The 55,679-nt window shown below is 73.0% G+C and carries 53 protein-coding genes, 1 pseudogene and 1 riboswitch (1 of these 55 running past the window's edge); of the genes and pseudogenes, 24 read left to right on the forward strand and 30 right to left on the reverse strand.

The window, feature by feature from the left end; genetic code table 11:
• Window positions 1-717 (reverse strand): annotated as a pseudogene (locus PV343_RS18025) (hypothetical protein); the annotation flags it as partial.
• A 151-nt stretch (window positions 718-868) separates the two neighbouring features.
• Between PV343_RS18025 and PV343_RS18030 the strand changes: the two are divergent.
• Window positions 869-3,403: a helicase C-terminal domain-containing protein gene (locus tag PV343_RS18030; protein WP_319147951.1), complete on the forward strand. Its 2,535-nt coding sequence runs from the start codon at window positions 869-871 to the stop codon at window positions 3,401-3,403.
• Between the two features lie 46 nt (window positions 3,404-3,449).
• Here the strand turns inward: PV343_RS18030 and PV343_RS18035 are convergent, their stop codons facing one another.
• Window positions 3,450-3,995, reverse strand: a complete 546-nt coding sequence (locus PV343_RS18035) for a hypothetical protein (RefSeq protein ID WP_319147952.1) — start codon at window positions 3,993-3,995, stop codon at window positions 3,450-3,452.
• A 153-nt stretch (window positions 3,996-4,148) separates the two neighbouring features.
• Between PV343_RS18035 and PV343_RS18040 the strand changes: the two genes are divergently transcribed.
• Window positions 4,149-5,798 (forward strand): DNA repair helicase XPB, encoded by a 1,650-nt coding sequence (locus PV343_RS18040; RefSeq protein WP_319147953.1) that lies wholly within the window; start codon window positions 4,149-4,151, stop codon window positions 5,796-5,798.
• Here the strand turns inward: PV343_RS18040 and PV343_RS18045 are convergent.
• Both PV343_RS18045 and PV343_RS18050 read right to left on the reverse strand, forming a co-directional pair.
• Complete coding sequence (locus PV343_RS18045) at window positions 5,750-6,829, reverse strand: glycosyltransferase 87 family protein (protein WP_319148078.1); 1,080 nt, start codon at window positions 6,827-6,829, stop codon at window positions 5,750-5,752. The genes PV343_RS18040 and PV343_RS18045 overlap by 49 nt on opposite strands.
• A 105-nt stretch (window positions 6,830-6,934) precedes the next feature.
• Window positions 6,935-7,117, reverse strand: a complete 183-nt coding sequence (locus PV343_RS18050; RefSeq protein WP_317444015.1) for a hypothetical protein — start codon at window positions 7,115-7,117, stop codon at window positions 6,935-6,937.
• Between the two features lie 268 nt (window positions 7,118-7,385).
• Here PV343_RS18050 and PV343_RS18055 point away from each other — a divergent pair, with 268 nt between their 5' ends.
• Complete coding sequence (locus PV343_RS18055; protein ID WP_319147954.1) at window positions 7,386-9,449, forward strand: HelD family protein; 2,064 nt, start codon at window positions 7,386-7,388, stop codon at window positions 9,447-9,449.
• 43 nt (window positions 9,450-9,492) lie between these two features.
• On the opposite strand, the gene PV343_RS18060 is transcribed toward PV343_RS18055, so the two are convergent.
• The gene (locus PV343_RS18060) at window positions 9,493-10,194 is read right to left on the reverse strand and encodes a copper homeostasis protein CutC (protein WP_319147955.1); all 702 of its coding nucleotides are present in this window, start codon (window positions 10,192-10,194) and stop codon (window positions 9,493-9,495) included.
• 150 nt (window positions 10,195-10,344) lie between these two features.
• On the opposite strand from PV343_RS18060, the gene PV343_RS18065 reads away from it, so the two are divergent.
• Together PV343_RS18065 and PV343_RS18070 are read left to right on the forward strand one after the other, a co-directional pair.
• Entirely contained in the window at window positions 10,345-10,989 is a 645-nt protein-coding gene (locus PV343_RS18065) for a hypothetical protein (RefSeq protein WP_319147956.1), read from the forward strand.
• Between the two features lie 26 nt (window positions 10,990-11,015).
• Window positions 11,016-12,092, forward strand: a complete 1,077-nt coding sequence (locus PV343_RS18070) for a GNAT family N-acetyltransferase (RefSeq protein WP_319147957.1) — start codon at window positions 11,016-11,018, stop codon at window positions 12,090-12,092.
• Here the strand turns inward: PV343_RS18070 and PV343_RS18075 are convergent.
• Window positions 12,074-12,352: a DUF4031 domain-containing protein gene (locus tag PV343_RS18075; RefSeq protein WP_319147958.1), complete on the reverse strand. Its 279-nt coding sequence runs from the start codon at window positions 12,350-12,352 to the stop codon at window positions 12,074-12,076. The genes PV343_RS18070 and PV343_RS18075 overlap by 19 nt on opposite strands.
• Before the next feature lie 7 nt (window positions 12,353-12,359).
• Window positions 12,360-12,743 carry a hypothetical protein gene (locus PV343_RS18080; protein ID WP_319147959.1) on the reverse strand — a complete coding sequence of 128 codons (384 nt, stop codon included), beginning with the start codon at window positions 12,741-12,743 and terminating at the stop codon, window positions 12,360-12,362.
• Between the two features lie 55 nt (window positions 12,744-12,798).
• Between PV343_RS18080 and PV343_RS18085 the strand changes: the two genes are divergently transcribed.
• The 5 genes from PV343_RS18085 (at window position 12,799) to PV343_RS18105 (ending at window position 17,064) form a co-directional block, all read left to right on the forward strand.
• On the forward strand, window positions 12,799-13,704 hold the full coding sequence (locus PV343_RS18085) for a MurR/RpiR family transcriptional regulator (RefSeq protein ID WP_319147960.1): 906 nt from the start codon (window positions 12,799-12,801) through the stop codon (window positions 13,702-13,704).
• 45 nt (window positions 13,705-13,749) lie between these two features.
• Entirely contained in the window at window positions 13,750-14,673 is a 924-nt protein-coding gene (murQ, locus tag PV343_RS18090; protein ID WP_319147962.1) for an N-acetylmuramic acid 6-phosphate etherase, read from the forward strand.
• A gap of 16 nt (window positions 14,674-14,689) precedes the next feature.
• A complete protein-coding gene (locus tag PV343_RS18095; RefSeq protein ID WP_319147963.1) occupies window positions 14,690-16,087 on the forward strand; it encodes a PTS transporter subunit EIIC in 1,398 nt (465 codons plus the stop codon).
• Window positions 16,088-16,198: 111 nt separating this feature from the next.
• Entirely contained in the window at window positions 16,199-16,423 is a 225-nt protein-coding gene (locus tag PV343_RS18100) for a hypothetical protein (RefSeq protein ID WP_319147964.1), read from the forward strand.
• Window positions 16,424-16,491: 68 nt separating this feature from the next.
• Window positions 16,492-17,064 carry a hypothetical protein gene (locus PV343_RS18105; protein WP_319147965.1) on the forward strand — a complete coding sequence of 191 codons (573 nt, stop codon included), beginning with the start codon at window positions 16,492-16,494 and terminating at the stop codon, window positions 17,062-17,064.
• A gap of 25 nt (window positions 17,065-17,089) precedes the next feature.
• Here PV343_RS18105 and PV343_RS18110 read toward each other — a convergent pair whose 3' ends face one another.
• The 5 genes from PV343_RS18110 to thrC form a co-directional block, all read right to left on the reverse strand.
• The gene (locus PV343_RS18110) at window positions 17,090-18,214 is read right to left on the reverse strand and encodes an NADH:flavin oxidoreductase (RefSeq protein WP_319147966.1); all 1,125 of its coding nucleotides are present in this window, start codon (window positions 18,212-18,214) and stop codon (window positions 17,090-17,092) included.
• A 231-nt stretch (window positions 18,215-18,445) separates the two neighbouring features.
• Window positions 18,446-20,068 carry a chaperonin GroEL gene (gene groL, locus PV343_RS18115; protein ID WP_133921822.1) on the reverse strand — a complete coding sequence of 541 codons (1,623 nt, stop codon included), beginning with the start codon at window positions 20,066-20,068 and terminating at the stop codon, window positions 18,446-18,448.
• A 273-nt stretch (window positions 20,069-20,341) separates the two neighbouring features.
• The gene (locus tag PV343_RS18120) at window positions 20,342-20,545 is read right to left on the reverse strand and encodes a cold-shock protein (protein ID WP_004986573.1); all 204 of its coding nucleotides are present in this window, start codon (window positions 20,543-20,545) and stop codon (window positions 20,342-20,344) included.
• Between the two features lie 429 nt (window positions 20,546-20,974).
• Window positions 20,975-21,250, reverse strand: a complete 276-nt coding sequence (locus tag PV343_RS18125; RefSeq protein ID WP_319147967.1) for a MoaD/ThiS family protein — start codon at window positions 21,248-21,250, stop codon at window positions 20,975-20,977.
• Entirely contained in the window at window positions 21,247-22,530 is a 1,284-nt protein-coding gene (gene thrC / locus PV343_RS18130) for a threonine synthase (protein ID WP_319147968.1), read from the reverse strand. The genes PV343_RS18125 and thrC overlap by 4 nt, the downstream gene beginning before the upstream one ends.
• A 17-nt stretch (window positions 22,531-22,547) precedes the next feature.
• Window positions 22,548-22,709, reverse strand: a riboswitch (SAM riboswitch).
• A 130-nt stretch (window positions 22,710-22,839) separates the two neighbouring features.
• Between thrC and PV343_RS18135 the strand changes: the two genes are divergently transcribed.
• Window positions 22,840-23,784, forward strand: coding sequence for a glucosyl-3-phosphoglycerate synthase (locus PV343_RS18135; RefSeq protein ID WP_319147969.1), 945 nt, complete (start codon window positions 22,840-22,842; stop codon window positions 23,782-23,784).
• Window positions 23,785-23,880: 96 nt separating this feature from the next.
• Window positions 23,881-25,308: an alpha,alpha-trehalose-phosphate synthase (UDP-forming) gene (locus tag PV343_RS18140; protein WP_319147970.1), complete on the forward strand. Its 1,428-nt coding sequence runs from the start codon at window positions 23,881-23,883 to the stop codon at window positions 25,306-25,308.
• Window positions 25,309-25,712: 404 nt separating this feature from the next.
• Here the strand turns inward: PV343_RS18140 and otsB are convergent, their stop codons facing one another.
• The 3 genes from otsB to PV343_RS18155 all read right to left on the reverse strand — a co-directional run bounded on the left by otsB (window position 25,713) and on the right by PV343_RS18155 (window position 28,131).
• Window positions 25,713-26,546: a trehalose-phosphatase gene (gene otsB / locus PV343_RS18145; RefSeq protein ID WP_319147971.1), complete on the reverse strand. Its 834-nt coding sequence runs from the start codon at window positions 26,544-26,546 to the stop codon at window positions 25,713-25,715.
• 62 nt (window positions 26,547-26,608) lie between these two features.
• Window positions 26,609-26,833: a DUF3263 domain-containing protein gene (locus tag PV343_RS18150; RefSeq protein ID WP_133921827.1), complete on the reverse strand. Its 225-nt coding sequence runs from the start codon at window positions 26,831-26,833 to the stop codon at window positions 26,609-26,611.
• 35 nt (window positions 26,834-26,868) lie between these two features.
• Window positions 26,869-28,131 carry an extracellular solute-binding protein gene (locus PV343_RS18155; RefSeq protein WP_319147972.1) on the reverse strand — a complete coding sequence of 421 codons (1,263 nt, stop codon included), beginning with the start codon at window positions 28,129-28,131 and terminating at the stop codon, window positions 26,869-26,871.
• A gap of 139 nt (window positions 28,132-28,270) precedes the next feature.
• Here PV343_RS18155 and PV343_RS18160 point away from each other — a divergent pair, with 139 nt between their 5' ends.
• The 3 genes from PV343_RS18160 (at window position 28,271) to PV343_RS18170 (ending at window position 31,453) form a co-directional block, all read left to right on the forward strand.
• A complete protein-coding gene (locus tag PV343_RS18160; RefSeq protein ID WP_319147973.1) occupies window positions 28,271-29,224 on the forward strand; it encodes an ROK family protein in 954 nt (317 codons plus the stop codon).
• Complete coding sequence (gene nagA, locus PV343_RS18165; protein ID WP_319147974.1) at window positions 29,224-30,405, forward strand: N-acetylglucosamine-6-phosphate deacetylase; 1,182 nt, start codon at window positions 29,224-29,226, stop codon at window positions 30,403-30,405. The genes PV343_RS18160 and nagA overlap by 1 nt, the downstream gene beginning before the upstream one ends.
• Window positions 30,406-30,523: 118 nt before the next feature.
• Window positions 30,524-31,453: a 1-phosphofructokinase family hexose kinase gene (locus tag PV343_RS18170; protein WP_319147975.1), complete on the forward strand. Its 930-nt coding sequence runs from the start codon at window positions 30,524-30,526 to the stop codon at window positions 31,451-31,453.
• A gap of 4 nt (window positions 31,454-31,457) precedes the next feature.
• Here the strand turns inward: PV343_RS18170 and PV343_RS18175 are convergent, their stop codons facing one another.
• Complete coding sequence (locus PV343_RS18175) at window positions 31,458-32,405, reverse strand: carbohydrate-binding protein (RefSeq protein ID WP_319147976.1); 948 nt, start codon at window positions 32,403-32,405, stop codon at window positions 31,458-31,460.
• 118 nt (window positions 32,406-32,523) lie between these two features.
• A complete protein-coding gene (gene cdgB / locus PV343_RS18180) occupies window positions 32,524-34,179 on the reverse strand; it encodes a diguanylate cyclase CdgB (protein ID WP_319147977.1) in 1,656 nt (551 codons plus the stop codon).
• Between the two features lie 350 nt (window positions 34,180-34,529).
• Here cdgB and PV343_RS18185 point away from each other — a divergent pair, with 350 nt between their 5' ends.
• Window positions 34,530-35,102, forward strand: coding sequence for a flavin reductase family protein (locus tag PV343_RS18185; protein WP_319147978.1), 573 nt, complete (start codon window positions 34,530-34,532; stop codon window positions 35,100-35,102).
• Window positions 35,103-35,221: 119 nt separating this feature from the next.
• Here the strand turns inward: PV343_RS18185 and arfB are convergent, their stop codons facing one another.
• Window positions 35,222-35,659 carry an alternative ribosome rescue aminoacyl-tRNA hydrolase ArfB gene (gene arfB / locus PV343_RS18190; RefSeq protein WP_319148079.1) on the reverse strand — a complete coding sequence of 146 codons (438 nt, stop codon included), beginning with the start codon at window positions 35,657-35,659 and terminating at the stop codon, window positions 35,222-35,224.
• 165 nt (window positions 35,660-35,824) lie between these two features.
• Between arfB and PV343_RS18195 the strand changes: the two genes are divergently transcribed.
• From PV343_RS18195 to PV343_RS18205, 3 genes are all read left to right on the forward strand, one after another.
• The gene (locus PV343_RS18195; RefSeq protein ID WP_020940795.1) at window positions 35,825-36,400 is read left to right on the forward strand and encodes a TerD family protein; all 576 of its coding nucleotides are present in this window, start codon (window positions 35,825-35,827) and stop codon (window positions 36,398-36,400) included.
• An 85-nt stretch (window positions 36,401-36,485) separates the two neighbouring features.
• Window positions 36,486-37,424, forward strand: a complete 939-nt coding sequence (locus PV343_RS18200; RefSeq protein WP_319147979.1) for a bifunctional GNAT family N-acetyltransferase/NUDIX hydrolase — start codon at window positions 36,486-36,488, stop codon at window positions 37,422-37,424.
• Between the two features lie 339 nt (window positions 37,425-37,763).
• A complete protein-coding gene (locus tag PV343_RS18205) occupies window positions 37,764-39,320 on the forward strand; it encodes a M4 family metallopeptidase (protein WP_319148080.1) in 1,557 nt (518 codons plus the stop codon).
• A 37-nt stretch (window positions 39,321-39,357) separates the two neighbouring features.
• Here PV343_RS18205 and PV343_RS18210 read toward each other — a convergent pair whose 3' ends face one another.
• Window positions 39,358-40,749 carry a M1 family metallopeptidase gene (locus PV343_RS18210; RefSeq protein ID WP_319147980.1) on the reverse strand — a complete coding sequence of 464 codons (1,392 nt, stop codon included), beginning with the start codon at window positions 40,747-40,749 and terminating at the stop codon, window positions 39,358-39,360.
• 69 nt (window positions 40,750-40,818) lie between these two features.
• Here PV343_RS18210 and PV343_RS18215 point away from each other — a divergent pair, with 69 nt between their 5' ends.
• On the forward strand, window positions 40,819-41,319 hold the full coding sequence (locus tag PV343_RS18215; protein ID WP_319147981.1) for a hypothetical protein: 501 nt from the start codon (window positions 40,819-40,821) through the stop codon (window positions 41,317-41,319).
• A gap of 39 nt (window positions 41,320-41,358) precedes the next feature.
• Here PV343_RS18215 and PV343_RS18220 read toward each other — a convergent pair whose 3' ends face one another.
• The gene (locus tag PV343_RS18220) at window positions 41,359-42,048 is read right to left on the reverse strand and encodes a pentapeptide repeat-containing protein (protein WP_319147982.1); all 690 of its coding nucleotides are present in this window, start codon (window positions 42,046-42,048) and stop codon (window positions 41,359-41,361) included.
• Between the two features lie 252 nt (window positions 42,049-42,300).
• On the opposite strand from PV343_RS18220, the gene PV343_RS18225 reads away from it, so the two are divergent.
• The gene (locus tag PV343_RS18225) at window positions 42,301-43,815 is read left to right on the forward strand and encodes an MFS transporter (RefSeq protein WP_319147983.1); all 1,515 of its coding nucleotides are present in this window, start codon (window positions 42,301-42,303) and stop codon (window positions 43,813-43,815) included.
• Window positions 43,816-43,894: 79 nt separating this feature from the next.
• On the opposite strand, the gene PV343_RS18230 is transcribed toward PV343_RS18225, so the two are convergent.
• Genes PV343_RS18230 through PV343_RS18240 form a run of 3 tightly spaced genes read right to left on the reverse strand, consistent with a single transcriptional unit; the run spans window position 43,895 to window position 46,518 of the window.
• Window positions 43,895-44,377, reverse strand: coding sequence for a GNAT family N-acetyltransferase (locus tag PV343_RS18230; RefSeq protein ID WP_319147984.1), 483 nt, complete (start codon window positions 44,375-44,377; stop codon window positions 43,895-43,897).
• A 48-nt stretch (window positions 44,378-44,425) separates the two neighbouring features.
• Entirely contained in the window at window positions 44,426-45,832 is a 1,407-nt protein-coding gene (locus tag PV343_RS18235; RefSeq protein ID WP_319147985.1) for an NAD(P)/FAD-dependent oxidoreductase, read from the reverse strand.
• Entirely contained in the window at window positions 45,829-46,518 is a 690-nt protein-coding gene (locus PV343_RS18240; RefSeq protein WP_387953036.1) for a rhomboid-like protein, read from the reverse strand. The genes PV343_RS18235 and PV343_RS18240 overlap by 4 nt, the downstream gene beginning before the upstream one ends.
• A gap of 245 nt (window positions 46,519-46,763) precedes the next feature.
• Here PV343_RS18240 and PV343_RS18245 point away from each other — a divergent pair, with 245 nt between their 5' ends.
• Entirely contained in the window at window positions 46,764-47,858 is a 1,095-nt protein-coding gene (locus PV343_RS18245) for a nitrous oxide reductase family maturation protein NosD (protein WP_319147988.1), read from the forward strand.
• 59 nt (window positions 47,859-47,917) lie between these two features.
• A complete protein-coding gene (locus PV343_RS18250) occupies window positions 47,918-48,946 on the forward strand; it encodes a methyltransferase (protein ID WP_319147989.1) in 1,029 nt (342 codons plus the stop codon).
• An 87-nt stretch (window positions 48,947-49,033) separates the two neighbouring features.
• Here PV343_RS18250 and PV343_RS18255 read toward each other — a convergent pair whose 3' ends face one another.
• From PV343_RS18255 to PV343_RS18285, 7 genes are all read right to left on the reverse strand, one after another.
• On the reverse strand, window positions 49,034-49,357 hold the full coding sequence (locus PV343_RS18255; protein WP_317444052.1) for a TcmI family type II polyketide cyclase: 324 nt from the start codon (window positions 49,355-49,357) through the stop codon (window positions 49,034-49,036).
• 22 nt (window positions 49,358-49,379) lie between these two features.
• On the reverse strand, window positions 49,380-49,859 hold the full coding sequence (locus PV343_RS18260) for an SRPBCC family protein (protein ID WP_319147990.1): 480 nt from the start codon (window positions 49,857-49,859) through the stop codon (window positions 49,380-49,382).
• A 1-nt stretch (window position 49,860) separates the two neighbouring features.
• The gene (locus tag PV343_RS18265; RefSeq protein WP_020940809.1) at window positions 49,861-50,115 is read right to left on the reverse strand and encodes an acyl carrier protein; all 255 of its coding nucleotides are present in this window, start codon (window positions 50,113-50,115) and stop codon (window positions 49,861-49,863) included.
• Between the two features lie 22 nt (window positions 50,116-50,137).
• Complete coding sequence (locus PV343_RS18270; protein WP_319147991.1) at window positions 50,138-51,382, reverse strand: beta-ketoacyl synthase N-terminal-like domain-containing protein; 1,245 nt, start codon at window positions 51,380-51,382, stop codon at window positions 50,138-50,140.
• Window positions 51,379-52,647 carry a beta-ketoacyl-[acyl-carrier-protein] synthase family protein gene (locus tag PV343_RS18275; protein WP_319147992.1) on the reverse strand — a complete coding sequence of 423 codons (1,269 nt, stop codon included), beginning with the start codon at window positions 52,645-52,647 and terminating at the stop codon, window positions 51,379-51,381. Before PV343_RS18275 ends, PV343_RS18270 begins: the two co-directional genes overlap by 4 nt.
• Window positions 52,644-53,090, reverse strand: coding sequence for a cupin domain-containing protein (locus PV343_RS18280; protein WP_319148081.1), 447 nt, complete (start codon window positions 53,088-53,090; stop codon window positions 52,644-52,646). Before PV343_RS18280 ends, PV343_RS18275 begins: the two co-directional genes overlap by 4 nt.
• An 86-nt stretch (window positions 53,091-53,176) precedes the next feature.
• On the reverse strand, window positions 53,177-54,259 hold the full coding sequence (locus tag PV343_RS18285; RefSeq protein ID WP_319147993.1) for a SchA/CurD-like domain-containing protein: 1,083 nt from the start codon (window positions 54,257-54,259) through the stop codon (window positions 53,177-53,179).
• Between the two features lie 202 nt (window positions 54,260-54,461).
• Here PV343_RS18285 and PV343_RS18290 point away from each other — a divergent pair, with 202 nt between their 5' ends.
• Window positions 54,462-55,679: the 5' portion of an FAD-dependent oxidoreductase gene (locus tag PV343_RS18290; protein ID WP_319147994.1), read on the forward strand. The gene runs 450 nt beyond the window's last position; only the first 1,218 of its 1,668 coding nucleotides appear in the window; its start codon is at window positions 54,462-54,464; its stop codon lies off the right edge, out of view.

The raw sequence follows: 55,679 nt of genomic DNA on the forward strand, positions 1-55,679 counted from the left end.
GGGGGGGGGGGGGGGGGGGGGGGGGGGGGTGGGTGGGGGGGGGGGGGGGGGGGCGGGGGCGGCGGGGGCGGCGCGCCCGAACAGCCGGCGGCGGGGGGTGGCGGGCTCCGCCGCGGGCTCCTCGGCCGCCGCCTCCGCCGCCTCCTGCGGCCGGGCCCCCGCCCCCGGCTCCTTGTCCGTCTCCTTCGGGGGGCGCCTGAGCAGGTCGGGGATCTCCACCCCGCCGGTGAACCCGGGTACCTCGTCCCCGGCCGGCGACCCGAACGGGCTGCCCTGCACCCGCCACCAGTCGGGCTCGACCGCGCTGTCCCCGAGTTCGTGCGCGGCGGCCAGGTGCGGCGGGGCCGCGGCGTCCTGACGGACGGGCTGCTCCGGCTCGGCGGGGCGCGGCCGCGGCACGACCCGGCGCAGCCCCTTGGGGCGCGGTGCCGGTTCGGCGGCCTCGGGCTGCGCGGGCACAACGGCGGCCGGCGGCTGGGGCGTGCCCGCGGTGCCGCCCGCGGCCTCGACCACCTGGTCGGGGGTGCCGAGCCGGTCCAGGATGCGGCGGACCGCGGCGGGGCTGTCCACCGCCGTCCTGGCCCGGTGCCGGTCGATCTCGTTGCGCAGCTCCGACACCAGCCGCATGCGCGTGGCCGACGGCAGCTGCCGCTGCTGAGCGACGTCCCCGACGCGGCTCAGATACTCGTAGACGACCTGGTCGCTCTCGATCCCCACGAAAACCCCTCCGGGGCAGCGGTGGTGAAACCCCGTCGGACGAAGGTACCGCGTACGGGTCCCCGCGGGCCGCTCAGGTGGAGGCCGGGCCCCGCCGCCGGGCCGCCCGCAACACCCTGCGACCGGCCGCCCTGCGAGTACCGTGGGCGGGATGAGCGCCCACACGACCCCGTCGGCCCCCCGCTCCCTCGCGGAAGCGCTCCGCGCGCGGGACGACGCCTCGCTGGCCGCGCTCCTGCGCAGCCGACCCGACCTCATCACCCCCGTCCCCACCGACCTCACCCAGCTAGCCACCCGGGCCGGCACCCGAGCCTCGGTGCTGCGCGCGCTGGAGCGGCTCGACCGGTTCGCGCTGCAGACCGCGGAGGCGCTCGCCGTGGCCCCGGACCCGGCGTCGTACGGGACGCTGCTCGGACTGATGGCGGGGGACGGCGGGGAGGCGGGCGTGGCCGCCGCGCTGCCCCGGGCCGTCGCCACCCTGCGCGAACAGGCCCTGGTGTGGGGCGACGACGAGCGACTGCGCCTGGTGCGCACCGCCCGGGAACTGCTCGCGCCGACCCCGCAGCACACCTCCCCGACCGGTCTCGGCCCGACCGTGCAGGAGGCCACCTCGGGCATGTCGCCGGGGCGGATCCAGGAGATCGTCACCACCGCCGGGCTGACCACGACCCACGACTCGGTCTCCGCGGTGGCCGCGCTCACCGCCCTGTTCACCCACCGGGGAAAGATGGCCGCGTTGCTCGCCGGCGCCCCGGAGGCCGCCCTCGAGGTGCTGGCCCGGCTGGTGTGGGGGCCGCCGTACGGGCAGGTCACCCCGGAGCCGGCCGCCCATCTGCGCTGGCTGCTGGACCGCGGTCTGCTGCTGCCCACCGCGCCCGGCACGGTCGTGCTGCCCCGCGAGGTCGCCCTGCACCTGCGCGGGGGCCGCGCCCACCGCGAGCCCGAGCCGCTGCCGCCGGCCGTGGAACCGGCCGCGGCGCACGGCCCCCAGGTGGTGGACGCCACCGCCGCCGGGCAGGCCTACACCGCGCTGGCCACCGTCGAGGAGCTGCTGAAGGACTGGGACGAGGGCGGCCCGGCCGTGCTGCGGGCCGGCGGACTCAGCGTGCGCGACCTGAAGCGGACGGCCGTCGCGCTCGACGTGTCCGAGCCGGTCGCCGCCTTCTGGGTCGAGCTGGCGTACGCGGCGGGCCTGCTCGCCTCCGACGGCGAGGCCGACGAGCGGTTCGCGGCCACCCCCGGCTACGACGAGTGGCTTGAGCGGCCCGCCGCCGAGCGCTGGGCCCGGCTGGCCGAGGCCTGGCTGACGGCCACCCGGACGCCGGGGCTGGTCGGCGGGCGGGACGCGAAGGACCGCACGCTGTCCGCGCTGGGCCCGGGCCTCGACCGGTCGGCGGCGTCCGAGGTACGGCACCGGGTGCTGACCCTGCTGGCCGGCCTGCCGCACGGCGCCGCGCCCACCGCCGAGTCGGTGCTGGCCCGGCTGCGCTGGGAGCGCCCGCTGCGCGGTCCGCGCACCGACGACGACCTGCGCTCCCGGCTGGCCCGCTGGACCCTGGAGGAGGCCGAGCTGCTCGGCGTCACCGGGCGGGGCGCGCTCTCGGCCCACGGGCGGGCGCTGCTGGGCGTGCCCGCCACCCCCGGGGCGGCCGTCCCCGCGGAGTCCTCCGGTCCCGGCGACAAGCTGCCCGTCCACCATCACCACGTGCCCCCGGCCCCCGAGCCCCTGTCCGGTCCCGAACGGGCCGCCGCCGCGGCGGCGGCGGGCCGGCTGCTCGCGCCGCTGCTGCCCGAACCGCTGGACCACGTGCTGCTCCAGGCCGACCTGACGGCGGTGGCCCCCGGCCCGCTCCAGCGTCCGCTCGCCGACGTGCTCGGGATCCTCGCGGACGTCGAGTCCAAGGGCGGCGCGACCGTCTACCGGTTCACCCCGGCCTCCGTGCGGCGCGCCCTGGACGCCGGCCGCACCGCCGCCGACGTGCACGCCTTCCTCGCCGCGCACTCCCGTACGCCGGTCCCGCAGCCGCTGGCGTACCTGGTCGACGACGTCGCGCGCAGACACGGCCACCTGCGGGTGGGCGCCGCCTCGGCGTACGTGCGCTGCGACGACGACGCCCTGCTCAACGAGATCCTCGCCGACCGGCGGGCGGCCGCGCTGGGCCTGCGCCGGCTGGCCCCGACCGTCCTGGCCACCCGGTCGGACCCGGCCGCGCTCCTGGAGGGCCTGCGCGCGATGGGCTACGCGCCCGCCGCCGAGTCCGCCGAGGGCGATGTGCTCATCGCCCGGGCCCACGCCCACCGCACCCCGCCGCGCACCGCGCCCGAGCCGGTGCCGGACGGGCCGCCGGCGCCCGACGCCACCCTGCTGGGGGCCGCGATCCGCGCGATCCGGGCCGGCGACCTGGCCGCGACCGCGCCGCGCAAGCCCTCGGGCGGCCGGGCGGCCGGCGGCGAGCTGCCCCGCACCTCCTCCGCCGAGACCCTGGCCACCATGCAGGCCGCCGTCCTGACCGGCGAGTCGGTGTGGATCGGCTACGTCAACGCGGAGGGCAGCGCCAGCCAGCGCGTCATCGCCCCGATCCGGGTCGAGGGCGGCTTCGTGACGGCGTACGACCACACGGCCGACGAGGTCCGGACGTACCCGCTGCACCGGGTCACGGGGGTCGCCGAGCTGGCCGAGGACTAGGCCCTGGCGGGCGGGGACCGGCGGAGGACCGGCCGGGGCGGCCCGGTCAGCAGTCGCCGACCGGCGCGCTCGCGGGCAGGTGGAAGTGGGCGCGGGCGGCCTTCTCCAGACCGGCGGACGGCACCGTGTCGGCGGGGCCGGGCTCGGACAGCGAGCCGAAGTGGTCCGCCACCCAGGCCCCGTAGCCCTCGCCGTCCGGCGCCTCCTGCCGCGACACCACCCGGAAGCCGCCGTCCGCGGCCGCGTCCCGCTTCAGGCGCACCACCTGCGGAACCTCATCACCGCTGCACTCCACCAGGGTTCCGTCGCGCACCCCGAACTCCGTGCACCGCGTGGTCACCCCGGCCCGTACGACGCCGTCCCGCTCGTCGAGGTCCCGCGGCTCGGCCGCGCAGAACCACCGCGCCCGCAGCGCGGGCACCGTCTCCCCGTACCCGCCGCCCCGCTCGTCGGCCACCAGCCGGGCCTCGATCACGGGCCGCACCTCGCCCCACAGGTGCCGGTCGATCCGTCCCGGCCCCGCCGCCCACAACCCGGTCAGCACCAGCACCACCGAGGCTCCCCCACCGGTCAGCCACCTGCCCGTGGACATCGCCGCGCCCCCTCCTCCGGTCCCGGGCCGCGCCCCGGCGCCGCCCCCGGGAGCAAGACTCGCGGCCGGGGTCCATGGTTGCGGCGCCCCCGGCCCGATCACCCGCCGGTAGGGCACACTGGACGTTTGGCCGTGCCGAAGGGAAGTGCGTAGGTGAACGGACCGCTGATCGTCCAGTCGGACAAGACGCTGCTGCTCGAAGTGGACCACGAGCGCGCCGACGACTGCCGTCGCGCCATCGCCCCCTTCGCCGAGCTGGAGCGCGCCCCGGAGCACATCCACACCTACCGGGTCACGCCGCTGGGCCTGTGGAACGCGCGGGCCGCCGGGCACGACGCCGAGCAGGTCGTGGACGCGCTGGTGCAGTACAGCCGCTACCCCGTGCCGCACGCGCTGCTCGTGGACATCGCCGAGACCATGGACCGGTACGGGCGGCTCACCCTCAGCAAGCACCCCGCGCACGGGCTCGTCCTCACCACCACCGACCGGCCGGTGCTGGAGGAGGTGCTCAAGTCCAAGCGGATCGTCCCGCTGGTCGGCGCCCGCCTCGACCCGGACACGGTCGTGGTGCACCCCTCCGAGCGCGGGCAGATCAAGCAGGTGCTGCTGAAGCTCGGCTGGCCGGCCGAGGACCTCGCCGGGTACGTCGACGGCGAGGCCCACCCGATCGACCTGCTGGAGGAGGGCTGGGCGCTGCGCCCCTACCAGAAGCAGGCCGTGGAGAACTTCTGGCACGGCGGCAGCGGCGTGGTCGTGCTCCCCTGCGGCGCCGGCAAGACGCTGGTCGGCGCCGGGTCGATGGCCCAGGCGAAGTCCACCACCCTGATCCTCGTCACCAACACCGTCTCCGCCCGGCAGTGGAAGCACGAGCTGGTGAAGCGGACCTCGCTCACCGAGGACGAGATCGGCGAGTACAGCGGGACCCGCAAGGAGATCCGCCCGGTCACCATCGCCACCTACCAGGTGCTGACGACCCGGCGGAAGGGCGTCTACCCGCACCTGGAGCTGTTCGACTCCCGCGACTGGGGCCTCATCGTCTACGACGAGGTGCATCTGCTGCCCGCGCCGGTCTTCAAGTTCACCGCCGACCTCCAGGCGCGCCGCCGCCTCGGCCTGACCGCGACCCTGGTGCGCGAGGACGGCCGCGAGTCCGACGTGTTCTCGCTCATCGGCCCCAAGCGGTTCGACGCCCCCTGGAAGGAGATCGAGGCGCAGGGCTACATCGCGCCCGCCGACTGCGTCGAGGTCCGCGTCAACCTGACCGACTCCGAGCGGCTGGCGTACGCGACGGCCGAGACGGAGGAGAAGTACCGCTACTGCGCCACCACCGCGACCAAGCGGAAGGTCACCGAGGCGATCGTCCGCCGGTTCGCCGGGCAGCAGATCCTCGTCATCGGCCAGTACATCGACCAGCTCGACGAGCTGGGCGAGCACCTGAACGCCCCGGTGATCAAGGGCGAGACGTCCAACGCGCAGCGCGAGAAGCTCTTCGACGCGTTCCGTGAGGGCGAGATCAGCGTGCTGGTCGTCTCCAAGGTCGCCAACTTCTCCATCGACCTGCCCGAGGCCACCGTCGCCATCCAGGTGTCCGGCACCTTCGGCTCCCGCCAGGAGGAGGCCCAGCGCCTCGGCCGGGTGCTGCGCCCCAAGGCCGACGGCCACCAGGCCCACTTCTACTCGGTGGTCGCCCGCGACACGATCGACCAGGACTTCGCCGCGCACCGCCAGCGGTTCCTGGCCGAGCAGGGCTACGCCTACCGGATCGTGGACGCCGACGACCTCCTCGCGGAGGACACCGGCTGAGGAGCCGGCGGCCGGGCGGCCGGGCGGCCCCGCACCGCCGCCGCCAGCAGCGCGAGGGCCAGCAGCGGGTAGGGCGCGGCGAGCGGCTGCTGCCACCAGGGCAGCCGCAGGTCGAGGTCGCCCTCGTGCGGGAGCAGCCACATGGTGCGGGCGGTGAAGAGGACCGCCGTGAGCACCGCGAGCCGGACCCGGCCCTCGGCCAGCAGCACCGCCAGGAGCGGCACGCACCACACCCAGTGGTGGGTCCAGCTGATCGGGGAGACCAGCAGGGCCGTGCCGGCGGCCAGCAGGACGCCGTGCCGTTCGTCCCGGGCGCGTGCCGCCAACCACAGGCCCGCCGTCCCCACGGCCAGGGCGGCCAGCAGCCAGGCGGGGTCCGGTGCCGGGCCGTGCAGCGCCCGGTCGACCAGGCCGCGCAGCGACTGGTTGTCCACGATCCACGCCTTGCCCACCCGCCCGGTCTCGAACAGCCGCCGGGTCCAGAAGTCCGCGCTCGCCGCGGGCAGGACCAGCAGGCCGAGAGCCACGGTGCCGGCGAATCCGGCGGCCGCCGTGGCCGCCTCGCGGCGGTGGCCGCGCAGCAGCAGGTGGACGGCGAACACGGCCGGGGTGAGCTTGATCCCGGTGGCGAGGCCGACGGCCAGGCCCCGGGCGCGGGCGCCGGGCGGACGGGTCAGGTCCCACAGGACCAGGCCGGCGATCGCCAGGTTGACCTGGCCGAACAGCACCGTCTGGAAGACCGGTTCGAGCCAGAGCGCCAGGGCGGTGGCGGTGCGGAGCAGGGCCGGGGACGGCCGGCGGCCGGCCAGCCGGGCGGAGAGGGCGACCAGGACGGCGAGCAGGAGCGCGTTGCCCGCCAGGAAGACGGCCTTCAGGACCGGGACCGGGACCCAGGTGGCCGGGACGAAGAGGATCGCCGCGAAGGGCGGGTAGGTCGCCGGGAGCCGCCACTCGGTGACCGTGAGGCCGTACAGGTCACCGCCGTGGAGCACGGCGGCACCCTCGGCCCGGTAGACCAGCAGATCGGCCATCGGGGCCCGTTGCAGGACGCACAGGGCGGTGAAGGAGCAGAGGGAGACCGCGAGGAAGACGTAGGACACCACCGTCCGTTTCGGCACGGGGGCGACCCTATGCGGTTATTTGCGGTGTACGCCCGCCTCCTCGCCGTACTCGCCGAGGATCACCACGCCGAACGCGGCCTCGACGAAGACCTTGACGGCCCGCAGGGCGTTGCCCAGGAAGTGACGGTGGGGGCCGTCCACGGCCGTGGCGCCCGACGGGGGACGGACGGGATGCGGATGGATGGTTGCTGCGCTCATGTCTCCATGGTGGATCGCCGGACACCGATCCGGCATCGCCCCAGGGGCCGGGCCCGCGGGCCCGCACGTAGCTCTCCGGACGGACCCCCACCCCCGACCTGGGAGGACCCCGTCCCCTAGGGGGCGTAAATCCATTGGCCTCCGCCCCGCCCCTTCACCTAAAATCTCCGCTCTTGCCCGCCTCCCCCGCGGAGTGCCGCCGCCCGGACGGAAACCGGGAGGCCCGTCATGCCCCAGTCATGGAAGAGCCGACCCGGAAGGCACCGCCGTGTCCACGTCCGCCCACGAACCGCTCGACGCCCCCCTCGACGACCCGCTGGCCCGGGAGCGCACCCACCTCGCCGCGTCCCGCTCCGCGCTGCGCGCCATGCGCGAGGACGTGGAGGCGCTGGACATCAGCGACGTCACCGCGAACTGGGTCAACGCCGCGGTGCTGGCCCACCAGATCGACGAGCGCATCAAGGCCCTCGCCGACCTCAGCGACACCCCGCTCTTCTTCGGACGGCTCGACTACCTGCACGCGCCGGGCGCCCAGCAGGCCGAGGGGGCGGAGGGCGAGCGGTTCTACATCGGGCGGCGGCACGTGCACGACGCCGGCGGCGACCCGATGGTCATCGACTGGCGCGCCCCGGTCTCGCAGCCGTTCTACCGCGCGTCCAAGAAGGACCCGATGGACGTCGGGCTGCGCCGCCGCTTCGGCTACACCGGCGGCGCGCTGACCGCGTACGAGGACGAGCACCTGTCCGACCCGGCCGAGGCCGCCACCACCAGCAAGCTGCTCCAGCGGGAGATCGAGCGGCCGCGCGTCGGTCCCATGCGGGACATCGTGGCGACGATCCAGCCCGAGCAGGACGAGATCGTCCGCAGCGGTCTCGGCGGCACCGTCTGCGTCCAGGGCGGTCCGGGCACCGGGAAGACGGCCGTAGGTCTGCACCGGGTCGCCTATCTGCTGTACGCCCACCGGGAGCGGCTCGCCCGCACCGGCACCCTGGTCATCGGGCCGAACAAGTCCTTCCTGCACTACATCGAGCAGGTCCTGCCGGCGCTCGGCGAGCTGAGCGTGCGGCAGGCGACCGTGGACGACCTGGTCGGGCACGTGGAGGTGCGGGGCACGGACGACGCGGCCGCCGCGATGGTCAAGGGTGACGCCCGGATGGCCGAGGTGCTGCGCCGGGCCCTGTACGCGCACGTGACCATGCCCACCGAGCCGGTCGTCGTGGTGCGCGGCTCGCGGCGCTGGCGGGTGCCGGCCTACGAACTGGAGGAGCTGGTCCGCGAGTTGCTGGACCGGGACATCCGGTACGGCGCCGCCCGCGAGGCCCTGCCGCAGCGGATCGCGCACGCGGTGCTGGTGCAGATGGAGCGGGCCGGGGAGGCCCCGGACGACCGGGTGCAGGACACGGTGGCCCGCAACAGCGCGGTGAAGGCGGCCGTGAAGGCGGTCTGGCCGGCCGTGGACCCGGCGAAGCTGGTGCTGCGACTGCTGACCGACGCCGACTTCCTCGCCGAGCACGCCGGGGGCCTGCTGGACGAGGACGAGCAGAAGACGGTCCTGTGGACGAAGCCGGTGCGCAGCGTGAAGTCGGCGAAGTGGTCGGCGGCGGACGCGGTGCTGGTCGACGAGGCGACCGACCTGATCGAGCGCACGCACTCGCTCGGCCATGTCGTCCTGGACGAGGCGCAGGACCTGTCCCCCATGCAGTATCGGGCGGTGGGCCGCCGCTGCACCACCGGCAGCGCGACCGTCCTCGGCGACCTGGCGCAGGGCACCACGCCCTGGGCCACCCGGAGCTGGGACGAGGCGCTGACCCACCTCGGCAAGCGGGACGGGGCCGTCGAGGAGCTGACGGCCGGTTTCCGCGTGCCCACGGACGTCATCGCGTACGCCTCCCGGCTGCTGCCCCACATCGCGCCGGGCCTCGCCCCGGTCGCCTCGGTCCGGGAGAACCCGGGCTTCTTCGAGGTCCGCACGGCCGACGGAACCGCCGAAGTGGTGGCCGCCTGCGAGGAGTTGCTGGGCAACGAGGGTTCGACGGGCCTGATCGCGGCGGACGCCCGGGTGCCGGCGCTGGCCGAGGCGCTGGCCGAGGCCGGCATCGCCTGCCTGGCGCCGGGCGAGGAGACCACCAGCGAGACCCGGCTGACGCTGGTGCCCGCCTCGCTCGCCAAGGGCCTGGAGTACGACTACGTCGTGCTGGACGAGCCGCAGGCGGTGGTGGACGGCGAGCCGGACGAGCGGACGGGGCTGCGTCGGCTGTACGTGGCGCTGACCCGTGCGGTGTCCGGGCTGATCGTGACCCACTCGGCACCCCTGCCCGCACAGCTCGGCTGAGCCTCCGGGCCGGGACCGGGTCAGGGCGGGGACAGGGACGGTGCTAGACCCCGTCCAGCACCGTCCGCCACTCCCGCACCGCCGTCTCGGAGACCGGGCCGGTCCAGCCCGCGGCGCGCGCCGCCCCGCCGATGTGGAAGGCATCGATCCCGGCGGCCCTGAGCCTCGGCACGTGCTCGAGGCGCAGCCCGCCGCCGACCATGATCTGCTGCTCGTAGCCGGGTTCCCCGCCGTGGGCCGCCTCGGCGACCAGCGTGCCGAGTCCGCCGTCCACACCGTCCGCCGAGCCGGCCGTCAGATAGGTGTCGAGGCCGGGCAGGTCGGCGAGCTGCTTGCGCAGGGCGTCCCGGTCGGCGGCGCGGTCGATGGCCCGGTGGAAGGTCCAGCGGCAGCCGTCGAGGGCGGCGACCACCCGCTCCACCGCGGCCAGGTCCACGCCGCCGCCGGTCTCGAGGAAGCCGAGCACGAACTGGTCGGCGCCCGCGTCCCGCAGCCGCCCCGCCACCCGGACCAGCAGCTCCAGGTTCTCGGGGCCGCCCGCCGCGAACCCGTCCGTCAGCCGGAGCATCACGCGCAGGTCGATGTCGACGGCGGCCCGGATCCCGGCGAAGGTCCGCACGGACGGGGTGAGGCCGTCAGCCGCCATCTCGGTGACCAGTTCGAGGCGGTCCGCGCCTCCCGCCTGGGCCGCGACCGCGTCCTCGGTGTCGAGGGCGATCACCTCCAGGACCGCACGCTTGCTCATGGCACCCCATTCATCGGCGACTACAGGTCTAGTCCAATCCAAGACTACGCCTCCCGGGGCCGCCCCTCACCCGAAGGCGTCCGGTTCCCCTCCGCCGGGCCCGTCACGAGGGAATCGCCAGGCACGGCGCACGGGCGGAAGAATGAGCCCATGGCCGACCTCGACGCCCTGCGCCTCCGCTTCGCCCGCGCCCTGGAGGGAGCCCGCGCCCCCGGCGACGGCCCCGACCCCGCCCCTTACGCCGACAACCTGCTCGCCCGCTGGCAGGAGCCGCAGCGGCACTACCACACACTGGCCCACCTCACGGCGGTCCTCGACCACGTCGACGTGCTCGCGGAGTCCGCGGCCGACCCGGACGTCGTACGGCTGGCCGCCTGGTTCCACGACGCGGTCTACCTGCCCGACCGCTCCGAGAACGAGGAGCGGTCCGCCCACCTCGCCGAGCGGGCCCTGCCGGAGGCGGGCGTACCGGCGGCGAAGACCGCCGAGGTCGCCCGGCTGGTCCGGCTCACCGTCACCCACGACCCGGCCGGCGACGACCGCGACGGACAGGTCCTGTGCGACGCGGACCTCGCGGTCCTGGCCGCGCCCCCGTCCGCGTACGCCGCCTACACCGCCGCCGTCCGCGAGGAGTACCACTTCGTTCCGAACGACGCCTTCCGCGCGGGCCGCGCCACGATCCTGCGCCAACTCCTCGATCTGCCAAGCCTGTTCCGCACCTCCTACGGGCAGCGGCACTGGGAGGCCACGGCCCGCTACAACCTCGCGGCCGAGCTGGAAATGCTGTCGACCTGACCGGGTGCGGCCCTTACTGTTCGCCCATGCGACAGATAAACGGGGACGACGTGAACAGGGCCGTGGCGGGATGCCTGGCGACGCTGCGGCCGGTGGTGGACCGCGACTGGGCGAACACCACGGCCGGGCGGCTGGAGTGGGACTGCTGGCGGACCGCCGAGCACGTCGCGAGCGATCTGATCGCCTACGCGGGCCAGTTGGCGGGCCGCCCCCAGGACGCGTACGTCCCGTTCGAGATCACGCTGGACGAGGGCACCGACAACACCGGTCTGCTGCACGTCATCGAGACGACCGGCGTGCTGCTCGCCACCACCGTCCGCGCCACCCCGCCCCGCGTCCGCGCCTTCCACCCGTACCCGTTCCAGGGCGCGGACCGCGAGGGCTTCGCCGCGATGGGCGTCGCCGAGGTGCTGCTGCACACCCACGACATCGCCGAGGGCCTGGGCATCGCGTACACGCCGGAGGAGGACCTGGCCGAGTCCGTCCTCAACTGGCTCTTCCCGCACGTCCAGCCCGGCCCGGCCGCCTGGCCGACGCTGCTGTGGGCGACCGGCCGCGGCGAGCTGCCCGGCCGCGCCCCGGTCACCGAGTGGAAGTGGCGGAACAACCTCGTCATCCCCGCCGGGCGGGTCACCCTGACCGGCGTGCGCCCGGCCGTCGCCCGCGACCTGCGCATGGGCGGTGACGGCGGCTTCGACTGGGCCGGCGACGGACCGTTCGAGGGCACCCGGGAAGCCTGCGGCTTCCTGCTGAAGGCCTACGAAGGGGGCGTGCACCGCCCCGAGTTCGGCGTCTTCGTCCTGGTGCGCGAGGAGGACGGCCGTGCGGTCGGCGGCATCGGCTTCCACGGCGCCCCCGACGAGGAGGGCCGGGTGGAGATCGGCTACGACCTCGTCGAGGAGGCCCGCGGCCGCGGCTACGCCACCGAGGCGCTGCGCGCGCTGGCCGGGTGGGCCCTGGCCCGGGAGGACGTCCACTCCCTGTTCGCCACCGTCGAGCGCGCCAACACGGCCTCCCAGGCAGTGGTCACCCGGGCCGGCTTCGTCCAGGTGAGTGACGACGGCGAGGAGAGCGGGGAACTGGCCTACGAACTGCGCCGCTGAACGAGCCCCTTGGGCCGGCGCAGCCCCGACGCCCGCAGCAGCCGCACCACCTCGCGGCTGCTGACCTCCACCGCCCCGGCGGCCACCGCGTCCGCGTACCGGTGCGACGGCAGATCGTAGTGATCGCGCTCGAAGGCCCGCCGGGGCACGCCGAGACCGGCGGCGAACTCGTGCAGTTCGTCGTACGACGCGTCGCTCACGAGATGCGACCACAGGCGCCCGTGGCCGGGCCAGGCCGGCGGGTCGACGTACACCGTCACGGGCGCCTCACGAGGACCGCGCCTGACCCGTGGCCCGCGCCAGGGAGCCGACCGCCGCCACCTTCACGCCCGCCTGGTGGCACACCCAGTGCGGGTCGGGGCCCAGTTCGGGCTCCACGTCCAGCGCGTGCGGGTCGCCGGAGGGGCACACCGGGCACAGCGGCCAGCGGCCGTACCGCTCCAGCAGCGCGTCCTGCACGTCCTGGGCGACCAGCCCGGCCAGGTACTCGACGCCGTCCGGCCACTGCTCGACCCACCAGCGCCGCTGCGCCACGGAGTCCTCGACGAGGGAGACCACGTCGGCCTCGGCGACCCGGCCCGCGACCAGATCGGCGAGCACGAGCGCGCGGGCGGCGTGCAGGGCCTGCTCGAGGGGGCTCAGGGACTTCATGGTCCCATTGTGCGCACTCTTGACCGCGAACCCGAACCGAAAATATCTTTCATTGGTGACCCACGACGTGAAGGAAATTTTCGGCGGTCCGGGTGGCTCGCTCGCCGCCAAGGTGCGCACCCTCGCCCCTTCCATGACCCGCTCGATGCAGCGGGTCGCCGAGGCGGTCGCGAACGACCCGGCCGGCTGCGCCGCCCTCACGGTCACCGGCCTGGCCGAACTCACCGGGACCAGCGAGGCGACGGTGGTACGGACCGCCCGCCTGCTCGGCTACCCCGGCTACCGGGACCTGCGCCTGGCCCTCGCCGGCCTCGCCGCGCAGCAGCAGTCGGGCCGCGCCCCGGCCATCACGACCGACATCGCGGTGGACGACCCGCTGGCCGACGTCGTCGCCAAGCTCGCCTACGAGGAGCAGCAGACGCTCGCCGACACGGCCGCCGGACTCGACACCGGCCAGCTCGGCGCGGCCGTCGCCGCGCTCGCCGGCGCCCGCCGCACCGACGTGTACGGCATCGGTGCCTCGGGCCTTGTCGCCCAGGACCTCACGCAGAAGCTGCTGCGCATAGGGCTCATAGCCCACGCGCACAGCGATCCGCATCTCGCGGTGACCAACGCGGTGCAGCTGCGCACGGGCGACGTGGCGATCGCCATCACCCACTCCGGCTCGACGGGCGACGTCATAGAGCCGCTGCGGGTCGCCTTCGAGCACGGGGCGACGACGGTGGCCATCACCGGCCGCCCCGAGTCGCCGGTCACCCAGTACGCCGACCACGTCCTGACCACGTCCACCTCCCGGGAGAGCGAGCTGCGGCCCGCCGCCATGTCCTCCCGCACCAGCCAGCTGCTGGTGGTGGACTGCCTGTTCGTCGGAGTCGCGCAGCAAACCTACGAGAGCGCGGCGCCCGCGCTGGCCGCCTCCTACGAGGCGCTGGCCCACCGGCACCGCACCCAGCCCAGGTGAGTGAACGCACGAGAACCGGCACCCGAACCGAGGAAGCCACCCCCCATGACCTCCCATGACCTGCGCAGCGAGCTGGAGTCCCTCACCACCGAGGCCTTCCGGCCCGACCTCGCCGAGATCGATCGGCTGTCCACCCTCGACATCGCGCGTCTGATGAACGGTGAGGACGCGGGCGTGCCCGCCGCCGTCGCCGCCCGGCTGCCGCAGATCGCCGCCGCCATCGACGCCGTGGCCGCGCGCATGTCCCGCGGCGGCCGCCTGGTCTACGCCGGCGCCGGCACCGCCGGACGGCTCGGTGTGCTCGACGCCTCCGAGTGCCCGCCCACCTTCAACACCGACCCGGCCCAGGTCGTCGGCCTGATCGCGGGCGGCCCGCAGGCCATGGTCACCTCGGTCGAGGGCGCCGAGGACTCGCGCGAGCTGGCCCGCCGGGACCTGACGGCGCTGGGGCTCGGCCCCGACGACACCGTCGTGGGGATCTCCGCCTCCGGCCGCACCCCCTACGCCATCGGCGCGGTCGAGCACGCCCGCGCGCTCGGCGCCCTGACCGTCGGTCTCGCCTGCAACGAGCACAGCGCCCTGGCGGCCGCCGCCGAGCACGGCATCGAGGTCGTGGTCGGCCCCGAGCTGATCACCGGCTCGACCCGGCTGAAGGCGGGCACCGCGCAGAAGCTGGTGCTCAACATGCTCTCGACGATCACCATGGTCCGTCTGGGCAAGACCTACGGGAACCTGATGGTCGACGTGCGCGCCTCCAACGACAAGCTGCGGGCCCGCTCCCGCCGGATCGTCGCGCTGGCCACCGGAGCCCCGGACGAGGAGATCGAGAAGGCGCTCACCGAGTCGGGCGGCGAGGTGAAGAACGCGATCCTGGCCCTCCTCACCGGGGTCGACGGCCCGACGGCCACCCGCCTTCTGGAGGACTCCGGCGGCCATCTGCGCGCCGCGCTGGCCGCGGCGGCCACCTGACCCGCACGCTCGGGGCGTGCGCAACGACCCCGCCTCCACCGCAGCCGCCGTCCTCGCCCGGGCCGGCGGCCCCGGGAACGTCACCTCCGTCGCCCACTGCATGACCCGGCTCCGGCTGGGCGTCGCCGACCCGGCGGCGGTCGACGCGGAGGGACTGCGAGCGCTGCCCGGGGTGCTCGGGGTGGTGGCGGACGGCGCCGGCGTGCAGATCGTGCTGGGGCCGGGGGTGGTCGAGGAGGTCACGGCACGCACCGAGGCCCTGGTGCGGGAGGCCGGTCCCGCGCCCGCGCGGCCGGCCGGCCCGGAGGGCGGGGTGGAGGCGGCAGCCCCCCGGCGCGAGGCGACGCCGGTCAAGGCCCTGCTGCGCCGTGTCGCGAACGTCTTCGTCCCGCTCATCCCCGCCCTGATCGGCTGCGGCGTCCTCGCGGGCCTGAACGGCCTGCTGCTCAACGCCGGCCTGCTGCCCGCCCTCACCCCGGCGCTGACCGCCGTCGCCTCCGGCTTCATGGCGCTGATCGCCGTGTTCGTCGGGCACAACACGGCGAAGGAGTTCGGCGGTACGCCGGTGCTCGGCGGCGCGGTGGCGGCCGTGGTCGTGTACCCGGGCGTGGCCAAGGTGACGGCGTTCGGGGTGCACCTGGTGCCCGGCCAGGGCGGGGTGCTCGGCGCGCTCGCGGCGGCACTGCTGGCCACACGGGTGGAGAAGTGGTGCCGGGGCCGGGTGCCCGGAGCGCTGGACGTCCTCCTCACCCCCACGGTGACCGTCCTGGTCTCCGGCCTGGTCACGCTGTACGGCCTGATGTACGCGGCCGGGGTGGTCGCCGCCGCCATCGGCACGGCCGCGGACCGGTTGCTGGCCACGACCGGGCCCGCCGCCGGGCTGGTCCTCGGCGGCCTGTTCCTGCCCCTGGTCATGCTGGGCCTGCACCAGGCCCTCATCCCCATCCACACCACGCTCATCGCCCAGCAGGGCTACACGGTCCTGCTGCCCCTGCTCGCCATGGCGGGCGCGGGCCAGGTGGGCGCGGCGCTCGCGGTGTACGTCCGGCTGCGCCACGACGTCTCGCTGCGCACGACGATCCGCTCGGCGCTCCCGGCCGGGCTGCTGGGCGTGGGCGAGCCGCTGATCTACGGCGTGTCGCTGCCGCTGGGCCGCCCGTTCGTGACGGCCTGCGCGGGCGGCGCGGCCGGCGGGGCCTTCGTCGGCTTCTTCGCGATGCTCGGCGACAAGGTGGGGGCGACGGCCATCGGGCCGTCGGGCTGGGCGCTGTTCCCGCTGCTGGCGGGCAACCGCGGACCCGGGACCGCGGCGGCCGTCTACGGCGGCGGCCTGCTCACCGGGTACGCGGTCGGCTTCGCGGCGACGTACCTCTTCGGCTTCACGGGCCGCTCCCGAGCAGCCACGTCGACGTGACACACCACCAACCCGGCCAGCCCGAACACGACGCACCCGCCGACTCCACCGACCGCCCCCACCCGGCCACATCCGCGTGACGCACCGGCGGGCCCGGTCGTTTCCCCGGGCATGATGAAGACGCTCCTGACCGCCGCCGCCCTCACGGTGTGCGCCGCCGCCCTGGCCGCGCCCGCCCACGCCGACGGCGGGGCCGACGGCCACTGGACCGCCACCGGCACCGCCCGCTGTGCCGGGGACCTGGCCCTGCCCGCGCTGGCGAGCGTGGCACCGCTGCCCGCGTCGGACGCGGCCCCCGCGTGCGGCGCCGACAGCCTCCTGCACCACGGCCGCTGACCGGCGCGCGTCTCCGCGTCCGCGACCGCGCGGCGCGCCCCGCCTCCCCGGCGCGCTACCGTCGAACGATGAACCACGCCCAGCTCACCGCCCTGGGCCGTGCCCTCCGCCTGGTCGGGGAGCACGGGGAGGCGCTCTCGGCCGACACACCGGACGCGCGGCTGCACGAGATCAAGGCCGATCTCAGACGCGCCCTCGACCTGCTCGACGAGAGCGTCGCGGCCGGCGCGCCCACGACCCGCTGTCCCGAGCACCCGCAGGGGCCCGTCGACGAGAGTGCGCCCGACCGGTGCCTGCTCTGCGAGACCAGGCGCCGGGCCGCGCGGCGGTCGGAGTTCCAGGGCGGCAGGCCGCGGGCCACCGAGGCGCCCGCCTCCGGCCAGTCCCGGTACGGCGTCCGCGCCGACCGGCCCCAGCCCCAGCAGCGGTGGCTGCCGGAGGCGTGGAACGGTCGCGAGTGGCAGCTGTGCGGGACGCCCCGGCGGGACCGGCACGAGGCGGAGGCCTATCTGGCCGCCCAGCGGCGCGGGTCCCGGCCGGCCATGGCGTACCGGCTCGTGCACGAGTTCACCGACTACGAGGTGCTGCGGATCTGGGGCACCCCGGTCCAGGTCGACATCGAGCCGATGGGCAACCTCTAGGCGCCTCGCTGCCGGCGGTCCCGGCTCAGCTCAGGGTCTTCAGCGCGGCGGCGTCGTAGGGCGCGAGCTCCTCGAACCGGTCGGCGAGCACCTTGGCCGCCCAGTCCGGGTCCTGGAGCAGGGCGCGGCCGACGGCGACCATGTCGAACTCGTCGGACTCCATGCGGTCCAGCAGGTTCTCGATGCCCTTGACCGGGGAGCCCTGGCCCTGGAAAGCGCCGGTGAAGTCGCCGTCGAGGCCGACCGAGCCGACGGTGATGACGGGCTTGCCGGTCAGCTTCTTCGTCCAGCCCGCGAGGTTCAGGTCGGAGCCGTCGAACTCGGGCAGCCAGTAGCGGCGGGTGGAGGCGTGGAAGACGTCGACGCCGGCGGCGGCCAGCGGGGTGAGGACGGCCTCCAGCTCCTCGGGGGTCTCGGCGAGCCGGGCGGTGTAGTCCTGCTGCTTCCACTGGGAGTAGCGGAAGATCACGGGGAACTCGGGGGACACGGCCGCGCGGACCGCCGCGACGATCTCCGCGGAGAACTTCGCCCGGGCGACGGGGTCACCGCCGTAGGCGTCGGTACGGCGGTTGGTGCCCTCCCAGAGGAACTGGTCGAGGAGGTAGCCGTGGGCGCCGTGGATCTCCACGCCGTCGAACCCGATGCGCTCGGCGTCCGCGGCGGCCCGGGCGAACGCGCCGATGACGTCGTCGAGGTCCTGCTGGGTCATCGCCTTGCCGGTGGCCTCGGCGCCCGCGGTGACGAGACCGGAGGGGCCCATCGCGGGGGCGTCGGGGAAGGGGTTCTGGCCCTGCTCGCGGACCATGCCGATGTGCCACAGCTGCGGGACGATCGTGCCGCCGGCCGCGTGCACGTCCTCGGCGACCTTCGCCCAGCCCGCGAGCTGCTCCTCCCCGTGGAACCGCGGGACGCGACCGCTGTTCCCGGCCGACTCGTGGCCCACGTAGGTGCCCTCGGTGACGATCAGACCGACACCGGCGGCGGCGCGGCGCGCGTAGTACGACCGCACGTCCTCACCGGGAACACCGCCCGGCGAGAACATCCGGGTCATCGGCGCCATCACGATCCGGTTGGGCACCGTGAGCCCGTTCAGCGCGATCGGACGGGAGAGGATCTGGGCGGCGCGGGACGCGGGGGACGTGACGGTCACGTGGGGGCTCCTGACGAATGACGGGTGACGGGTGGCCGCGTGAGCTGACCGGCTGGTATGTGCGCACGCATTGTTACACCACCTGAAGCAACCATCGCCGCAGCGGTGCGCATTCCGGAAGGACCGGGGTCACTGTGTGTTCCGGAACACACTCCGGACACGCCCGAGGGCGGCACCCCCTGCCGGAACAGGGGGTGCCGCCCTCGGAAAGGACAGGCTGATCCGGGTGGATCAGAAGTCCATGTCACCGCCCGGCATGCCGCCCGGAGCGGCCGCGGCGGCCTTCTCCGGCTTGTCGGCGATGACGGCCTCGGTGGTGAGGAACAGCGCGGCGATGGAGGCGGCGTTCTGCAGCGCGGAACGGGTCACCTTCGCCGGGTCGATGATGCCCTCGGCGATCATGTCGACGTACTCGCCGGTGGCGGCGTTCAGACCGTGGCCGACGGCCAGGTTGCGCACCTTCTCCACGACGACGCCACCCTCGAGACCACCGTTGACGGCGATCTGCTTCAGCGGGGCCTCGAGCGCGAGCTTCACGGCGTTGGCGCCGGTCGCCTCGTCACCCTCCAGGTCCAGCTTCTCGAAGACCGAGGAGGCCTGCAGCAGGGCCACGCCACCACCGGCGACGATGCCCTCCTCGACGGCGGCCTTCGCGTTGCGGACGGCGTCCTCGATGCGGTGCTTGCGCTCCTTGAGCTCCACCTCGGTGGCGGCACCGGCCTTGATGACCGCGACACCGCCGGCGAGCTTCGCCAGGCGCTCCTGCAGCTTCTCGCGGTCGTAGTCCGAGTCGCTGTTCTCGATCTCGGCGCGGATCTGGTTCACCCGGCCGTTGACCTGGTCCGAGGAACCGGCACCGTCGACGATGGTGGTCTCGTCCTTGGTGATGACGACCTTGCGGGCGCGGCCCAGGAGGTCCAGGGTCGCGTTCTCCAGCTTGAGGCCGACCTCCTCGGAGATGACCTCGCCGCCCGTCAGGATGGCGATGTCGCCGAGCATGGCCTTGCGGCGGTCGCCGAAGCCCGGGGCCTTGACGGCGACGGACTTGAAGGTGCCGCGGATCTTGTTCACGACCAGGGTCGACAGGGCCTCGCCCTCGACGTCCTCGGCGATGATCAGCAGCGGCTTGCCCGACTGCATGACCTTCTCCAGCAGCGGGAGCAGGTCCTTGACGGAGCCGATCTTGGAGTTCGCGATGAGGATGTACGGGTCCTCGAGCGACGCCTCCATGCGCTCCATGTCGGTGGCGAAGTAGGCGGAGATGTAGCCCTTGTCGAAGCGCATGCCCTCGGTGAGCTCGAGCTCGAGACCGAAGGTGTTGCTCTCCTCGACGGTGATGACGCCTTCCTTGCCGACCTTGTCCATGGCCTCGGCGATCAGCTCGCCGATCTGGGTGTCGGCGGCGGAGATGGACGCGGTGGAGGCGATCTGCTCCTTCGTCTCCACGTCCTTCGCCTGCTCCAGCAGGGCGGCGGAGACGGCCTCGACGGCCTTCTCGATACCGCGCTTCAGGGCCATCGGGTTGGCACCGGCGGCGACGTTGCGCAGACCTTCCTTGACCAGGGCCTGGGCGAGCACGGTCGCGGTGGTCGTACCGTCACCGGCGACGTCGTCCGTCTTCTTGGCGACTTCCTTGACCAGCTCGGCGCCGATCTTCTCGTACGGGTCCTCGAGCTCGATCTCCTTGGCGATGGAGACACCGTCGTTGGTGATCGTGGGGGCGCCCCACTTCTTCTCGAGGACGACGTTGCGGCCCTTGGGGCCGAGCGTCACCTTGACGGCGTCCGCGAGCTGGTTCATGCCGCGCTCGAGGCCGCGCCGCGCCTCCTCGTCGAACGCGATGATCTTGGCCATGTGAAGTGGTCCCTCCAGGACTGGGGGTGATTCCTTCGGACCGCGCCCGCGCCCGCGACGGACGGCTCGCCGGCCCCGTGGTTCCTTGCACCACTTGGCCCGCGGGCCTCACCGACCCGGTCCTTCGTTGTCACTCTCACCTTCAGAGTGCTAACGCCAATGATTAGCACTCGGGCATGGCGAGTGCAAGCGCCTCCGGGGGATCAGCCCGGGGCGAACAGGACGAAGGGCCCACACCCCGGGCGGGGTGTGGGCCCTTCGCGTGAAGAACGTTCAGGCGGTGACGCGAACCATGTCGGCCTGCGGGCCCTTCTGGCCCTGCGAGATCTCGAACTCGACCCGCTGGCCCTCTTCCAGGGTGCGGTAGCCGTCCATCTGAATCGCGCTGTAGTGGACGAAGACGTCCGCACCACCGTCGACCGCGATGAAGCCGTAGCCCTTCTCCGCGTTGAACCACTTGACGGTGCCCTGAGCCATGCCTAACTCCCCTATTACTGGCCCTTGCACAGATCCACACTTCGCGGACCCGGGTCAGACCTCACCCCCCATTGAACGGGGGCGTGCGCCGGAACGCGTCGACCGCGGCTGAATGTATCTGTCCAACTGCCGTCTGCAACAGGTCAATCGGACGAGAATTCTGGACGAGCCCGATCCGGAATCTGCCGAGAATTCAGGCGAATTCAGGGCAAGTCGGGCCCCGCAAATGGCTCAAAAGCCGCGAAAAACCCGCACACTTTGGCTGTTTCTCGACGGGCGTACGGCATGATTCCGGGGCCCGCGACCCGCAGACCCGGAACGCGTTCCCCAACTCTACCGCGCTCAATCACACAGAATGGCCCCCTCCGTTTCTCTCACGGAGGAGGCCATTCCATGAACAATCGGTAACCGCGATTACCGAAGGTAATGTCAGCCGCCGGCGACCGCCGGAATGATGGAGACACCGGCGCCGTCGGGGGTCGCGGTCTGCAGCCCCTGCTCGAAGCGGACGTCGTCGTCGTTGACGTAGACGTTCACGAAGCGGCGCAGCTTGCCCTGGTCGTCCAGCACCCGGGCGGCGATGCCGGTGTGGTTCTTCTCCAGGCTCTCGATGACCTCGGCGAGGGTCGTGCCCTCGGCGGCGACCTCGGCCTGGCCACCCGTGTAGGTGCGCAGGATGGTGGGGATGCGAACGGTCACGCTCATGCGAGGCCAGCCTCTCGGAAGGAGTCCAGGGTCGGGCGGATGGTGGCGGTCAGGCCGGTGCCGGCCACCGCGTCGAGGGTCTTGAGGCCGTCGCCGGTGTTGAGCACGACCGTGGTCTTCGCCGGGTCGAGGATTCCGTCCTTGAGCAGCTTGCGGGTGACTCCCACGGTCACCCCGCCCGCCGTCTCCGCGAAGATGCCCTCGGTGCGGGCCAGCAGCTTGATGGCGTCCACGACCTCCTCGTCCGTCACGTCCTCCACCGCGCCGCCGGTGCGGCGCGCGATGTCCAGGACGTACGGCCCGTCGGCCGGGTTGCCGATGGCCAGGGACTTGGCGATGGTGTTCGGCTTCTGCGGCCGCACCACGTCGTGACCCGCCTTGTACGCGGTCGACACCGGCGAGCAGCCCTCCGCCTGGGCGCCGAAGATCTTGTACGGGCGGTCCTCGACCAGGCCCAGTTTGATCAGCTCCTGCAGCCCCTTGTCGATCTTCGTGAGCTGGGAGCCGGAGGCGATCGGGACGACGATCTGGTCCGGGAGGCGCCAGCCGAGCTGTTCGCAGATCTCGTACGCGAGGGTCTTGGAGCCCTCCGCGTAGTACGGGCGCAGGTTGACGTTCACGAAGCCCCAGCCCTCACCGGCCGGGTCGCCGATCAGCTCGGAGCAGAAACGGTTCACGTCGTCGTAGTTGCCCTGGATGCCGACGAGCTCGCCGCCGTACACCGCGGCCATGACGACCTTGCCCTGCTCCAGGTCGTGCGGGATGAACACGCAGGAGCGGAAGCCGGCCCGGGCGGCCGCGGCGCCGACGGCGCCGGCCAGGTTGCCGGTGGAGGAGCAGGAGAGGGTGGTGAAGCCGAAGGCACGCGCGGCCTCCAGCGCCTGGGCGACGACCCGGTCCTTGAACGAGTGGGTCGGGTTGCCGGAGTCGTCCTTCACGTACAGGCCGCCGGTGACACCCAGTTCGCGCGCCAGGTTGTCGGCCTCGACGAGCTTGGTCCAGCCCGGGTTGATGTTGGGCTTGTCGGCCACGTCCGCGGGGACCGGCAGCAGCGGGGCGTAGCGCCAGATGTTCGCGGGGCCGGACTCGATGCGCCGGCGCAGTTCCTCGGTGTCGTACGCGGAGAAGTCGTAGGCGATCTCCAGCGGACCGAAACACTCCTCGCAGGCGAACACCGGCCCGAGGGGTACCCGGTGGCCGCACTCGCGACAGCTCAGGGCGGCGGCGGGACCGAGATCGACGGCGGGATTGCTGGTGCTTGCAACTGTCTGCGCAGCCATGGAGGCGAGGCCCTTTCTCCTCATCTTCCTCACGACGCACTTCGCCGTGAGACGGATTTGGCACCTTCCCTAGCCGGGAGCCTCGCGAAGACGATCAGATCTTGTCTGGTCTACGAGTACCGACTGGAGGGTTGCCGGGGCTTCATCGGGCCGTTTCCCTCTGCCCCTCTGGATGAGCTGTATGTGGTTGTGGGCGCCGGCGACCCCCGACATGCGATGGTCATCGGCGTTGTTCAAGACTGTAACCGAAGGCCAGGACAGTTGAGATAGTCGTCCGTACCGCGAGACAACCGTGAGGAGCCGCCGACCGTGCTGGAAGAAGTCGAACGTTGGCTGAGCACGCGCTCCTGGTCCGTGACCGACCGCTCGCCGCACGAGATCCTGGCCGCCAAGCAGCGCACGGGCCAGACGGTCTCCGTCGTGCTGCCCGCACTGGACGAGGAGGAGACGGTCGGCGACATCGTCGCGGTGATCCGCCACGACCTCGTGGAGCGCCTCCCGCTGGTCGACGAGATCGTCGTCGTCGACTCCGGCTCCACCGACCGCACCTCCGAGGTCGCCGCCGCCGCGGGCGCTCGGGTCGTCCACCGCGACGACATCCTGCCGCGCCTGCCCGCCGTCCCCGGCAAGGGCGAGGTGCTGTGGCGCTCCCTGCTGGTCACCGGCGGCGACATCGTCTGCTTCATCGACGCCGACCTGCGGGAGTTCTCCTCCGACTTCGTCTCCGGGATCGTCGGCCCGCTGCTCACCGACCCGGACGTCGACCTGGTCAAGGCCATGTACGACCGTCCGCTCGCCGGCGCCGGCGGGCAGGGCGGCCGGGTCACCGAGCTGATGGCCCGCCCGCTGCTGAACATGCACTGGCCGCAGCTCGCCGGCTTCGTGCAGCCGCTGGGCGGCGAGTACGCGGCCCGCCGCTCACTGCTGGAACAGCTGCCGTTCCCGGTCGGCTACGGCGTGGAGCTGGGCATGCTGGTGGACGCGCTGCACCTGGTGGGCCTGGACGCGCTGGCGCAGGTCGACGTGGGCGTGCGCAAGCACCGCCACCAGGACGGCCAGGCGCTGGGCCGGATGGCCGCCGCGATCTACCGCACGGCGCAGCTGAGGCTGGCCCGCGGGCACCTGGTCCGCCCGTCCCTGACCCAGTTCGAGCGGGGCGCGGACGGCTTCGAGCCGCGCACCTACTCGGTGGACACCGAGGAGCGGCCGCCGATGGCGGAGATCGCGGAGTACGCGCACCGCCGGGTGGCGTGAACGCGCGGTGACCGGACGGCCGTATACGGACACCGCCGCAACCGACGGGGCGGTACGTACGTTTGAGTATTTCCGGGCCGGGCTAGGTTGAGGCTTATGGCTTCCAGGCACGGTGCTGAGGTGCTGGTCGCGTCCAATCGCGGACCGGTTTCGTACGAGGTGCGCCCCGACGGCGCGGGTGGCTCACTACACGCCAGACGGGGTGGTGGCGGCCTGGTCTCGGGCCTGTCGGCCATCGGCTCCGACGCCAGTGCGGTGTGGGTGTGCGCCGCGCTGGGCGACGGCGACCGGGAGGCGGTGCGGCGGGCGGCCGGCGGGCTGCTGCCGGAGGAGGACACCGGCGGGCAGCGGGTGCGGATGCTCGACATCGACGCCACCGTGTTCGCCGACGCGTACAACGGCATCGCCAACTCGGTGCTGTGGTTCGTGCACCACATGCTGTACCAGACCCCGCTGGAGCCGATCTTCGACGCCGGATTCCGGCGGCAGTGGGCGTCGTACCGGGCGTACAACGAGGCGTTCGCCCGGGCGCTGGCCGATGAGGCGGCACCGGGCGCCGCGGTGCTGATCCAGGACTACCACCTGGCCCTGGCCCCCCGGATGCTCCGCGAGCTCCGCCCCGACCTGCGCATCGGCCACTTCTCGCACACCCCGTGGGCCCCGCCGGACTACTTCCGGCTGCTGCCCGACGACATCGCGACCGAGCTGCTGGAGGGCATCCTCGGCGCGGACCGTGCGGCGTTCCTGACCCGGCGGTGGGCGGACGCGTTCACCGACTGCTGCCGGGCGGTCCTGGACTCCGGCGTCCCGTCCGGGACCCGGATCGGGGTGCACGGTCTCGGGGCGGACGCGGACTTCCTGCGCGACCGCGCGCACCGCGACGACGTGGGCGAACGGATGACCGCGCTGCGCGCGGAGATCGGCGAGGGGCGCCGGACGATCGTCCGGGTGGACCGCACCGAGCTGTCCAAGAACATCGTGCGCGGCCTGCTGGCGTACCGGGAGCTGCTGGAGGAGCACCCCGAGTGGCGCGAGCGGGTGGTGCACGTGGCGTTCGCCTACCCCTCCCGGCAGGACCTCGCCGTCTACCGGGACTACACCGCCGAGGTGCAGCGGGTCGCGGAGGAGATCAACTCCGCGTTCCGCACGCCCGGTTGGACCCCGGTGGTGCTGCATGTGAAGGACGACTTCGCGCGCTCGCTTGCCGCGTACCGGCTGGCCGACGTCGCCCTGGTCAACCCCATCCGGGACGGCATGAACCTGGTCGCCAAGGAGGTGCCGGTCGTCTCCGACGAGGGCTGTGCGCTGGTGCTGTCCCGGGAGGCCGGGGCGTACGAGGAGCTGGGCGAGAGCGCGATCGTGGTGAACCCGTACGACATCGGGGGGACGGCGCGCGCCCTGCACGAGGCGCTGAGCCTGCCGGCGGGCGAGCGGGCGGAGCGCTCCAAGCGGCTCGCGGCCGCGGCCACCGCGCTGCCGCCCACCCGCTGGTTCCTGGACCAGCTGGCCGCCCTGGAGGGCTGACGGCTGAGTCACTGCCGGCTGACGGCAGGCCGCTGGCCCCGGACCCCTGGCCCTGGCCGCAGGCCGCACTCGGCTGGCCGCCAGCCGCTGCCCGCTGACGGCTACGGCCGACGACTGCCGGCAGGCGGCCGGCGGCTGAGGGCAGGCGGCCGGCAGCCGGCGGAAGGCCGCTGCCCGATGGCCCTGGCCGCTGACGGCAGGCCGTCGGCCACTGCCCGCTGACGGCCAGCCACTGACGGCAGGCCGCCGGCCCCGGACCCCTGGCCCTGGCCGCAGGCCGCACTCGGCTGGCCGCACTCGGCTGACCGCAGACCGCAGGCCGCTGCCCGCTGACGACAGGTCGCTGGCCGCAGGCGGCTAGTCGCAGACCGCTGACAGGCGGCGGTCTGCGGTCTGCGGTCGGGTCAGTCGAGCTGGGCGGCCAGTCCCCGCAGCAGGGCGACGACGCCCTCGGGGCCGTCCACGACGATGTCCGCCCGTTCCGCCAGTTCGGTGACCTCGGCGCTGCCGCTGCAGACCAGCAGGCCGGGTACGCCGTCCGAGCGCAGTTTCTCGACCGCCGCGAAGGCGGGGAGGTCGCCGAGGTCGTCGCCGGCGTAGAGGACGGCTCCCGCGCCGGTGGCGCGGACGTGGTCGAGCAGGGCCACGCCCTTGTCCATGCCGGGCGGGCGCAGCTCCAGGACCAGCCGGCCGGGCTCGACGATCAGGCCGTGCCGGGTGGCGAGGTCGGTGAGGGGTGCGCGCAGGGCGTCGAAGGCGGCCTGCGGGTCCTGCGCTCGCCGGGTGTGCACGGCGACCGCGCGCCCCTTCTCCTCGATCCAGGTGCCCTGCCCGGCGCCGACCCGCTCCAGCAGGCCCGGCAGCTCGGCGCGGACGGCGGCCACGCCGGGGTGCGGCGGCGGTGCGGTCAGCTCGCCGGTCGCGGCCTGCCAGCGCTCGGCGCCGTAGTGGCCCAGGACGACGAGGTGTTCCAGGCCGGGCACGTCCGCGAAGCCGCCGTGTCGCACCGCGACCTCGGCCGGCCGGCCGGTCACCACCGCGACGGAGGCGACCCGCGGGGCGAGCGCGGCGAGCGCGGGCACCGCCTCGGGGTGGGCGCGGGCCTGTTCGGGGTCGGCCACGATGGGGGCGAGCGTGCCGTCGAAGTCGAGGCCGATCACCGCGGTGCGGGGCCTGGCGAGCAGCGCGGCGAGCCCGTCCCGTCCGGCCTGGGTCGCCGGGGTCGGCAGAAGGTCCATACAGCGACACTATCCAGCGGGGGCCGAGGTCACGCCTGGTCGGCGCGCGCGAACGCGGAAGGTCAGCGCTCGGACCGCCGTGCCTCCCGGACCCGGCGCAGCCGGTTCACGGTGACCGGGTCGAGCGCCAGCGCCCGCTCGTCGTCCAGCAACGCGTTGAGGAGCTGGTAGTAGCGCACCGGCGCCAGGCCCAGTTCCTCGCGTATCGCCCGTTCCTTCGCGCCGGGGCCGGTGAAGCCCCGGCGCTCCAGCGCGAGGATGGCCTTCTCGCGGCTGCCCAGTTCCATGGGGGCCACCGTAGCGCCGGGCACCGACAGCCGGCTCAGTTCGCGTCGCTGCTGTCGGCCGCCGTCGCCACCGCCTGCAGCCGGGTCAGGACCCCGGCGGGGCTGCCGCCGGGCGCGACCGCCTGGCCGATGTCCTTCTTGACGGCCGCGCTGACCGCGGCCCAGGAGGTCTTGCCGACGGGGTAGAGCTGGGAGGTGGGGAGCTGGTCGAGGAAGGGGCGCAGGTTCTTGTCCGCGGCCACGTCGGACTGGGACATCGCGGTGGACGCCGAGCCGGTGACCGGGAGCAGCCCGTAGGCGCGGGAGAAGGCGAGGACGTTCTTCCGCGCGTAGACGTAGTCGAGGAAGTCGCCGATCTGCTCGGCGTGCCCGTTCTGCTTGAAGCCCATCATCCAGTCGGCGACGCCCATCGACGCCTTGGCCGTGCCGTCGCGGCCCGGCATCGGGACCATGCCGAAGCTCACGCCCTTCTTCGCGGCCTGCTGGATCAGTGCCGGATGCCCGTTGAGCATGCCGACGCGGCCGTCGGCGAAGGCGGTGAAGGCGTCCGCGCGGTTGAGCTTGCCGGGGGCGACCGGGCCGGTCAGGCCCTTGTCGACCAGCTCGTCCTTGAGCCAGGTGAAGGTCTGGATGTTCTGCGCGGAGTCGATGGTGTAGGTGCCGATGTCGTCGGTGTAGCCATTGCCGCCGTTGTCGGTGTAGCCGTCGCTCAGCAGCCACTGCATGGTCTCGGCCTGGGCTTCCTCGGGGCCGAGCGGCAGGGCGTAGGGGTACTTCACGCCCTTGTCCCGCAGCGCCTTGGCGTCGGACGCCAGCTCGGCCCAGGTGGTGGGCGGGGTGATGCCGGCCTGCGCGAAGAGGGTCTTGTTGTAGAAGAGCACCCGGGTGGAGGCCGCGAAGGGGATGCCGTACTGCACGTGCTTCCACTGGCCCGCGTCGGCGAGCGGGGAGAGGAAGTCGGCCTGGGTGCGTATGGAGAGCAGGTCGGAGACCTGGTAGAGCTTGCCCGCGGCCGCGTAGTCGGCGTAGGCGCCGATCTGGGCCAGGTCGGGGGCGTGCCCGGCGTCGACCATCTCCTTGACCTTGCGGTCGACGTCGTTCCAGGAGTAGACGCTGACCTCGACCTTGACGCCCGGGTGCCCGGACTCGTAGGCGGCGACCAGCTCGTCCCAGTACTTCTTGGAGCTGTTGGCCGCCGAGTCGCCGTAGTCGGCGGCGACGAGTCTGAGCGTCACGTCGGAGGAGCCCGTGCTCCCGCAGCCGCCGAGGACCGCCGTCATGCCCAGTGCGGACACCACCGCGATCGTTCCTGCCGTACGCCGACGCACCGTCAAAGCCCCAACCCTGCTGTCTGACCGTTCAATATGTGGACACATAAGGTCTACACCACGTGAGTGGACTAGACCTCTCCTGGGTCCGCGGGCCACACTGTCTCCCGTGAGACATGTCATCGCCCTGGACGTGGGCGGTACCGGGATGAAGGCGGCCCTCGTCGGCGACGACGGCGCGCTGCTGCACCGCGCCCGCCGGGCCACCGGCCGCGAGCGCGGGCCCGGCGCCGTGGTCGAGACGATCCTCGGCTTCGCCGCCGAGCTGCGCGCGTACGGCCTGGAGCGCTACGGCGAGCCGGCCGCCGCGGCCGGCATCGCGGTGCCCGGCATCGTCGACGAGGAGCACGGCACCGCCGTCTACGCGGCCAACCTCGGCTGGCGGGACGTGCCCCTGCGCGACCGGCTCACCGACCGGCTCGGCATCCCCGTGGCGCTCGGCCACGACGTGCGCACCGGCGGGCTCGCCGAGGGCCGCATCGGCGCGGGCAAGGGCGCCGACCGCTTCCTGTTCGTCGCTCTCGGCACCGGGATCGCGGGCGCCATCGGGGTGGACGGCCGGGTGGAGTCGGGCGCGCACGGGTTCGCCGGCGAGATCGGGCACGTCGTCGTACGGCCCGGCGGCACCGCCTGCCCCTGCGGGCAGCACGGCTGCCTGGAGCGCTACGCCTCCGCGTCCGCCGTCAGCGAGGCGTGGGTGACGGTCTGCGGGGACCCGGACGCGGACGCCGCCGACTGCGCGAAGGCCGTCACGTCCGGTGACCCGAACGCCGTCCGGATCTGGCAGGGGGCGGTGGACGCGCTCGCCGACGGACTCGTCACCGCGCTCACCCTGCTGGACCCGCGCACGCTGATCGTCGGTGGCGGTCTGGCCGAGGCGGGGGAAGTGTTGTTCCAGCCGCTGCGGGACGCCGTCCGGCAGCGGGTCACCTTCCAGAAACTGCCGTCCATCGTCCCCGCCGCCCTCGGCGACACCGCCGGCTGCCTGGGCGCGGGACTGCTCGCCCGGGATCTCCTCGACTCCACCGACCCCACGACCGACCCCTCGGAGGTAACCGCCTGATGGCTCCCAGCTTGGTTCTCACAGGTGCTCGGGTGGTGCTGCCCACCGGTGTGGTGGACGACGGGCGCGTGGTCGTGGAGGGCACGAAGATCACGCGGGCCGGGGCGGCGGACGCCGCGGGCACGACGGCCGCGGGCGCGGCCCCCGCGGACGCCGAGGTCCTCGACGCCGGCGGCCACTGGCTGGTGCCGGGCTTCGTCGACATCCACAACCACGGCGGTGGCGGCGCCTCCTTCTCCGGCACCGTGGACGACGTGCTGACGGCCGTCCGCGCCCACCGGCTGCACGGCACCACCACCCTGGTCGCCTCCACGGTCACCGACGAGATGGACCTGCTGGTCACCCAGGCCGGGCTGCTGAGCGAGCTGGCCGAGCAGGGCGACATCGCCGGCATCCACTTCGAGGGGCCGTTCATCTCACCGTGCCGCAAGGGCGCGCACTCCGAGGAGCTGCTGCGCGACCCGGACCCGGCCGAGGTGCGCAAGCTGATCGACGCGGGCCGGGGCAAGGCCCGGATGGTCACGCTGGCCACCGAACTCCCGGGCGGTGTCGACTCCGTACGGCTGCTCGCGGAGCACGGTGTGATCGCCGCGATCGGGCACACCGACGCCACCTACGAGCAGACGCTCGCGGCGATCGACGCGGGCGCCACGGTCGCCACCCACCTCTTCAACGCCATGCCGACCCTCGGCCACCGCTCCCCCGGCCCGATCGCCGCGCTGCTGGAGGACGAGCGGGTCACCGTCGAGCTGATCAACGACGGCGTGCACCTGCACCCGGCGGCCCTGGAGCTGGCGTTCCATCACGCGGGCGCCGCCCGGGTCGCGTTCATCACCGACGCGATGGACGCGGCCGGCAGCGGTGACGGCCGTTACCTGCTCGGCCCGCTGGAGGTCGAGGTCAGCGACGGCGTGGCGCGTCTGGTGGAGGGCGGCTCGATCGCGGGCTCCACACTCACCCTGGACCGGGCGTTCAAGCGGGCGGTGACCGTCGACGGGCTGCCGGTCCAGGACGTGGTCGCCGCCCTCTGCGCCAACCCCGCGCGCCTGCTCGGCCTGTCCGACCGCGTCGGCTCCCTGGAGCCGGGCAAGGACGCCGACCTGGTGCTGCTGGACGCGGACTTCGACCTCAAGGGCGTGATGCGGCAAGGAGAATGGGTCGTCACGCCCCAACTGCCCTGATCCGTCCGGGCGTCCGCAGACGGCTGCCGACCCGCGCACTGGGCCGGCCGCCGTCTCTTTGGCATGATCGGGTCCCCGGTAACCGATGGCGACGCCATTCGAGGGGAGGTCGGCCCGGGTGATCCTCACGGTCACACTGAACACCGCACTCGACATCACCTATCGCGTGGGGGCCCTGCGGCCGCACGCCTCGCACCGCGTCTCGGACGTCGCCGAACGGCCGGGCGGCAAGGGCGTGAACGTGGCCCGGGTGCTGGCCGCGCTCGGCCACGAGGTGACGGTCGCCGGCTTCGCGGGCGGCGCCACCGGACAGGTGCTGCGCGAACGGCTCGCGGGCGTGCCGGGGGTGACGGACGCGCTGGTGCCGTGCGCGGGAGCCACCCGCCGCACGATCGCCGTGGTGGACGAGCTGACCGGCGACACGACCCAGCTCAACGAGCCAGGACCGCAGATCGAGCCGGCCGAGTGGGACGCCTTCCTCGACCGCTACGCGGAACTTTTGCCGGCCGCCTCGGCGGTGGCCCTGTCCGGCAGCCTGCCGCCGGGGGTCCCGGTGGGCGCCTACGCGGGTCTGGTCCGCACCGCCCGGGCCGTCGGCGTGCCGGTACTGCTGGACACCAGCGGGGAGCCGCTGCGCCGCGGGGTCGCCGCCCGCCCCGACATCATCAAGCCGAACGCGGAGGAACTGGCCGAGCTGACCGGTTCGCACGAACCGTCACGTGCCACCCAGGACGCCCGGCGCCGGGGCGCCCACGCGGTCGTGGCCTCCCTCGGCCCGCAGGGCCTGCTCGCCGCGACCCCCGAGGGCCGCTGGCGCGCCGCCCCGCCCGCCCGCGTCCACGGCAACCCGACCGGCGCCGGCGACTCGGCGGTCGCGGGACTGCTGTCGGGCCTCGTGGAGCGCCTCTCCTGGCCGGAGCGGCTGGCCCGCGCGGTCGCCCTGTCGGCGGCGACCGTACGGGCACCGGCGGCGGGCGAGTTCGACGCCGCCGCCTACGAGGACCTGCGCGCCCGGGTCGCGGTGGCCGGGGTGGTCAGCGTGGCCTAGGGACCTAGCTGTCCCGCTGGACCTGGCCCTTCTTGATCCACATCTGGTCGAGGAGGACGTTGCACTTGTCGCCGGCCTGGCAGGAGACGGCGATGGTGTTGGTGCCCTTCTTCAGGGTCGGCCACACGAAGGAGGTGGTCCAGCCCTTGGCGAAGTCCCCGTCGGCCGCGTGCCGGTAGTTCTTCATGCCCAGCTTGCTGCCGAACTCCTTGCCGTTGACGGTGACCGTCATCGACTGGTCGTCGTCACCGGTCGCGCTGTAGTTCACGAAGAGGGTGTACGGACCGTCCTCGGGGATGTCGTTGACCGTCCAGGTCACCGAGGAACCGACCGTGTCCAGACCGCCCACGTAGGTGCCGCCGGCGGCCTCGGCGCCCGCGAACTTCGAGTCCTTGGTCGCGCCGCCGGTGAGCTGGAGCGCGTTGGCGTCCGTCTTCGGCAGCTCGCCCGGCGCCGCCGACTTGCTGCTCGACGCGCTCGGCTCGCTGCTCTGCGACTGGGCCGGGGAGGCCCCCGCCTGGCTGTCCGACTTGTCGTCCGAGTTGCCGTTGATCATCGCGACGCCGATACCGATGACGACCACGGCGACCACGGCGATCGCACCGGTGAGCAGCCCCTTGGTGTTGGGACCGCGCCGGCCGCCGCCACCGCCGGACGGGGCGGACTGCCGGCCCGTCGGAGCACCGCCGGGCAGCGTCTCGGGCGCCTGGTAGTGGGCGTTCGGCTGGCCGTAGGCGCCCTGCTGGGGGACGGTCTGCTGCTGGCCGTACGGGGCCGCCTGCGACGAGCCGCCGTAGGTGCGCTCGCCGACCGCGCGCACTCTGCTGACCGAGTTCGGGTAGCCGTAGCCACCGGACGGCGGCTGGGCCCCTCTGGCCTGTCCGTCGGCGTACAGGTAGCCGAACGGGTCCTCGTCCTCGGGCGTGCTCGCGCCGTTGTCGCCGGGCGTCATCCCTTGGTACTCCTCAACAGGTGCGGGCGGATGCGATACGCGTGTGGAATGGCGAGCCTACCCGCTCCGGCTGCCCCAAACGGGTGAGTCACCTCGCATCAGCTCACTGACCTGGGAGTCATCCCGCACGGCGGTGCTGTTTGGGACGAGATCGTTTCTCTACGTACATCCGCTCGTCGGCGGACTTCAGCACTTCGTCCGCCGTCATGCCGCAGTGCGCCCAGCCGATGCCGAAGCTGGCGCCCACCCGGACGGCCCGGCCCTCGGCGCGGATGGGCTGGATGATCTCGTTGCGCAGGCGCACGGCGAGGTCCTGGGCGTCGGCCTTGCCGAGTCCGTCGGCGAGGATCACGAACTCGTCGCCGCCGAGCCGGGCGACGGTGTCCCCGTCGCGCACCCCCCTGCTGAGCCTGCGGGCGACCTCGATCAGGACCGCGTCGCCCGCGTTGTGCCCGAACCTGTCGTTGATCGACTTGAAGCCGTCCAGGTCGCAGAAGAGGACCGCGAGACCCTTGGTCCCGTCGTCGCGGCCGTCCTCGGGGGCGATGGTGTGGACGTGGTGGTCGAAGCCGTCGAACGCCTCGCCGCCCTGCGCGAAGTCGAAGCCGTGCCCGGTGGGGGCCTCGAAGGCGGGGTGGCCGTAGGCCGCGTCCAGGGACTCCAGGACGCCCGGCTGGGCCTGGCGCCGGCACAGGCGGGACGAGAGGCGCGAGCGCAGCTCGGCGGAGTTCGGCAGGCCGGTGAGGGAGTCGTGGGAGGCGCGGTGGGCGAGCTGCAGCTCGCGGCGCTTGCGCTCCTCGATGTCCTCGACGTGCGTGAGCAGGAAGCGGGGCCCGTCGGCGGCGTCGGCGACGACGGAGTTGCGCAGGCTGACCCAGACGTAGCTGCCGTCACGGCGGCCGAGGCGCAGCTCCGCGCGGCCGCCCTCCGCCGAGGTGCGCAGCAGGGTGCCGATGTCCTCGGGGTGGACCAGGTCCGAGAAGGAGTAGCGGCGCATCGCGGAGGCGGGCCGGCCCAGCAGGCGGCACAGGGCGTCGTTGGTGCGCAGGATCCGGCCGTGCTGGTCGCCGCCCATCTCGGCGATGGCCATGCCGGAGGGGGCGTACTCGAACGCCTGCCGGAAGCTCTCCTCGCTGGCCCTGAGGGCCTGCTGGTCCCGCTCCAGGCGGACCAGGGCGCGCTGCATGTTCGCACGTAGACGCGCGTTGCTGATGGCGATGGCGGCCTGGAAGGCGTACATCTGCAGGGCCTCGCGGCCCCAGGCGCCGGGGCGTCGGCCGTTGCGCGGCCGGTCGACGGATATGACCCCGAGCAGCTCGCCGGAGGAGCCGCCCTGCACGCCGGGCGTGTACATCGGGGCGAAGAGCCGGTCGGAGGGGTGCCACTCGTCCTCGAAGCGGGGGGCGGGTCCGTCGGTGTACCACTGCGGGACGTCGTCGTCGTCCAGCACCCATCCCTCGGTGTGCGGTATGAACACGAGGTCGCCCCACTGCTCGCCCATGTTCAGCCGCCGGTCCCAGGAGTCGCGCGAACCGACCCGGCCGGTGATGAGGGACTCGGCCGCGGAGTTGCCGGAGAAGGCGGCGACGACGAGATCGCCGTCCTGGCGCACCAGGTTGACGGCGGCCATCTCGTAGCCGAGGGCGCCCACGACGCCGTCGGCGACCGACTGCAGTGTGTCCGCCAGGCTGCGGGCCGTGTTCATGTCGGCCATGACCTGGTGCAGCTGTCGCAGGGACGCAAGGCGGACATACGGCTCCGACTCGGTCTCCATGCTCGCCCTCCCCCCGAGACCTCGCAGCGAATCAAGGGTTGTCGTCGGCGCTTCTGTGAGGTGTGCTTCCAATCGTGCTCCTGCGGCTTCCCCGCCACTGAATCACAGCGCGCTCCGCACTCGGTACACAGGGTCAACAATTCCTGCCCCTTGTGACTCAAGTCACAGGCGAACATGAACAATTGGGTGGAGTTTCCGCGTTTTCCCCGTGCGTTTACCTGGGAGAGGCTTTCTCTTCGCGTTCACATCATGCACCGGACGGCCGTCCCGGCGTGGTCCCCCGGACCTAGGACCAGGCTCGGGCGGAGGGCCGATGCGGCGCGTACGGGGCGGAGATTAGCGTTTCCGGTGTGCTGAAGACTCCCTCACCCACCGCCACCTCTGCTTCCGGGCATGCTGAGGGGGTGAGCAACGACGAGTTCCGGGCCGCGATGTCCCGGCTGGGCGCGGGCGTGGTCCTGGTGACCGCGCAGGAGCCGCCGCTGGATCCGGACGACCCCATGGCGCCGGGTGTCGAGGACGTCGGCATGACCGCCACCGCCTTCCTGTCCGTCTCGCTGGACCCGCCGCTGGTGCTGGTCAGCCTGCGGACGGGCGCCCGCATGGACGACCTGCTGGACGAACAGCCGCTGTGGGCCGTCTCCGTGCTCTCCGAGAGCCAGCGCCACATCGCCGGGCGCTTCGCGATGAAGGGCCGGATCAGCGACCGCCTGCTCTTCGAGGACCTCCCCTACGTCCGCGGCGAGACCACCGGCGCCCCGCTGATGGGCGGCGCGCTGGCGACCCTGGAGTGCCGCACCGAGCAGCGGGTGACGGCCGGCGACCACACGCTCGTCATCGGACGGGTGCTGACCGCGCGGGTGCCGAGCGCGGAGGGCGGCCCCCTGCTGTATTTCCGGGGGCGTTACCGGCAGTTGGGCTGACCGCGCGGCCACGGAATTCCACGGCCACGGAATTACACGGTCGCGGCGGCGGGAAAACGGTTTCGGAATGCGCGCGGCCGGTTCTCCGTCCGCCTGGGCGGCTCACCGCCGCGGGGCCGTCATCCCCAGTCGCGGCCCGAGCGGCCCCGCTTGGTCTGCGAGCGCTCCTTCTTCTGGCGCAGCCGTCGTTCGTTGATGCCCCGCGGGACGCGGGTCGGGCGGCGGGGTTTGGGCGGCGGTGCGGTCGCCTCGGCGAGGAGGGCGGCCAGGCGTACGGCGGCGGTCTCCCGGTTGCGCCACTGGGAGCGGTGCTCGGAGGAGCGCACCACCACGACCCCGTCGACCAGCCGCCCGGCCAGCCGCTGCAGCGCCCGCTCCTTCCAGACCGCGGGCAGGGCCTCGGTGCCGGCCAGGTCGAAGCGCAGCTCGACCTGCGAGTCACTGGTGTTGACGTGCTGGCCGCCCGGACCGGACGACCTCGAGAAACGCCACGCCAGCTCGGCCTCGGGGAGCGAGACGGAGCCGCGGATGAGGTAGGGACCGGACATGTGTCCCATGTTCCCGGCCATGCCCCTCCCACGTCATCCGGTTTTCGCCGCCTGGACCATCCGGGTAAAAAAGGTAAAGGGATCCGGAACCACCGGGACCCCCCTCGACGTTCTCCCCGGTGACGGTAGCTTCATCGGCACAGATACACGGATACAAGGGAAGGGACTCCCAACATGGCTGTAAGCCTGTCCAAGGGTGGCAACGTCTCGCTCACCAAGGAGGCTCCGGGCCTGACCGCCGTCACCGTGGGCCTCGGCTGGGACGTCCGCACCACCACCGGCACGGACTTCGACCTGGACGCCTCCGCCATCGCGGTGAACACGCAGGGCAAGGTCTACTCCGACGCCCACTTCGTGTTCTTCAACAACAAGCAGACCCCGGACAACTCCATCGTCCACACCGGTGACAACCGCACCGGCGAGGGCGCGGGCGACGACGAGGCGATCAACGTCAACCTGGCCGCTCTCCCGGCCGACATCGACAAGATCGTCTTCCCGGTCTCCATCTACGACGCCGAGAACCGCGGCCAGAACTTCGGCCAGGTCCGCAACGCCTACATCCGCATCGTCAACCAGGCGGGCGGCGCCGAGATCGCGCGCTACGACCTGTCGGAGGACGCGGCCACCGAGACCGCGATGGTCTTCGGCGAGCTGTACCGCAACGGCGCCGAGTGGAAGTTCCGCGCCGTCGGCCAGGGTTACGCCTCCGGCCTGGTCGGCATCGCCCAGGACTTCGGTGTGAACGTCTGACCGGCAGGGCCTTCGGCGGGAGCCCCGGACCGCGGCGAGCAGGCCGCGGCCCGGGGCTTCCGCGCACCCGCGCTACCTTGCCCGGGTGATCCTCCAGCCGCTGCCACCCGGCCGTGACATCCCGGCCCCGCTGCTCACCGAACTGACGGCGCTGTACGCCTCCCACCGCGACTTCCTCGCGCTCAGCGGGGACCTGCCCGACCCGGACGACGTACGGCCCGAGCAGGTGGCCGCCCTGCTGGCCGGTGAACTGGCCCAGGCGCACGCCGAGGTGCTGCTGGCCCGGTCCGCGGGCCGGCTGGTCGCGCTCGTGATCACCCTGGCCCGGCACCCGGACCCGGCCGACCCGGACCCCTGGATCGGGCTGCTGCTGGTGGACGCCTCCGAGCAGGGCAAGGGGTACGGCCGGCGGGTCGCCACCGAGGTCGAGGAGCGCTTCCGGGCCGCCGGCCGCCGGGCCGTGCGGCTCGCCGTGCTCGACGGCAACACCAGCGGGCTGGCCTTCTGGACCGCCCTGGGCTACGAGGTGGTGGACCACCGCCGCGACCACGCGCTCGGCCGCCCCTGCGCCGTGCTGCGCAAGGTGCTGCGCACGCCCCGGCGGGCGGCCCGGGTCGCCGTGGTCGACCCCGGCGGCGCCGTGCTGCTGTTCCGGTACGACAACGTCGAGGTCGGTGTGCACTGGGCGCTGCCCGGCGGCGGCCTGGAGGCGGGCGAGGGCCCGCGCGAGGGCGCCCGGCGTGAGCTGCGCGAGGAGACCGGCTGGGGCGACGTGGAGCCGGGCGACCTGCTGTGCACCTGGGAACACGACTTCACGCACACCGGCGTCCCGGTCCGCCAGCACGAGCACGTCTACGTCACCCGCGGCCCGCACCGCGAGCCGGCCGGCCCCCAGCTCGCCGCCGCGCACGCCGCCGACGGCATCCTCACCTGGCGCTGGTGGAGCAGGGCCGAACTGGCCGCGGAGGCGGAGCCGGTGTGGCCTCCGGACCTTGCCCGGATGCTGGACGAGTGGGAGAGCTGAGGCGGGCGGCGGCGGACGCCCGGCAGGTGCGACGAACCACGCCCCAACTGCGCTGTGTCAGTGGATAGTTGATCTTCCGCACCGCGTCCGCATAACGGTTTCCGTCGCACGCCTTTCGGAAACGAACACGTAAAATGTTGTCGGCGCCCTGTCAAACACCCGTCGCCGGTGTCACTCTCTCCTCACCCGCCGCAACTCTGTGCATCCCCTGTGTTCCGCCTGTGTCTCCACCCCACGGAGACCAGTCCCCAAGGAGATCGAGTGAGACAGCAGCCCCACGCGTCCCGCACCTCCCGCAAGACCGCCCTGCGCGCGGCCGCCCTGGCCGGCTCGGCCGCGATGGTCGTCCTCGCGCTGCAGAACGGCTCGGCCACCGCCGCCCCCACGCACACCCCCGGCGCCACGGCCCTCCCGCTCAGCGCGACCGCCCGGGTCACCGCGCTGAAGACCGCCCAGCAGCACGCCGGCGCGGCGGCCCGTGAACTCGGCCTCGGCGGCAAGGAGAAGCTGGTCGTCCGGGACGTGCTCAAGGACGCCGACGGCACGGTCCACACGCGCTACGAGCGCACCTACGCCGGTCTGCCCGTCCTCGGCGGTGACCTGGTCACCCACGTCGCGAAGAACGGTTCCCTCAAGGGCGTCGACAAGGCGGCCAAGGCCCGGATATCCGTGCCCACCACCACCGCGGCCGTCTCCCCCGCGAACGCGAAGAAGGCCGCCCTCAAGGCCGCGGACACCGCGAAGGCCACCGCCTCGTCCTCCCGCAAGGTCGTCTGGGCGGCCGGCGCCAAGCCGGTCCTCGCCTACGAGTCCGTCGTCAAGGGCGTCCAGCACGACGGCACCCCGAGCGAGGTGCACGTCATCACCGACGCGCGCACCGGCAAGAAGCTCTACTCCTACCAGGCGATCGACACCGGTACCGGCACCAGCCGGTACAGCGGCACGGTCACGATCGGCACCACCGCCTCCGCCTCCGGCGGCTACGACCTGATCGACGGCGGCCGCGGCGGTCACAAGACCTACGACCTGAACGGCGGCACGACCGGCACCGGCGCCCTGTTCCACGACGCCGACGACACCTGGGGCGACGGCACCGTCGGCAACCGCCAGACCGCGGCCGTCGACGCCGCCTACGGCGCGGCCGTCACCTGGGACTTCTACAAGTCCGCGTTCAACCGCAACGGCATCGCGGGCGACGGCAGGGCCGCCTACTCGCGCGTCCACTACGGCAACGCCTACGTCAACGCCTTCTGGGACGACAGCTGCTTCTGCATGACGTACGGCGACGGCGCGGGCAACGCCGACCCGCTCACCTCGCTGGACGTGGCCGGCCACGAGATGAGCCACGGTCTGACCGCGGCCACCGCGAAGCTCAACTACAGCCGGGAGTCCGGCGGCCTGAACGAGGCCACCTCCGACATCTTCGGCACCTCGGTGGAGTTCTTCGCCAACAACGCCTCAGACCCCGGTGACTACCTCATCGGCGAGAAGATCGACATCAACGGCGACGGCACCCCGCTGCGCTACATGGACAAGCCCAGCAAGGACGGCGGCTCCGCCGACTACTGGTCGAAGACGGTCGGCCGCCTCGACGTGCACTACTCGTCGGGCGTCGCCAACCACTTCTTCTACCTGCTGAGCGAGGGCAGCGGCGCCAAGACGATCAACGGCGTCTCCTACAACTCGCCCACCTACAACGGCGCCGCGGTCACCGGCATCGGCCGGGCCAAGGCCATCCAGATCTGGTACAAGGCCCTGAGCACGTACTTCACGTCGACCACGACCTACGCGGGCGCCCGCACCGGCACCCTGCAGGCCGCGGCCGCCCTGTACGGGTCCGGCAGCGCCGAGTACAACGCGGTGGCGGCGGCCTGGACGGCGGTCAACGTCAAGTAGCCTCGCTCTTCCAGCAGTTCCACGGCCGGACCGCCCGTCACGGGTGGTCCGGCCGGCCGTTTCCGTACAGCCAGTCCCGCCAGATCCCGGAGAAGTCCTCGCCCGGCGCCTGCTGCTCGACGTACGCGGTGAAGTCGGCGGTGCTCGCGGTGCCGTAACGGTGGGCGGCGGCCCAGCCCCGGAGGATGGCGTGGAAGGTGTCGTCGCCGACCTTCTGGCGGATCTTCTGCAGGACCGCCGCGCCGCGCTGGTAGACGGGGGCGGCGGAGATGTGCGCGGCGTCGGAGGGCTTCGCCGGCGGGAAGGACCACACCTCCTCGTCGTCCGCCTCGTACAGGTCGTCGAAGGCCCGTTGCGCGCTCGGGCCGCCGTGGTCCTCCTCGTAGAGCCACTCCGCGTAGGTGGCGAAGCCCTCGTTGAGCCACATGTCCTGCCAGGTCGCGGGGGTGACCGAGTCGCCGTACCACTCGTGGGCGAGTTCGTGCACGAGGGTGGAGGTGGCGGGGGCGCCGGGGAAGAGGGGGCGGGTCTGGGTCTCCAGGGCGTAGCCGGCGTCGTCGGGGCGGTCGACGATCGCCCCGGTGGAGGAGAACGGGTACGGGCCGAAGTTCTTCTCCTCCCACGCGATGATCCCGGGGAGCTTCGCGAGCACCCCGGCGCTCGCCCGGGCCTGGGTGGGGTCGACGGCGGTGAGGACCGGCAGGCCGTGCGGGCCCGTGGCGCGGGTGATGCCGAAGCGGCCGACGGCGACCGTGGCCAGGTAGCTCGCCATGGGCTGGGCCATGTGCCAGGCGTAGGTGGTCCGCCCGCCGTGGGTGCGTCGGCTCGTCAGCTCCCCGTTTGAGACCGCCTGGAGGCCCTGCGGGACGGTGACCGTGATGTCGTAGGCCGCCTTGTCCGAGGGGTGGTGGTCGCCGGGGAACCAGGCCATGGAGCCGACCGGCTCGCCGAGGCCGAGCGCGCCGTCCGCGGTGGGCAGCCAGCCCTCCTTGGAGCCGTCGGGGTCGGTGAGGGTCCGCGGGGTGCCCGAGTAGCGGACGGTGGTGCGGAAGGTCCGGCCCCGGCGGAGGTCGTCGTGGGGGCGGACGGTGAGTTCCTGGCCGGCGCGGTTCCAGCGGGCGTCCCTGCCGTCGACGGTGACCGAGCCGACGTCCAGCCCGTCGAGGTCGAGGTCGAAGGCGGTCAGGTCCTGGGTGGCGCGAGCCGTGATCACCGCCGTGCCGGTGAGGTGGCGGGCGGCCGGGGTGTAGTCGAGGGTGAGGCCGTAGTGGGTGACGTCGTAGCCGCCGTTGCCGGCCCTCGGGAAGTAGGGGTCGCGCACGCCGTGGCCGCCCGGGGTGCCGTGCACGCCGCGGTCGCACCCGGTGCCGGTGAGGGCGAGGACGCACAGCGCGGCGGCGGCCGGAACCAGGCGCGCGGATCTGGACATGTCAGTGATCCTAGGCCGGGGAACCCGCCGGGGCCCGGCGCGAGGCGTGGGCGTGACACCATCTCTCCCGTGCTCGACATCGGCTACGCCCTCTCCAACCGCTTCCCGGACCCACCGCAGACCGACTACCGCCGCGCGGACGTCCACGCGCTGCGGCACGACCTGTTCTGCGGGGACGTCTACCTCGCGGACACCAAGGCGGACCGGGAACTGTCCACAGCCTGGGGATGGGTGCCGGTGCTGGACTTCGCGTGGGCGCTGTGCGACATCGCCGAGCGGCTGGACCGGGACCCGATGGGCTCCCGCGCCTCACGCCCGCAGCGGGCGGAGCTCGACTTCACCGAGTCCACCGACCGGATGCTCTTCGAGCGCCGCTTCGGCTGGGTGGACATCGAGGCCGACTGGATGCCGGCCGAGGAGGCCCCGCTCACCTTCTCCCACGCCGAACTCCGCCGTGAGGCACGGGACTTCCTCCACGACCTGATCGCCGACCTGGCCGATCTGCACGAGGACCTGGCGGAGAACCCGGCGATCTGGACCCTGCAGGCCCGCTTTCCCCGGGTCTCCTGACCCGGCCCTTTCTCCCCCTCACCGGCACGTCCCCCGTGCTCAGCCCTCCACGCGGATGCCCAGCTCCGCCGCCAGGACGGGGGCCAGGTCCAGCAGCTGCCCCGTGCTGATCACCGCCCCGGACAGCCGGTCCAGGCCGCGGGTGATCTCCAGCGGAGCGGCCCCGCGCAGGTCGACGTCCTTCAGCGTCGCGTTGCCGAAGTCGGCCTCCCTGAGCGCACAGTCCACGAACTCCACCCGCTCCAGCCGGGCGCCGGCGAAGTCGGGCTCCACCAGGACGCAGGAGTCGAAGACGACGTCCTTGAGCCGGGCCTCGCGCAGGTTGAGGAAGTCGATCTTGCCGCCCCGGACCACGACCCGCTCCATGACGGCTCCGTGCAGCTGGGTGCCGCCCAGGCGGGGGTCGCGCAGCTCGACGTCGCGCCAGGTGGACTCGGCCAGGTTCGTGCCGACCCCGCGCAGGCCGGTGAGGACCGAGTCCAGCACGCGGGCCCGGGGCAGCGCCGTTTCGTCCACCGCGCAGCCGGTGAGCGCGCAGTCCATGAAGCGGGCGCCCGCCCCGTCCTGCCCGGACAGGTCGGCCTCCCGGAACTCCAGCCCGTCGTAGTCACCGTCCGGCTCCAGCGCGCCGCCCGCCCAGGGCCCCAGCGGCGGCAGCCGCACCTCCGGCCGGCGCGCGCTCTTCGTCCCCGTCCTGCCCGGGCCCGTGCCCGTCGTTCTCCTCGCCATGGCCTCATGCTGCACCGCGGCACTGACAATCCGCCCGGCCCGCGGGGACGGGACGCGCCCCGGGCGGATGTCACATTCCCCCGGGCCCTCGTCGTCCAAGGGACAGCGCGGTCACCGCGGTGTCACTGATCACCGGGCGTCCCGCCCTCGACATCGAACACGCCTGAAGGTGGTGCTCCCGTCATGCACGACGAACGCCGCAACTCCGCACACGCGGATGCGATACGCCCCGATTCATGGTCTTCTGGCCAGATGAGTATCGGCCGAAAGGGTGAACCCGCGCCGACGGCGGCCAGGACCGTGGAAGCCGATCCCCATCGCTGGTGGGCGCTGGTCGTCATCGCCCTCGCGCAGCTGATGGTGGTCCTGGACGCGACGATCGTGAACATCGCGCTCCCCTCGGCGCAGCGCGCCCTGGACATGTCCGACGGCAACCGGCAGTGGGTCATCACCGCCTACACCCTCGCCTTCGGCGGGCTGCTGCTGCTCGGCGGCCGGATCGCCGACCTCGCCGGCCGCAAACGGACCTTCGTCGTCGGCCTGGTCGGCTTCGCGGCCGCCTCCGCGTTCGGCGGCGCGGCCACCAGTTCCGCCATGCTGTTCGGCGCCCGGGCCCTGCAGGGCGCCTTCGCGGCCGTCCTCGCGCCCTCCGCGCTGAGCCTGCTGACCACGACGTTCACCGACCTCCGCGAGCGAGGGAAGGCGTTCGGCATCTACGGCGCGCTGGCCGGCAGCGGCTCGGCGATCGGGTTCATCGTGGGCGGCCTGCTCACCGAGTACCTGAACTGGCGCTGGTGCCTGTACGTCAACGTGCCCATCGCCGTCGTCGCGGTGCTCGGCGCCCTCACCCTGCTCCACGACCGCCCCGGCCACCGCGACGTCCGCCTCGACGTGCCCGGCGCGGTGCTCGGCTGCGGCGGACTGGTCGCGGTCGTCTACGGCTTCAGCGAGGCCGAGCCCCGCGGCTGGACCGACCCGCTGGTCATCGCCCTGTTCGCGGTCGGTGTCGCGCTGCTCGTCGGCTTCGTGTGGTGGCAGAACCGCGCCCCGAGCCCGCTGCTGCCGCTGCACATCGTCCGCGACCGCAACCGCGCGGGCTGCTTCCTGACCATGATGCTCGCCGTGATCGGCATGTTCGGGCTGTTCCTGTTCATGACCTACTACCTGCAGGTCATCCTCGGGTACTCACCGGTGCGGGCGGGTCTGGCGTTCCTGCCGCTGACCGCCGCGATCATCATCGGCTCCACCCAGATATCGGCCCGGCTGCTGCACCGGGTGGCCCCGCGCGCGCTCATGGTGCCCGGCATGCTGCTGGCCGCGTCCGGGCTGTTGCTGCTGACCCGGATGACGGTCGATTCCTCCTACAGCGGCGAGATCCTGCCCGCCCTGCTGCTGATGGGCCTCGGCATGGGCCTGACCTTCATGCCGGTGTTCGCCACCGCCACCTCGGGCGTCGCCCCGCGCGACGCGGGGGTCACCTCGGCGACCGTCAACACCGCCCAGCAGGTGGGCGGCTCCATCGGCACGGCGCTGCTCAACACCATCGCCACCACCAGCAGCGCCGTCTACATCACCGCCCATCTGCACAGCCCGGCCGAGAAGGCCGCGGTGATCCCGGCCGGCGTGGTGCACGGCTACACGGTCGCCATCTGGTGGGCGGCGGGCGTGATGCTGCTGGCCGGCCTGGTGGCGGCCCTGATGGTCACCGCCAGGGCCCCCGGCCACGGCGCCCCCACCGAGACCCCGGTCGCGGAGCCGGTGGGCTGATCCCCCGCGCTCTCTTCGCGCTCTCCGTGCTCTCCCCGTGCTCTCCCCGCGGCTCCCTGTCCCGGCCGGCCGGGAGCCGTCAGCCGGCCGCGCGACCCAGCTCCGCCAGCGCGTCGTCCGTGAGGCGGTACACCGTCCACTCGTCCTGCGGGCGGGCGCCGAGGGCCTCGTAGAAGCCGATCGCGGGGCGGTTCCAGTTCAGGACCGACCACTCCAGGCGCTCGTAGCCGCGGCTCACGCAGATGCGGGCCAGTTCGGTCAGCAGGGCCCGGCCGTGGCCGCCGCCGCGCGCGACGGGGCGGACGTACAGGTCCTCCAGGTAGATGCCGTGCACCCCGCGCCAGGTGGAGAAGTTCAGGAACCACAGCGCGAAGCCGACGGGCTCGCCGGTGGTCCCGTCCTCGGCGATGTGCGCGAACGCCGCCGGCCGCTCGCCGAACAGCGCCTCGCGAAGCTGCTCCTCGCTCGCCCGTGCCTCCTGCGGCGCCTTCTCGTACTCGGCCAGCTCGCGGATCAGGGCATGGATGACGGGGACGTCGGCAGGGGTCGCGGAGCGAATCATGAGGGGAGGGTAACCAGCGGCCGCCCTCCCCCCGTCACCCGGTGGGCGTCAGTGCCGGCCCGCCACCCGGTCCGCGGCCCGGGCCAGCCGCGAGGACCGCGCGCTCGGGTGGAGCAGTTCGCGCCGGTCGGCGGCGCGGTAGGTGGCGTACATGCCCTGGACGCCCAGCCAGCGCAGCGGTTCCGGCTCCCACCGGCGGACCTTGTGGTTCACCCAGGGCAGGTCCGTCAGCTCGGTGCGGCCGCCCTGGCCCGAGTCCCGCTGGACGAGGTCGCGCAGGGTGCGGGCGGCCAGGTTGGTGGTGGCGACGCCGGAACCGACGTATCCGCCCGCCCAGCCGAGCCCGGTGGTCCGGTCGAGGGTGACGGTGGCGCACCAGTCGCGCGGGACGCCCAGGACGCCGGACCAGGCGTGCGCCACGCGCACGCCGGCGAGGGCGGGGAAGAAGCGGGTGAGGATCTCCCGCAGGGCCTCGACGGTCTCCGGCTGGGTCCGCCCGTCGTTGTCGGTGCGCGAGCCGAAGCGGTACGGCACCCCGCGTCCGCCCAGCGCGATCCGCCCGTCGGCGGTGCGCTGCGCGTACATGTAGGCGTGCGCCATGTCGCCGAGCGTCTCCCGGCCGTCCCAGCCGACGGCCGCCCACTGCTCCTCGGTGAGCGGTTCGGTGGCGATCATCGAGGAGTTCATCGGCAGCCAGGTGCGCCGCTGGCCCTTGAGGGAGGCGGTGAAGCCCTCCGTGCAGCGCAGGACGTAGGGGGCGCGGACGGTGCCGTAGGGGGTCACGGCGTGCCGGGGACGGATCTCGGTGACCGGCGTCCACTCGTGGACGGTCACACCGAGCGCCTCGACGGCCGCCGCGAGGCCCTTGACCAGCTTCACCGGGTGCAGCCGGGCGCCGTGCGGGGTCCAGGCGGAGCCCACCGCGCCGGCCACCCTGATCCGCTCGGCGGTCTCCCGGGCGCCGTACAGCTCGCGGTCCTTCTCGCCGTAGGACAGCTCGTGCTCGTGGAACGCCTTCAGCCGGGCCAGCTGGGCGGGGGTGGTGGCCACCTCCAGGACCCCGCCGCGGTGCACGTCGGCGTCGATGCCCTCCGCCTCCGCGACGGCGACCACCTCGGCGACGGTGTCGTTCATCGCCTTCTGCAGGCGCACGGCGGCCTCGTGCCCGTGCAGCTTCGCGTACCGGTCGCGGCCCGCGACGCCGTTGTACAGCCAGCCGCCGTTGCGGCCGGAGGCGCCGTAGCCGCAGAACTTCTGCTCCAGGACGGTGATCCGCAGGAAGGGCGCGGCCTTCTTCAGGTAGTACGCGGTCCACAGTCCCGTGTAGCCGCCGCCGACGATGACGACGTCCGCGGACGCGTCCCCGGCCAGCGGCTCCCGCACCGCCGGGAGACCGTCGTCCGCGTACCAGAAGGAGATGCCGCCGTTGACGACACTGCTTGCCGAGCTGTTCATGCGCGGACGCTAACCCACAGAGCGGTCAGTGTCTCCTTCGGATTCCATGCTTTTCCGCGGCCTCTGGCCAGCGGACAGCAGCCCAGTCCGATGAGAACGGCCAGGAAGTGGCCGAAGTCGGTGAAGGTGCGGCCGGTGACGAGCGGAACCGTGTAGACCGCGAGCAGCACCGCCAGGTACCCGTACCGCCAGGGCGCCGTGATGTGGTACGTGAGCACCGCCACGACGCCGGCCAGCGCGTAACTGACGCCGATGTCGAGGGTGTTGACGGCCGAGTGCGGGGCGATTCCGTCGTGGACGGCCTTCAGCAGGGCCAGTTCGCTGATCAGCGTGGCGAGCACGTGCGCGGCCACGCACACCGCGAGCCAGCGCAGGGTGCCGAGCCAGCGTTCGGCCGGGGCGTGGAAGACGGTGTACAGCACCGCGTACGGCAGCCAGCGTCCGCCGTCGATCCACATCGCGCTGGTGATCAGCACCCGGAGCGGGTTCTGCGACAGCTCGTGGATGTTGGTGGAGCGCTGCCGCAGGAAGTCCTGCTCGAAGTCGGGCGACATGTGGTGCAGGGCGACGGTGGTGAAGAACAGGATCAGCAGCCAGATGTACGTCCCCGGGGCGCTGCGGATCCAGGCCGCGACCGCCCGGAGCCCACGACGCACGCGCCTGTCCCGGTTCACACCCGCCAGTATGGTCGGCGGTCGGCCGCCCGCGCACGGCGGCCGACCGGGCGCGGGGCCCGCCCGTCCGGTGCCCCGCCGGCCCCGGCCGGGCTGCGCCGTCCGGGGGACATCGGCCGGGCGGCGACGGACCGGCCGCCCCGGGCGGCGGCGCGGACGGGACCGGCCTGCGGCTCACGGGCGCCCCGCGGCGGCTGACACGCCACCGATCGGCCTATCCGGCAATGAGGGGATTATTCAGTCATACCGTACGCGATATGAAGAGATGTCACCTCGTATATCTCGCCTGCACCGCCGCCCTCGTCGGCGCCGGAGTGGGCGCCGCTCCCGCCTCGTCCGCCCACCGGACGCTGGTCGTCCACCCGGGCCAGTCGATCCAGAAGGCGGTGGACGCCGCACGGGCCGGGGACACCGTGCTCGTGCTCGCCGGCACGTACCACGAGAGCGTCAAGATCGGCACTCCCGGGCTGACGCTGCGCGGCGTGGGTCCCCGGACGGTGATCAAGCCCGTCGGCACCAAGCCCGCGCCCAAGCCCTCCACGTCGGCCGCCAAGGCCGCCGAGAGCTGCTCGGAGGGCGGCAACGGCATCTGTGTGGTGGGCACCAAGACCAAGGACGTCGCGGGCGTCACCGTCTCCGACCTGACCGTGACCGGCTTCAGCCGGACCGGTGTGTTCGGCATGGCGACGGACGGCATGACCGTCCGCAGGGTGTACGCCTACAAGAACGGCGTGTGGGGCATCGCCCAGGAGCGTTCCGTGCGCGGCCTCTTCAGGAGCAACTACGCGCGGGACAACGGCGACGCGGGCCTGTTCCTCGCCAACACCATCAAGGAGGAGGCGGGCGCCTACGACGCCGCGGGCACGCGGGTGGAGCACAACCGCCTGGAGGGCAACCGGATCGGCGTGACCGTCCGCCGGCTGCGCAACGTCTCCGTCGCGGAGAACTACGTCACCGGCAACTGCGCCGGGGTGTTCCTCGTCGGCGACGAGAACAAGCCGAAGGCCGGTCACGTGGACGTGGTCGCCAACCGGGTCGAGCGGAACAACAAGTCCTGCCCCAAGACCGAGCGGCTGCCCGCGCTCCAGGGCTCCGGCATCGTCCTGACCGGCACCGAGAGCAACCGCGTGGCCGGCAACCTGGTCACCGGCCACGCGGGCAAGTCCCCGCTGTCCGGCGGGATCGTGCTGTTCAAGAGCTTCGTCGGGGTGACCAGCGACAAGAACGTCGTCGAGGCGAACCGGCTGGACGGCAACTCCCCGGCCGACCTCGTGAACACGGAGACCAAGGGCAAGGGCAACACCTTCCGGAGCAACGCCTGCCGGGTCTCGCGGCCCGCGGGTCTGTGCTGACCGCCCGACCCCTGCCCCTGCTGGACCGATGAAGGCCGAAGAAAGAGAGAGGGCGGCAGATGACGTCCGCTGAAACAGCCCCACCGCCTCCCATGCGCCTGCGCGAACTCGTGTTCGGCGCGGCCGTCTCCGCCGCCGTCCGCGCGGCCGCACGGCTGGGCGTCGCCGACGCCCTCGACGACAGCCCGATGGCCGTGGAGGACCTCGCGGCCGCGGTGAAGACCGAGCCGAAGCCGCTGCGCCGGCTGCTGCGGGCCCTGTCCTGCCACGGCGTCTTCGCCGAGGGCCCCGACGGCACGTTCGCGCACACCGACATGTCCCGGCAGCTGCGCGAGGACGCCCCCGACAGCCTGCGCGCCATCGCCCTGTGGTGCACCGAACCGTGGACCTGGGACGCCTGGCCCCGCCTCGACGAGGCCGTGCGCACCGGCAAGAACGTCGTGGAGGACCTCTACGGCAAGGAGTTCTTCACCTACCTCAACGAGGACGCCCCGGAGTCCGCGGACGTCTTCAACCGCGCGATGACCCGCTCCAGCGAGCAGTCGGCGCGGGAGGTGGCGGCGCTGCTCGACCTGTCCGGCGCCAAGTCGGTCGCCGACATCGGCGGCGGCCAGGGCCACGTGGTGGCCTGCCTGCTCGACAAGTACCCGCACATGCAGGGCACCCTGCTCGACCTGCCCCGGGTGGTCGGGAACGCCCTGCCGCGGCTGCGCGAGGGCGGCGACCTCGCCGACCGCGCGCGGATCGTGCCGGGCGACGTGCGGGAGGCGATCCCGGTCGAGGCCGACGTCTACGTCATCAAGAACATCCTGGAGTGGGACGACGAGAGCACGGCCCGCACGCTGCGCAACGTCGTCGAGGCGGGCGGCCCGGGCACCCGGGTGATCGTCATCGAGAACCTGGTGGACGACACCCCCTCGATGCGCTTCAGCACCGCCATGGACCTGCTGCTGCTGCTCAACGTCGGCGGGGCCAAGCACACCACCGACTCCATGGTGAGCAGGCTGGGCGCGGCCGGCCTGCTGATCGACGAGGTCCGGCCGGTCAATCCGTACCTGCACGCGTTCGAGTGCCACGTGCCCGGGTGACGCCCACCCGCGCACAGGCCACCGGCCGCCGGGCCCGCGACGCTGCGGGCCCGGCGGCCGGTGGCCGTCCGGAAGTCGCCGTACGGCTCAGTCGCGCTCCCAGACGTAGAAACGCTGTGCCATCGCGTCTTTCGGGGACCGCCAGGTCTCCGGGTCGTACGCGCTGACGTACGCCGTCAGGCGCTCGCTGACGTCCCGGAACTGGGGGTGCTCCGTCACCTTGGCGATGGCCGGTCCCGGCTCGCGCTCGGACTCGATGAGATGCATGTACACATCGCCGAACTGGAAGAGGCTGCGCCGCACGACACCCACGAGGTGGGGCAGCTCCCCGCGGTCGGACTCCGCGAACACCTTGGCGATGTCCGGGGCGGAGCCCGGGGCCATCCGGGCGACGATCAGGGCCTGGTGCATGGGTCTTTCTCCTCGGTCCGGTTCAGTCGGCCAGGGCCGGGGCGGCCCGGTGTCCGGCGGCGGCCTTCTCGACCTTGTCCCGGATGAGGGCCATCTGGACCTTGGAGTTCCGGTTGATGTTGTCGGTCATCCAGTCGTCGTCGACCGGGGCGTCCGGCTTCATCGCGAAGTCCTGCGTCCAGACCATGCGGGTACCGGCCGGGACCTCCTCGTACTGCCACAGGATGTCCATGTGGGCGAACGGTCCGGTCTCCACGCGGCGGGCGCGGACGGTGAGCGAGCCGCGGTCGGGCTCGCGCTCGGAGACCCAGCTCCAGACGGTGCCGTTCTCGTCCGGGTGCATGGTCAGCCGGAACGTCGTCTTCTTCCCCTCCTGGGAGAGGATCTCGACGGAGGCGTACTCGCTGAACAGCTGCGGCCACCTCTCCAGGTCGTTGGTCATGTCCCAGACCAGGTCCAGCGGAGCGGCGATCGTGATCTCGTTCTGGGTGTGTCCTGCCATGTCAGGCTCCTGCCATCAGGGTGCTGTTGACGAGGTTGAGGAACTGCTGGGGCGTCTTGCAGCGCTCCGCGTCGACCGGCATCGGGGTGCCGTGCGAGTTCTCCAGCTCGCCGACGATGCCGAGCAGGCCCAGCGAGTCGACGCCGAGGACGTCGAAGCCGGTGTCCGGCCTCTCCTGGAGCTGCTGCGGGCTGACGGTTACCCCGGCGGCCTTCTTCATCAGCGCGGCGAGTTCTTCCACCGTGATCTGGGACATGCGCTTTCCTCCTTTGCTGTGCTCACTGCGTGGCGCCGTGCCGCAGCACGAGCGCCGAGTTCGACCCCATGAGTCCGCGGCTGAGCACCAGCGCCGTCCGCACTTCGGCGACGCGGGCGCGGCCGGTGACGAGGTCGAGGTCGTGGCAGACGTCGACGACGTTCGGCGTCGGCGGGATCACCCCGTGTTCCATCGCGAGCACGGCCGCCGCGGTGTCCAGCACCGGCGCCGCGCAGTAGCCCCGGCCGATGCCGGCCTTGGGCGCCGTGACCGGCACCCGGGCGCCGTGCGCGCCGAGGGCGTCGGCCAGGGCGAGTGCCTCGGCCCGGTCCGCCTCCGGCACCCCGAGGGCGTCGGCGAAGACCACGTCGATCTCCTCGGGGGCGCAGCCGGCCTCGTCCAGGGCCTGCCGCACGGCCTGGGCCAGGCCGTCCCGGGACTCCGCCCAGCGGGAGGCGCCGGTGAAGGTCGCCGCGTGTCCCGCGACGAAGGCCCGGACCGGCACTCCGCGTTCGCGGGCGGACCGCTCCGCCTCCACCACGAGCATGGCGCCGCCCTCGCTCGGCACGAACCCGCAGGCGGTGTCCGTGAACGGGCGGTAGGCGCGGGACGGGTCGGTCTCGCGGCTCAGCTCCTCGTAACCGAGCTGGCAGACCACCGAGTACGGCGCCAGCGGCGCCTCGGTGGAGCCGGCCACGATCACGTCGGTGCCGCGTCGCACCGCACGGGCGGCGTGCGCGAGGGCGTCCAGGCCGCCGGCCTCGTCGGAGGCGACGACCGAGCAGGGGCCCTTGAACTTGCGGCGGATGGAGATCTGTCCGGTGCTCGCGGCGTAGAACCAGGCGATGGACTGGTAGGGGCCGACGAAGCGGCTGCCCTTGCCCCACAGCTGCTGCAGCTCGCGCTGGCCGAACGCGCCGCCGCCGGAGCCCGCGGCGGTGACCACCCCGACGGAGTACGGCTCCGCCGAGGTCTCGGCCTGCCCGAGCCGGGCGTCGTCCAGCGCGAAGTCGGCCGCGGCCATCGCGAAGTGCGTGAACCGGTCGGTCTGGACGAGGAAGCGCTCCTCGATCGTCATGGCCGGATCGAAGTCGCGGACCTCGCCGGCCACCTTCAGCGGAAGGTGCTCGCAGCCCTCGCGGGTGACCCGGTCGAGGACGCTGAGACCTTCCTGGGTGGCCTTCCAGAAGGTGTCGGTGCTGGTGCCGTTGGGCGCGACGACCCCGATGCCGGTGACGGCCGCGCGCCGGTCGTGCGGTTCGCTCATCGTGTCCTCTCCCTCGTCCGGGTCAGGACCACCGCGGACTGGAAGCCGCCGAACCCGCTGCCCACGGACAGGACGCTGTTCAGCTTCCGTTCGCGGGCGACACGCGGGACGTAGTCCAGGTCGCACTCGGGGTCGGGGGTCTCGTAGTTCGCGGTCGGCGGTACGACCTGCTTGGCGAGGGCCAGCACACAGGCGACCACTTCGATCGCCCCGATCGCCCCGAGGGAGTGCCCCACCATCGACTTGATGGAGCTCATGGGGGTGCCGTAGGCGTGGTCGCCGAGCGCCCGCTTCACGGCCGCCGTCTCGTGGCGGTCGTTCTGCCGGGTGCCGGAGCCGTGCGCGTTGACGTAGTCGATGGCCGTCGGGTCGATCCGGGCGTGGTCCAGTGCCAGGTCGATCGCCCGGGCCATCTCCAGGCCCTCGCTGGTCAGGCCGGTCATGTGGTAGGCGTTGCCGAAGGTGGCGTAGCCGCCCAGTTCGCAGTACACGTGCGCGCCGCGGGCCCGCGCGTGTTCCAGTTCCTCCAGGACGAGCACCGCGCCGCCCTCGCCCATGACGAAGCCGTCACGGTTGTTGTCGAAGGGCCGGGAGGCGTGTGCGGGGTCGTCGTTGTTCGGGGAGGTGGCCTTGATCGCGTCGAAGCAGGCCATGGTGATCGGGGAGATCGGCGAGTCGGAGGCCCCGGCTATGCAGATGTCGGCCCGGCCCTCCTCGACCGTGTGGAAGGCGTACCCGACCGCGTCGAGGCCCGAGGTGCAGCCCGTGGAGACGGTCTGCACCGGACCCTGCGCGCCGAAACGTTCCGCCACGGCGGAGGCGACCGTGCTCGGCGAGAACGCCCGGTGCAGGTGCGCCTCCGCCTCCCGGTGATCGACGTCCCAGCGCTGCCCGCCCTGGCTGACCAGGACGTAGTCGTGCTCCAGCCGGGTCGTGCCGCCGACCGCCGTGCCCAGCGAGACGGCTATCCGCCAGGGGTCCTCCGCGGCGAGGTCGAGCCCGGAGTCCCGGACCGCCTCGTCCCCGGCGACCAGGGCGAACTGGATGTACCGGTCCGCCCGCGCGACCTGCTCCGCGTCCAGGCCGTGCGCCGCCGGATCGAAGTCGCACTCGGCGGCTATCCGCGACCTGAGGCCCGTGGGATCGAAGAAGGTGATGCCCCGCGTCGCGGTCCGGCCGTCGGCTAGCAGATCCCAGAATGCCGGTACGCCGATGCCGCCCGGAGCAACGATGCCTATGCCAGTGACCGCCACGCGCCGGGTCATGACCGAACCCGGCCCTGGCCGGCCGCGTGGGCGGAACCCGCCTCGGCGTGCTCGGTCATCACCGCGGCCGCGCCGATGACCTCCGTCTCCTCCGTGTCGACGTGACCCAGCTGCGGCCGCGGGGCCAGCGGACCGAGGTGGAAGACGATCCGCGCCTCGGCCGTGCCGACGTTGCGGAACCGGTGCCGCATGTGGGCGGGGATCATCAGGCCCTGCTCGGGCCGCAGCGCGTGCGGCTCACCGTCCAGGTCCACCTCCAGCTCCCCGCAGACGACGTAGACGAACTCCTCGGAGTACGGGTGGTAGTGCTCACCGATGCGGTCACCGGGCTGCACGATGGCCACGCCCATGAAGCCGCTGGTGGAGCCGACCGTGGCCGGGGTGAGCATGGCGCGCAGGTCGCCGCCTCGGCGGACGTTGGGCTCGACCTCGCTGAGGTCCACGATCTTGGGACGGGGTTTGATGGACAACGTTTCCTCCGTTTGTCTGCTGCGTCGCCGCTCGGCGCTGTCGGGGCCGGGCGGCCGGGTCAGGCGTCCGGCGACCGGCGGTCGGTGATCAGGTCCATGGGGGTGGCCTCGGCCTCCAGCAGCTCGCGCACCTCGGCGGCCAGCCGGGCGTCGGCCGGCAGCGCCTCCGCGTGCCGCTCGTCGCGCACGTCCACCAGCCGGACCACGACGTCGTCACGCTGGAAGACCGTGCTGCGCAGCAGCGGGCTCGCCGGGTCCTCGGCGGCCGCCGAGTCGGCCTTCGCCAGCAGCTCGGCCAGCCGCATGCCGCGGCCCGGCCGCGCCGGGTAGCACAGGGCCTGCCGGAAACCCTCCGGCAGGCCTTCCGCGCTCACGTGGTGCACGGCCGGCAGCGCCGCCCGGGTGAAGAAGATCCGGGCCGACTCCTGGTCGTCGAGGTCCCGGTCCTGCTCCAGATACGGGTTGATCGCCTCCTCCACGGCCCGCACCTCGGGCTGCCGGGCCACGTGCCTGAGCGCCGCGAGCAGGTCGCCGCGCACCTCGATGGCCCGCACCACGCGGTTGCCGTGCATGAACAGCGAGGTCCGGCACAGCCGCGTCGTCGCGTCCACCTGCGCCTTCGGCGAGGCGTAGTCGGAGAGGATCTTCGCGACCTTCTCCTCGGTGCCCGGCTTGACCGTGAAGGTGAGGGCGTGCCGGATCACGCCGTCGCCGATGCGCGGATGCGCCTGCAGCCGGCGCTCGCCCGGCCGGTCCTGGTCCGCGGCACCGCCGGTCTCCCGCACCACGTGGAACCGCAGCGAACGGGTGTCCCGGACGCAGCTGTGCAGCGGCTCCACCATCTGCACGTGCTCCTCGCTGTTCACCCAGGTGAGGAACGGCGGCGCACTCTCCCACTCGCTCGTGATGAGCCATTGGGAGGGATTCTCGATCGACTGGCAGAGTTGGTCGCTGACATGGCCGGGCACGGACGCAACCTGGTTGCAGAGCTGCTCGTACGCCTCGAGGAACTGCTGCTGCGCGCCGTCGTAGACGTCGACCAGGAGGACGACCCGGAGCCGGGAGCCGTCGAACACGGACTGGGAGACACGCTTCGACACCTCGCGTGCCGTTTCTGAAAGACGTTCAGACGTCGTGGTCATCCTGCACACATCTCCTTCGCGGGGGGCAGAGCCGTCACCGGGCGCACAGGACGCGACGGCGGCGTTCCTTGATCCTGTGCCGGTCCCCACAAGCCCGCGACTCGTATGAACCACGTGGGTGATTGGGCACGCGAAGCCATCGCCACCGGGCAAGAGAACTCACAGGCGCCCCACACGCTCATCCCTGCCTCTGGAGGCTTCGATGCATCAAAAAGCCGACCACCGCGTCCCCGTCCTCATCGTGGGCGGCTCTCTGGTGGGCCTGTCCATGTCCGTGTTCCTGGGCCGACTCGGTGTCCGGCACATGCTCGTCGAACGGCACTCCGGGACCTCGATCCACCCACGCGGACGCGGCAACAACGTGCGGACGATGGAGCTGTTCCGGGTGGCCGGCGTCGAGCCGGACATCAAGGCGGCGGCATCGCTCCTGGCCGAGAACCACGGCATCCTGCAGACCCCGACCCTCGTCGGCGACGCGGGCGAATGGCTGTTCAAGCACATCGACCCGGGCGGCGGGCTCGCCCGGTTCAGCCCCACCGCCTGGTGCCTGTGCAGCCAGAACGACCTCGAACCCGTCCTGCTGGACAACGCCCGCGAGCTCGGCGGCGAACTGCGCTACTCCCACCAGATGGAGTCCTTCGAACAGGACGCCGACGGAGTCACGGCGGTGATCCGCGACCGCGCCACCGACCGGTGCCACACCGTCCGGGCGGACTACCTCGTCGCCGCCGACGGCCCGCGCAGCCCGGTCCGGGGCGCCCTCGGCATCGGCCAGAGCGGCCCCGGCGACCTGTTCGCCAACGTCAGCGTCACCTTCCGCTCCGCCGCCCTGGCGGACGTCGTCGGCGACCGGCGCTTCATCTGCTGCTACCTCACCCATCCGGACGCCGACGGCGCGCTGCTGCCCGTCGACAACAAGGAGCGCTGGGTCTTCCACGCCCCCTGGCACCCCGAGCGCGGCGAGTCCCTCGACGCGTTCACCGAGGAACGGCTGCGGGACCACATCCGCCGGGCCGTGGGCGTGCCCGACCTGGACGTCGAAATCACCGGGAAGGCTTCCTGGCGGGCCGCCGAACGGGTCGCCGACCGCTACGCCGACGGCAGGGTCTTCCTCGCCGGCGACTCCGCCCACGAGATGTCCCCCACCGGCGCCTTCGGCTCCAACACGGGCATCCAGGACGCCCACAACCTCGCGTGGAAGCTGGCCGCCGTCCTCGACGGCTGGGCGGAACCCGGTCTCCTCGCGTCCTACGACACCGAACGCCGCCCGGTCGCCCTCGCCACCAGCGCCCGCGCCTCCGCCCGGTCCGTGGAGCACAGCCACCCCGGCTTCGCCCCGGCCCCCGGCGTCGGCGGCGGCAAGCGCGGCGGCATCCTCAACGTCGTCCTCGGCTACCACTACCCGCACGGCGCCGTCGTC

Origin of the sequence: Streptomyces sp. WI03-4A, assembly GCF_033792105.1 — a bacterium.
Taxonomy (GTDB): Bacteria; Actinomycetota; Actinomycetes; order Streptomycetales; family Streptomycetaceae; genus Streptomyces; species Streptomyces collinus_A.

Bases quoted from the DNA above. Each gene is read 5' to 3' on its own strand.
- PV343_RS18030 (WP_319147951.1), top strand. From the start codon at position 869: ATGAGCGCCCACACGACCCCGTCGGCCCCCCGCTCCCTCGCGGAAGCG.
- PV343_RS18035 (WP_319147952.1), bottom strand. From the start codon at position 3,995: ATGTCCACGGGCAGGTGGCTGACCGGTGGGGGAGCCTCGGTGGTGCTG.
- PV343_RS18045 (WP_319148078.1), bottom strand. From the start codon at position 6,829: ATGGCCGATCTGCTGGTCTACCGGGCCGAGGGTGCCGCCGTGCTCCAC.
- PV343_RS18050 (WP_317444015.1), bottom strand. From the start codon at position 7,117: ATGAGCGCAGCAACCATCCATCCGCATCCCGTCCGTCCCCCGTCGGGC.
- PV343_RS18060 (WP_319147955.1), bottom strand. From the start codon at position 10,194: ATGAGCAAGCGTGCGGTCCTGGAGGTGATCGCCCTCGACACCGAGGAC.
- PV343_RS18065 (WP_319147956.1), top strand. From the start codon at position 10,345: ATGGCCGACCTCGACGCCCTGCGCCTCCGCTTCGCCCGCGCCCTGGAG.
- PV343_RS18070 (WP_319147957.1), top strand. From the start codon at position 11,016: ATGCGACAGATAAACGGGGACGACGTGAACAGGGCCGTGGCGGGATGC.
- PV343_RS18080 (WP_319147959.1), bottom strand. From the start codon at position 12,743: ATGAAGTCCCTGAGCCCCCTCGAGCAGGCCCTGCACGCCGCCCGCGCG.
- murQ (WP_319147962.1), top strand. From the start codon at position 13,750: ATGACCTCCCATGACCTGCGCAGCGAGCTGGAGTCCCTCACCACCGAG.
- PV343_RS18100 (WP_319147964.1), top strand. From the start codon at position 16,199: ATGATGAAGACGCTCCTGACCGCCGCCGCCCTCACGGTGTGCGCCGCC.
- PV343_RS18105 (WP_319147965.1), top strand. From the start codon at position 16,492: ATGAACCACGCCCAGCTCACCGCCCTGGGCCGTGCCCTCCGCCTGGTC.
- groL (WP_133921822.1), bottom strand. From the start codon at position 20,068: ATGGCCAAGATCATCGCGTTCGACGAGGAGGCGCGGCGCGGCCTCGAG.
- PV343_RS18120 (WP_004986573.1), bottom strand. From the start codon at position 20,545: ATGGCTCAGGGCACCGTCAAGTGGTTCAACGCGGAGAAGGGCTACGGC.
- PV343_RS18125 (WP_319147967.1), bottom strand. From the start codon at position 21,250: ATGAGCGTGACCGTTCGCATCCCCACCATCCTGCGCACCTACACGGGT.
- thrC (WP_319147968.1), bottom strand. From the start codon at position 22,530: ATGGCTGCGCAGACAGTTGCAAGCACCAGCAATCCCGCCGTCGATCTC.
- PV343_RS18140 (WP_319147970.1), top strand. From the start codon at position 23,881: ATGGCTTCCAGGCACGGTGCTGAGGTGCTGGTCGCGTCCAATCGCGGA.
- otsB (WP_319147971.1), bottom strand. From the start codon at position 26,546: ATGGACCTTCTGCCGACCCCGGCGACCCAGGCCGGACGGGACGGGCTC.
- PV343_RS18150 (WP_133921827.1), bottom strand. From the start codon at position 26,833: ATGGAACTGGGCAGCCGCGAGAAGGCCATCCTCGCGCTGGAGCGCCGG.
- nagA (WP_319147974.1), top strand. From the start codon at position 29,224: ATGGCTCCCAGCTTGGTTCTCACAGGTGCTCGGGTGGTGCTGCCCACC.
- PV343_RS18175 (WP_319147976.1), bottom strand. From the start codon at position 32,405: ATGACGCCCGGCGACAACGGCGCGAGCACGCCCGAGGACGAGGACCCG.
- cdgB (WP_319147977.1), bottom strand. From the start codon at position 34,179: ATGGAGACCGAGTCGGAGCCGTATGTCCGCCTTGCGTCCCTGCGACAG.
- arfB (WP_319148079.1), bottom strand. From the start codon at position 35,659: ATGGGACACATGTCCGGTCCCTACCTCATCCGCGGCTCCGTCTCGCTC.
- PV343_RS18195 (WP_020940795.1), top strand. From the start codon at position 35,825: ATGGCTGTAAGCCTGTCCAAGGGTGGCAACGTCTCGCTCACCAAGGAG.
- PV343_RS18205 (WP_319148080.1), top strand. From the start codon at position 37,764: ATGGTCGTCCTCGCGCTGCAGAACGGCTCGGCCACCGCCGCCCCCACG.
- PV343_RS18210 (WP_319147980.1), bottom strand. From the start codon at position 40,749: ATGTCCAGATCCGCGCGCCTGGTTCCGGCCGCCGCCGCGCTGTGCGTC.
- PV343_RS18220 (WP_319147982.1), bottom strand. From the start codon at position 42,048: ATGGCGAGGAGAACGACGGGCACGGGCCCGGGCAGGACGGGGACGAAG.
- PV343_RS18225 (WP_319147983.1), top strand. From the start codon at position 42,301: ATGAGTATCGGCCGAAAGGGTGAACCCGCGCCGACGGCGGCCAGGACC.
- PV343_RS18230 (WP_319147984.1), bottom strand. From the start codon at position 44,377: ATGATTCGCTCCGCGACCCCTGCCGACGTCCCCGTCATCCATGCCCTG.
- PV343_RS18235 (WP_319147985.1), bottom strand. From the start codon at position 45,832: ATGAACAGCTCGGCAAGCAGTGTCGTCAACGGCGGCATCTCCTTCTGG.
- PV343_RS18245 (WP_319147988.1), top strand. From the start codon at position 46,764: ATGAAGAGATGTCACCTCGTATATCTCGCCTGCACCGCCGCCCTCGTC.
- PV343_RS18250 (WP_319147989.1), top strand. From the start codon at position 47,918: ATGACGTCCGCTGAAACAGCCCCACCGCCTCCCATGCGCCTGCGCGAA.
- PV343_RS18255 (WP_317444052.1), bottom strand. From the start codon at position 49,357: ATGCACCAGGCCCTGATCGTCGCCCGGATGGCCCCGGGCTCCGCCCCG.
- PV343_RS18260 (WP_319147990.1), bottom strand. From the start codon at position 49,859: ATGGCAGGACACACCCAGAACGAGATCACGATCGCCGCTCCGCTGGAC.
- PV343_RS18265 (WP_020940809.1), bottom strand. From the start codon at position 50,115: ATGTCCCAGATCACGGTGGAAGAACTCGCCGCGCTGATGAAGAAGGCC.
- PV343_RS18270 (WP_319147991.1), bottom strand. From the start codon at position 51,382: ATGAGCGAACCGCACGACCGGCGCGCGGCCGTCACCGGCATCGGGGTC.
- PV343_RS18275 (WP_319147992.1), bottom strand. From the start codon at position 52,647: ATGACCCGGCGCGTGGCGGTCACTGGCATAGGCATCGTTGCTCCGGGC.
- PV343_RS18285 (WP_319147993.1), bottom strand. From the start codon at position 54,259: ATGACCACGACGTCTGAACGTCTTTCAGAAACGGCACGCGAGGTGTCG.